This window comes from Litoreibacter halocynthiae (assembly GCF_004365635.1).
Taxonomy (GTDB): domain Bacteria; phylum Pseudomonadota; class Alphaproteobacteria; order Rhodobacterales; family Rhodobacteraceae; genus Litoreibacter; species Litoreibacter halocynthiae.
This window is the reverse complement of record NZ_SOBH01000001.1, coordinates 906,878-962,809: the sequence shown is the minus strand read 5'-3', so window position 1 is coordinate 962,809 and position 55,932 is coordinate 906,878. Positions and strand designations below refer to the sequence as shown.

Below are 55,932 nucleotides of genomic sequence, written 5' to 3'. Positions count from 1 at the left end.
GCCCCGATCTGGACGAGCATCAACTGATGGAATACGTCCCTGCCCCCGACTTCCCGACCGGTGGCATCATTCTTGGTCGCTCGGGCGCAATCAAGGCTTATACCGAGGGTCGCGGCTCCGTCATCGTGCGTTCCAAAACCCATGTGGAAGAAATCCGCAAAGACCGCTTTGCCATCATCATCACCGAGATCCCGTATCAGGTGAACAAAGCGACGATGATCGAGCGGATCGCCGAAACCGCCCGTGACAAGAAGATCGAAGGCATCAGCCACGTCCAAGACGAATCCGACCGCGTGGGCGTGCGTGTCGTGGTGGAACTGAAACGCGATGCGACTGCCGAGGTTGTGCTGAATCAGTTGTTCCGTTTTACGCCGATGCAAACCTCTTTCGCGTGCAACATGCTGGCACTGAACGGCGGCAAGCCCGAGCAACTGACTCTGCGCACGTTCCTGACCAATTTCGTAGCTTTCCGTGAAGAGGTCGTCGCCCGCCGCACCGCATTCGAGCTGCGCAAAGCCCGTGAACGCAGCCATATCCTGTGTGGTCTGGCCGTTGCCGTCACCAATATCGACGAGATCGTCGCGACCATCCGAACGTCTGCCGATGCCGCCGAGGCCCGCACGCGCCTGATGACCCGCGCGTGGCCAGCGGCTGACATCGCGCAGTATATTCGCCTGATCGACGACCCGACCCACACCGTCAACGACGACGGCACCTACCATCTGTCGGAAACCCAAGCCCGCGCCATTCTGGAGCTGCGTTTGCAACGCCTGACGCAGATCGGCGTCAAGGAAGTCACGGACGAGCTGGAAGAACTGGCCAAGAAGATCACCGAATACCTCGCCATCCTGCGCTCTCGCGAGCGGATCATGGAGATCATCAGCGACGAGCTGAAAGAGGTCAAAGAGCAATTCGCCGTTCCACGCCGCACCGAGATCGTAGATTGGTCCGGTGACATGGAAGACGAAGACCTGATTGAGAAAGAGGACATGGTCGTCACGATCACCCAATCGGGCTGGATCAAGCGCACCCCACTGGCCGAATTCCGTGCGCAGCGCCGCGGCGGTAAGGGCCTGTCCGGCATGGCCACCAAAGATGACGACGTGGTCACGCAATTGTTCGTGGCCAATACACACACGCAATTGCTGTTCTTCACCACGGACGGCATGGCCTACAAACTCAAGACATGGCGCCTGCCGCAAGGTGGCCGCACCGCCAAGGGCAAGGCCATCGTCAACATTCTGCCGATCCCGACCGGTGTGTCCATCGCGGCCATCATGCCAGTGGACCGCGATGAGGCGGACTGGGGCGATTTGCAGATCGTGTTTGCAACGACCGCAGGTGACATCCGCCGCAACGCGCTGTCGGACTTCACCAACGTCATGCGCAACGGTAAAATCGCGATGAAGCTGCCCGAGGGCGTGGAACTGGTAAACGCCCGCATCTGCGACGAAAACGACGACATCATGCTGATCACTAATGCAGGCCGTGCGATCCGCTTCTCGTCGACGGATGTGCGGGTCTTCTCGTCGCGCAACTCGACAGGTGTACGCGGCATCCGGCTGAAAGATGGCCAGAAAGTTGTTTCCATGTCGGTCATCCGTCACTTCGAGGCAGACCCGTCCGAGCGCACTGCATATCTAAAAATGCGCCGTGCAATCATGGGCTTGTCTGATGATGCTGAAGTGGAGGATGAAGAAGCGCCAGCAGGCGACATCACGCCAGAACGCTACGCCGAAATGTCCGCTTACGAGGATCTTATCTTGACCATCACCAAAGGCGGCGCAGGTAAGCTAAGCTCGTCTCACGACTACCCTGTACGTGGTCGCGGCGGTATGGGCGTTACAGCCATGGACAAGGCGATGCGCGGCGGTGAGATCATTGCCTCCTTCCCCGTCGAGATGGGTGACCAGATCATGCTGGCCACCTCTAAAGGCCAGTCGATCCGCTGTCCTGTTGACGGTATTTCGTTCCGCTCCCGCTCTGCGGGTGGTGTGAAGGTCTTCGATACTGGCAAGGGCGAAGAGGTCGTCTCCGTCGCCTACATCGCTGATCAGGGTGACGAAGACAGCGACGCGGATGAGGCCCCAGAGGCCACAACCGACGAGAGCTAAGCGCATCTCAACAAATTTGCAGTTGGCCGCCCTTAATGCAGGGCGGCCATTTTGCTTTGTACTCCTGCACGCCCTGCGCTAGATCAGCGCCATGACAGATAGCATCCTCAACATCATCGGTGGCGGCATGGCGGGTTCCGAAGCCGCGTGGCAAGCTGCGAATATGGGCGTCAACGTAATCATCCACGAAATGCGCCCCAAGGTCGAAACCTTCGCCCACCGCACCGGCGATCTGGCGGAGATGGTGTGTTCCAACTCCTTCCGCTCCGACGACAGCGAGCAGAACGCCGTGGGGCTGCTCCATTGGGAGATGCGTCAGGCCGGTGGAATCATCATGGAGATGGCCGACAAACACGCCCTGCCCGCTGGTGGCGCGCTGGCCGTGGATCGCGACCCTTTTGCACAATCCGTCACAGAAAAGTTGAAAAGTCACCCGAACATCTCAGTGTCTTACGAACCGGTTAACGAGTTGCCGACCGATGGTAGCTGGATCATCGCGACCGGACCACTGACATCGCCGGAGTTGGCAAACGCGATCGCTGCCGAAACCGGTCAAGATGCTTTGGCCTTCTTCGATGCCATTGCGCCAATCATCTATTTCGACACCATCAACATGGAAAAAGCGTGGTTCCAGTCCCGATACGACAAGGGCGAAACCGAGGAAGACCGCACGGCCTACCTCAACTGCCCGATGGACAAAGAGACCTACGAAGCCTTCATCGACGCGCTTCTGGCAGCCGAAAAGACCGAGTTCAAAGAGGGCGAAACGGCGGGTTATTTCGACGGCTGTCTGCCCATCGAGGTTATGGCCGAACGTGGCCGCGAGACCTTGCGCTATGGCCCGATGAAACCGGTCGGGCTGACCAACCCGCACCAGCCGACCATTAAGGCGCATGCCATTGTGCAGCTGCGCCGCGACAATGCGCTTGGCACCTTGTTCAACATCGTGGGTTTCCAGACCAAAATGAAATACGGAGCGCAAAAGGAAGTCCTTCGGATGATCCCCGGCTTGGAAGACGCAGAGTTCGCGAGGCTTGGCGGAATTCATCGCAACACCTTCATCAATTCGCCCACGCTGCTGGACGCGCAAATGCGCATGAAGTCCAAACCACATCTGCGTTTTGCCGGTCAGATCACCGGTGTTGAAGGATATGTCGAATCCGCCGCGATGGGCCTTCTGGCAGGACGCTACGCCGCTGCAGAGCTTTTGGGGCGCGAGTTGAGCACACCTGCACCGGAGACGGCGATGGGCGCCTTGGTGACGCATATTACGGGTGGTGCCGAGGCGAAAACCTTCCAGCCAATGAATGTAAACTTCGGCCTCTTCCCTCCTGTAGTCGACGCCAAGACCGGGCGCAAAAATCGTGCCACCCGCTACAAGATGTACACAGATCGCGCAAAAGCAGCGTGGACAAGCTGGCTGGAAGACGCCCGGCTGGACGTGGCCTAAGGAATTTGCCACGCTGTGCACATGGCGGATAAATTTCTTGATAAAGTCTATGGCACCACCGACGCGGATGCGACGCGCAAGCTCTACGATGATTGGTCGGAGAGTTACGATGTCGAGATCGCGGAGAACGGCTATCAGACGCCTGCCCGCCTCGCCCGTGCTATGGCTCAGCATTGCCGAGATTTGAACCAGCCGCTGCTGGACTACGGATGTGGCACCGGACTATCTGCGGGCGAGCTTCAGACCGCGGGGTTCTCTACGATTGACGGTGCCGATCCCTCTGCCGGAATGCTCGCGCAGGCACGAAAAACGCGCCATTTCCGCAACCTGATCAAGCTGGACCTGTCACAACCTTTGCCGTTCGACACGGGCGACTACCACGCAATCACAGCCATTGGCGTGATCTCGACCGGAGCCGGACCGGCCTCGTTGATGGATACGCTGATGGACAAGTTGCCATCGGGTGGCCTTCTCGGGTTTTCGTTGAATGATCATGCGCTTGAGGATGCTGAGTACCTTGCGGGCGTTGCGCGGTTGCAAGACGCCGGCCATCTTGCGCGCGCTAAGGAATACGGCGAGCACCTACCCAAACTGGGCCTGAAATCCATGATCTACGTGTTCGAGAAAAAGTGACCTTCCGCACGCGCTTTGCTCCGTCACCCACAGGGCCGCTCCATCTCGGGCACGCCTATTCCGCGCTATTGGCCTATGATTTAGCGCAAGCGCAAGGCGGCGAATTCCTGCTGCGGATCGAAGATATAGACCAAGCCCGCGCCCGCCCTGAATGGGAGCAACAGATCTATGATGATCTGGAATGGTTGGGGCTGTCATGGACGACGCCAGTGCTGAGACAGTCAGACCGTTTGAACGTGTATCAAGAGACGCTGAGCGATCTCTGGCGGCGTGGGTTGATTTATCAATGCCATTGCAACCGAAAAGATATTCTCGCGGCTGCCTCGGCCCCGCAGGAAGGTGGCGAGCCGATTCAGGGGCCGGATGGAATCATCTATCCGGGAACATGCCGCACCAACACCTCTTTACACGACACCATCCCTTTTCCCGAAAACGCGGCCTTGCGGCTGAATATGTCTCTTGCAGCCGGATACTCTCGATTGTCGTTCACTGAGCTAGGTGAAGGACCGAAAGGTGAGACCGGATTAATCGAATTCAGCGCGGACGACCTAACTGGGTCAATCGGTGACGTGGTGCTTGCACGCCGCGATATGGGGACGTCTTACCACCTGTCTGTTGTCTTGGATGACGCATCCCAAGGGATCAGCCATATCGTGCGAGGTCAAGATTTGTTTGAGGCAACCAAGATTCATGTTGCCTTGCAACAGCTCTTGGATTTGCCGACACCCGTTTACCACCACCATAAACTGATCCGTGACGATGCAGGCAAACGCCTCGCCAAACGCGATGATGCGCGCGCGCTTTCTAAATATCGGGCTGATGGCTACACACCTGACGACATTCGCCGCATGACCGGCTTGCCAGTCTAGGTGCTCCGCCCTGTCTCCATTTGGTCAAAAATACTCAAAAACGAACGTCACATCTCGGGCGCCATCAGCTCGATTTCAGCGCCATCCTTTAGGGACGTATAAAAACACACGCGCCGGTTGGTATGGCACGCAGGGCCTGTCTGGCGCACAATCGCAAGCAAGCAGTCACGATCACAATCGACGCGCAAATCTACCAGTGTTTGAACATGGCCCGAGGTTTCACCTTTAACCCAGAACGCCTGACGTGACCGCGACCAATAGGTCACTTTCTTTGTCTCCAGAGTTTGTGCTACCGCTTCCGCGTTCATCCATGCCAGCATCAGCACCTCTCCGCTGTCATGATCCTGCGCAATCACAGGCAGTAATCCCTGTTCGTTGAAAGTCAGAGTCTTTGGGTCGAAGCGGGTCATGGGATTTACCTTTTGATAACGCAGCACTAGGACTTATCTATGGTTCTGACCCCGTTGAAAAGACCGATAGGAGCGCGAGATGTCTGAGAATACTGATCTTATCAAGCTCTATTCGGGCCAAATTCTGGCGCTGGCTGCGGAGATTCCGCATACTGACCGGCTGGAGTCCCCGCAAGCTACGGTTAAGCGCCGCTCGCCCTTGTGTGGCTCGACCGTGACCGTGGACATAACCATTAATGAAGATCGCGTTTCCGAGTTTGGTCAGGACGTTAAAGCCTGCGCCTTGGGGCAAGCGGCAGCCTCCGTCGTGGGTGGTGCCATTATTGGACGCACAGAAGATGAAATCCGGACCGCGCAAAGCCAGCTCAAGGCTATGCTGAAATCAGACGGCCCTGCCCCTGATGCGCCGTTCGACGGCTTGAAAGTTCTGCTACCCGCCAAGGAATTTCGCAACCGTCACGCGTCTATCATGCTGGCGCTGGATGCCAGCGTTGAAGCGATTGAGCAAATTAGCAAAGCCAATTGCGCATAAAAAAAGCCGCCACGTCCGGGCGGGACGCAGCGGCCAGTCAGCTAGTCTAGTCAGGTCAGATGCGCGAACCGGGAAAGAGGCAGCCGGTAAAGTTGGGGACAATGCGCATCCTGCGGTGGGTTACGGGACAAGAAACCCATCCGAGCCTAGGGAAAAGACAGCAGGCAGTTAACTCTTAGAATAGCGTGGGCATATAAAGGGCGACGGTCATCATCACACCGATGGCAGCAATGCCCGCTGCGTCTTGCGCAAGGGCTTTGGGGGATCGGGCCAGAATGTCGCGTAGATCGTTGATCATGATGAATACTCCCTCAAGTTGTTCTCTTTGTTGCACCTTTGTTCTCATTTATCCTTAACGCTGTAAAGAACTTTTTAAGAACATTTGTGAACAAAACAGACCGCCCTTACGGAACACTCACCTAACCTACTGTAATTAAACGAATTGCCTTATCCTGCTCCATTAGCCACAAAAGAACACGCGCCGCTTTACCGCGAGGAGAGCTCAGCGAAGGATCATCTGCCAGAAGTTTTCGCGCATCGCTTTGGGCCACGGCCATCAACGCCGACTGCCTTTCCAGGTCTGCAATCCTGAAGCGTGGCAATCCACTTTGCGCGGTGCCAATCAGATCCCCCGCACCACGGATAGCCAAATCTTCTTCCGATATCCTGAACCCGTCCTCGGTCTCCCGCATAATGCTCAATCGGCGTTTCGCCGTCTCCGACAACGGGTCTTGAAACAGCAACAAGCAAGTCGATGCGGCATCGCCGCGACCAACCCGTCCACGCAACTGATGCAACTGCGCCAGCCCGAAGCTTTCCGCCCGCTCGATCACCATGATCGTTGCATTAGGCACGTTCACTCCGACTTCGATGACTGTCGTTGCCACCAACACCGACGTCTCGCCCGCCACAAATTTCGCCATGGCAGCGTCTTTCTCGGCGGGAGGCATCTGGCCATGGACCAACCCGACCACACCTTCGCCGAGTGTGGCCCTCAAGCGTTTGAACCTGTCTTCGGCTGCGGTTTTATCGCTCAGCTCGCTTTCTTCCACCAGCGGGCAAACCCAATAGGCCTGCCGCCCTTCGGCAATGACACCGCGAAGCTTGGTTACCACCTCGTCGATGCGGCCAACCGAAACGGTCGCAGTGGTGATGGGTTTACGCCCGGGTGGCTTTTCGTCCAGCACCGAGATGTCCATGTCGCCATATTGTGCGAGCGTCAAAGAGCGTGGGATTGGTGTTGCGGTCATCACCAAGATGTCGACCGCCTTGCCTTTGGCACCCAGCTCAGACCGTTGATTAACTCCGAAGCGATGCTGCTCGTCGACCACAGCAAGCCTGAGATCGCTGAAATCAACATCCTTCTGGAACACCGCATGTGTCCCGACCAGAACATGAATTTCGCCCGCAGCCAGTGCTTTCAGTTTGGCCGCCCGATCCGCTCCTTTGTCGCGGCCGGTGAGCAGTTCCAAAACGATCCCTGCATCTTCCGCCAACGGGACAAGGCTTTCATGATGCTGGCGTGCCAGAATTTCGGTCGGAGCCATCATAACGCCCTGCCCGCCCGCCTCCACGGCGACCAGCAAAGCCATGAACGCCACCAGAGTTTTACCCGCGCCCACGTCGCCTTGCAGCAAGCGGTTCATGCGCGTCGGTGCTTCCATGTCTGCCGAAATTTCGGCAATGGCACGTGTCTGGGCATTTGTCGGACTGTAGGGCAACGCCTTCAAGACGCGCGACTGGTACTGACCTGTTGCCTTGCTGGAAATCCCCGGCTTCGCCCGCACGGTGGCACGCGCCAATCCCAAGGTGAGCTGATGCGCGAACAACTCGTCATAAGCCAGCCTTTCGCGCACCGGATGGGTGGCGGTGATCTCTGACAAATGCTCAGGGCAATGCGCCGCGCGGATTGCGTCGCCCCAATCCGGCCAACCCGCTTTTTTCTTTTGTGCTAGGTCTACCCACTCCTCAAGCTCTGGTACGCGTTCCAAAGCCGACAAGGCGGCTTTATGTATCACCCGTTGAGTGATGCCATGCGTCAGGGGATATACCGGCTCGAACGCTGGAATCTCCGCGCCCCGATCCACTGGCAGCATGTAATCGGGATGCACCATCTGCGCCTGTCCGTCGAAAATCTCCACTTTGCCTGACACCACGCGACGCTGTCCGGTCGGCAGTTGTTTTTGCAAGTAGTCGCCATGCGCGTGGAAAAACACCAGCCGGAATTCCAACTTCTCGTCGCGGACATGCACATGATAAGGGCGCCCGCGGGAGCGTGGCGGGACATGCATTCCAATTTCGACCTCGACCGTTACGACAGCGGGCAAGACCGCATCCTGAACCGAAGCTTTGACCGCACGGTCCACACCTGACTGTGGCAGGGTAAACAAAAGATCACGCGGCTTCTCAATCCCAAGTTGCTCAAAATGCTTGGCTGTCTTCGGGCCAACTCCTTCCAGCTCCGTCAGCGCGGAGAAGATCGGGAACAGGATTTCGGGACGCCCCGCCATGATATTCAGGCGTCGCCGATAAGGGCGAGCCACTCGTCCTCGTCGATCACTTTGATGCCCAGATCAGCCGCTTTTGTCGCCTTGGACCCCGCACCGGGGCCTGCCACCAGAAGGTCCGTTTTCGCCGAGACGCTGCCCGAGACCTTCGCCCCAAGTGCTTCTGCGCGGGCTTTCGCTTCGGCCCGAGTCATCTTTTCCAAGGTGCCGGTAAAGACCACTGTTTGACCTGCCACAGGGCTCCCATCATCTGCGGGGCTTGCCACAGGCTGGATGTCCAACTCGGCGATCAGGCGGGTGATCGAGGCATATTCCGCCTCTTGCGCAAATGCTTGCGTCAGGGACGCAGCCATCACCGCCCCGACACCATCAATCGACAGCAAGTCGTCCCACGCAGCACCCTCTTGTGCAGCAGCGTCGCGCATGGCCTGATCGAAATCAGGCCAGTTGTTATAGTGCCGCGCCAGCAGGTTCGACGCGCTTTCCCCCACATGCCGGATGCCAAGGGCAAAGATCACGCGGTTTAACGGAATGCTCCGGCGCTCGTCAATGGCATCAAACAGGTTTCGCGCAGACGTCTCCCCCCAGCCGTCGCGGTTCTTCAGCTTGGTGAGTGACTGAGCATCGCGCGCGCGCAAAGTAAAGATGTCAGCGGGTTCACGGATTTTCAGCTGGTCGTCATGATAGAACGCTTCAACCTGCTTGGCACCAAGCCCGTCAATGTCGAACGCGCCACGGCTTACAAAGTGCTTCAGCTTCTCGACGGCTTGTGCGGGGCAAATCAGCCCCCCCGTGCAGCGCCGAACCGCGTCACCTTCCTCTCGGACAGCATCAGATCCGCATTCCGGACAGGTGCCGGGGAACTGATACGGCACAGCAGTATCCGGTCGCTGAGAAAGGTCAACATCCGCCACTTTCGGGATCACATCACCGGCGCGATAGACCTGCACCAGATCGCCTTCCCGAATGTCCTTGCCAGCGCGAATTTCTACGCCCTTGCTGTCCAGACCTTTGATGTAATCCTCGTTGTGCAATGTGGCGTTGGACACCACGACGCCGCCAACGGTCACAGGCGAAAGGCGCGCCACAGGCGACAAGGCCCCCGTCCGCCCGACTTGTATCTCGATTGCTTCCAACCGCGTCCAAGCCAGTTCAGCGGCAAACTTGTGGGCGATGGCCCATCTTGGTGTCGTCGAACGGAAACCGAGCCGGCGTTGCAGCGCAAGATCATTTACCTTGTAGACCACTCCGTCAATATCATAGCCAAGATCGGGCCGAGCGGTCTCGATCGCCTTGTAATGCGCTACAAGTTCTGTTGGCCCGTTGCAGGTTGCGGTCAGCGGGTTGATCTGGAAGCCAAGCGCGCCCAAGCGCTCGATTGCGCCCATTTGCGTGTCATCCAGCGGTGCAGACAAGGCGCCCCAAGCATACGCGAAAAAGGTCAAAGGGCGGGATTTCGTAATATTCGGATCAAGCTGTCGCAAAGAACCGGCGGCTGCATTTCTGGGATTGGCAAAGTTCTTGGCACCCGCTGCTTCTTGTGCTGCGTTCAGCGCCTCAAAATCAGCGTGGCTCATATACACCTCGCCGCGCACCTCCAAAATATCCGGAGCGCCAGTTAGGTTTTGAGGGATGCTGGCAATTGTTTTGGCATTGGCGGTGACGTTTTCACCAACTTCGCCATCTCCGCGTGTTGCGGCATAGACCAGTTGTCCGTTCTCGTAACGCAGGGATAACGACAAACCGTCAATCTTCGGCTCTGCCGTGTAGGTCAAAGGGTCGGTGTCTCCCAACCCCAAATACTTTCGAATGCGCGCATCGAACTCGACCACATCTTCGTCACTGAACGCATTTCCCAGTGACAGCATCCGGACTTCATGGCGTATTTTGGAGAAGCCTTCCGCCAACGGCCCACCGACTTGATCGCTTGGGCTATCGGCGCGTTTGAGATCGGGAAACCGCTCCTCGATCGTCGCGTTCCGCCGCTTAAGGGCGTCATATTCGGCATCACTGATCGCGGGGGCATCTTTCCCGTGGTAGTCGAGATTGGCTTGCGCCAGAACAGCCGCAAGCCGGGCCAGTTCAGCAGACGCCTGATCAGCAGTAAGATCCGCTGGCTCGATTGCCTCAACTTCGCTCGCTTGTCCCACTGACCATCCCCGATGTTTGCACCATTTGTAGATATGGCGAGAATGACAGGGCGTCCAGTAGATCACACTATCGAGGGGGTTTCTGACTTCGCTCAAATGCAAAAGGCGCACCCGTGGAGGCGCGCCATTCGCAGCAATTCGGTATCGCTTAAGCGCTCGCCGCGATGCGCTTCTGCCCTGTGTCTATACTCGGTTGAGGATCCCGCAACACATAGCCCCGCCCCCAAACGGTTTCGATATTACTTTCGCCGCCGGTCGCTGTGGCCAGCTTCTTGCGCAGCTTGCAAATAAAGACATCAATGATCTTGAGCTCCGGCTCGTCCATGCCGCCGTAAAGATGGTTCAAGAACATCTCTTTCGTCAGCGTGGTTCCTTTTCGCAGGCTCAACAGTTCCAGCATCTGGTACTCTTTGCCAGTGAAGTGCACAGGTGCATCGTCCACTTCCACCGTTTTGGCGTCAAGATTCACTGCAATGCTACCGGTTTGAATGATCGACTGGGAATGGCCTTTGGAACGCCGGATGATCGCATGAATCCGCGCGACGAGCTCTTCGCGGTGGAACGGTTTCGTCAGATAGTCATCCGCGCCAAACCCGAAGCCTTTCAACTTGCTTTCGGTGTCATCTGCACCGGACAGGATCAGGATTGGGGTTTCAATGCGCGCCTGACGCAACTGGCGCAGCACTTCGTGGCCAGTCATGTCGGGCAAATTCAGATCAAGGAGGATCAAATCGTAATCATAGAGCTTCGCAAGATCGATACCTTCCTCCCCCAAATCGGTTGAATATACATTCAGATTTGCGTGAGTCAGCATCATCGAGATGGACTTGGCCGTGGTTGGATCGTCTTCGACGAGTAGCACTCGCATTATGGTGTCTCCGATTTTCGTCCCCTCAAGTCTGTTAACACTAAAGTCGAAAAGGTTAATGTGAGGTTACCACCAGGTGTGTTTATCCCTTTTCCGCTGTGTTTTGTCTATAATTCTGCAGCGACGTTGCTCGAAGAGCCTTTACACCGTGATCAGCCACCGCGTTACGCCACGATTCCAACTCTTCTTCCGACAAGCCGTATAACTCACAAGCCTCGTCTTCCGAAATCAAGGTGGCTTCGACGGCGCGCACCACCAGTGCCTTCCGGCTGGCGACCCAACGCCGGGTCGTGCGATCCGGCAAATCCGCACGACTCATGGTGGAGCCGTCTTGCAAGGTAACCATACGCGGACCTGTTTCTCGCTTTAGATACATCTACAAATCGTCCCGATTACTTATCTACAAATGCCTTTTTCGCAGCGATGCCTTAAGGGGAGGTGAAGCGAGGTCTTGTGACTAGCTAAGATTTTCCTATATTCTCGACTATCCCCGCAACGGAGGCCGTTATGGCACTGGACTGGACACCTGGACGTCTGAATTCGCTTGGCTTTGCCAAGCCCCCTTCCGAGACCCGCGTCGTTGTCGCGATGTCCGGAGGCGTGGACAGCTCCGTCGTTGCCGCGCAGTTGGCCGAGGAAGGCTATGACGTCGTCGGGGTTACCTTGCAGCTTTACGACCACGGTGCCGCCTTGGCCAAAAAAGGGGCGTGCTGTGCGGGCCGTGACATTCACGATGCCCGCCGCGTGGCCGAAGATATGGGCTTTCCGCACTACGTGCTGGATTACGAAAACGTCTTTAAGGACGCTGTGATAGACGAGTTCGCCGACAGCTATCTTGGCGGCGCAACTCCTGTGCCCTGCATCCGGTGCAACGAGCGGGTAAAGTTCAAGGACTTGCTGGAAACCGCCAAGGACCTTGACGCGGATTGCATGGCAACGGGCCATTATATCCAACGCAAGATGGGCGAGCACGGGGCGGAGCTGCACTCCGCAGCGGACGCGAACCGTGACCAAAGCTATTTCCTGTTCTCCACCACACCCGCACAACTCGACTATCTGCGCTTTCCGTTGGGCCATTTGGCCTCGAAAGCCGAAACGCGGGCCTTGGCGTCGAAATACGGGCTGTCGGTGGCTGACAAACCCGACAGTCAGGACATCTGTTTCGTGCCGAATGGCGACTACGCCTCGGTCATCGAAAAACTGCGCCCCGGTGCGGGTGAGCCGGGTGACATTGTCGACATGGACGGCAAGGTGCTTGGCAGCCATAACGGCGTGATCCACTACACCATTGGTCAGCGCCGCGGACTTGGTGTTGGTGGGCTGGCGTCGCCGCTTTATGTCGTGAAGCTGGATGTAGACAAAAAGCACGTGATCGTCGGCCCGAAAGAGGCATTGGCGACCCGCATGATCCCCGTGCGCGAGATCAACTGGCTTGGAGACGCCGCTTTTGACAGTCAGACCGAATGGCATGTTGGTATCAAAGTGCGCTCGACACGCCCGCCTGCCCCCGCCGTCATTCGCCCGATCTCAGCCACCGAGGCCGAGGTCGAATTGTTGACGCCCGAAGAAGGTGTGTCACCAGGGCAAGCTTGCGTGTTCTACGATGAAGGCTCCAGCCGCATCTTCGGCGGTGGCTGGATCTGGCGCGGTAACTAGCGAAACGCCACTATTCAGCCGCCTCGCCGAACGCCATCTTAAGGCTCTGGTATTTTCGCAAAAATGGGAAATAGGTGCAAGCCTTCTCAAATTCATCACCATCAATCGCATCGGTTTTATGGGGTGTGCGGCTGTCATTTTGATCGTGGATGGTGCGTAGATAAAAGGGCCGCAACGTGTTGACCACGGTGCTGGGATGGCGCGCTCCAATGGCCAGATGCGATGTCAGAAATGGATTTTTTACGCTGTCAGGTGGGGCCACAAGGCTGAGGCCCAAGTTAACGAAGGGCGAGTGCTTCATCGTCAGCCCCTCCAGCCGACCATTCTCGACCAACAAAGAGTATCCGCGTGCAAAGCTCAAGAAATGCGATGGCTCCCCATCGTAGCTGCGTTGCGCGACCAGTTCTGCCTCGCGCTTGCATATTTCTACGAAATCGCTGCAAACGGCATCATCATCATCCAACACAGTTTGGATAATAAACCGTTCATCTTTATAGACCTCGGTTACATGTTCGCGGAATACTTTTCCTGCAACGCGCGGTCGTTTCACAAGTATTTCATATTGGTCCTGATGAAGATATCGAGAGCACAGCCATTCAAGATGTTGCCGATACTCATCCGGCATGCGCTTGCTACATAGCAATAAAAGAGAAAACTCCTTGTCTGTCTGGTCACGAAGGCTTGGCAAAGTTATTTTTTCAAACAACTCAAAACGCCGCAGCATTCTTTTCGCATTAAACAGAAGTTGTGGTTTCTCGCTTACCTCAGATTTCCATCCGGATTTACCGAGAAATGAGAAGCGTGTTTCAAAAACGAGTTTCAAAATATGAATCCGCAAACAAAGTCGACTATCTTTCATGCTGGGTTATCGGAAAGAATTTCATCTTACCAACCCAAAGCCGAATACTGCGACCTTTAGCCGTGCATTTCTTTGGCGCGCGCCTCGAAGGCGCGAACGACCCGTTGCATGGCTTCGTTAAAAAACAATCCTGCCGCGCCCTGCAAAATGCGGTTCTTAAACTCGAAATCCACAAAGAACTCGACTTCGCATTCTCGCGGGCCGAGGTCATGAAATTCCCATGTGCTTTTGAGAAACTTGAACGGGCCATCAAGGTATTCGGTGTCGATTTTCATATCGTCGGACCACAGGGTGACCTTGCTGCCAAAGCGCTCTCGAAACACTTTGAAGCTGATCACCAGGTCGGCCAGCATGACCTCGGCGGCACCTTCATCGACGCGTGACCGGATACGTGCAGCTGAGCACCACGGCAAAAATTCGGGGTATTTTGCGACATCCGCGACTAAGGCATACATCTGATCTGCGCTATAGGGTAACTTGCGTTTTTCGCGGTGACTTGGCATAGGCGTCAGGGGCTCTGCTTGCTCTAAGGTTGACGGGGGGTGTCCCTCAATCGGACGTAAATTTCAAGGGGATAACATGTCTCATCCTGCCTATGTCATCGACGAGCTGATTTCAGCGAAGTCCATCGCGGCGCGTATCGAGACGCTTGCCCGCGAAATTCACGACCGGTTCAAGGACACAGACAAGCTGGTCGTCGTTGGCCTTTTGCGCGGATCGTTCGTGTTCATCGCAGATCTTGTACGCGAGTTGGACCTGCCGGTGGAGGTCGATTTTCTGGAGGCCTCCAGCTATGGCGACGGCATGGAAAGCTCCCGTGAGGTCCGCATCCTGAAAGACCTGCGTGGCGAAATTGGTGGTCGCGATGTGCTGGTCGTCGAGGATATTGTCGACACAGGGTTCACCCTGTCCCACGTGCTGCACCTGCTGGAAAGCCGCTCCCCTGCCCGCATCGAAACGATTGCGCTGCTCGACAAGCCCACGCGCCGCGAGGTCGACATCAAGGCCACATGGACAGGGTTCGAGATCCCCGATGAATTCGTCGTCGGCTACGGCATCGACTATGCGCAGCGCAACCGCAACCTGCCCTATATCGGCAAAGTCCGCTTTACATGAGTTGGAGGTGGCTTTGGCGTGCGTCTATCTGGGCACGGCGTCCACCATCCGACCGTCGGGTTAAGCTGGTTGTCGGGCTGATCGTCGTCTGCATCGCCATCGCCTTGATCGAGCATTATATCGGCTGGCCCGATTGGGCCCAAATGGAGCGCAGCCCGCGCGCGCCACGGTACTAAGCCGCCTGATCACGGTTTCGGCACTGGACTGAACGCAATCTCTAAGACAGATTAAAGCTACCTTACTCTAAGTCAGCCAACCTGTTTTTAGGAGCCAATATGTCCAAATCAGCATTCGCAGCCGCTTTCATTTTCGCAACCACCGGACTTGCCTTCGCAGGGCCAGGCCATGACGATCTTCCGGCAGAGGTCAAAGCCCGCCACGGTCTGATGGCAAACTACGCCCTCAACTTGGGTGTGTTGGGCGATATGGCCAAAGGTAAAACCGATTACAACGCCGAGGTCGCGGCAGTTGCCGCTGCAAACCTTGCGGCATTTGCGAAAACAGACCAGTCGCTTTTGTGGCCCGCCGACACGGATACCATGTCGATTGAAGGAACACGCGCGCTTCCGAAGATTTGGGATGACAGGGCAGATTTTGACGCCAAGGAGGCTGATATGGCCAAAGCCGCAGAAATGGTTGCCGGTGTTGCGGGAACCGACCTTGCAGCCCTGCAAGGGGCTATGGGTGGTGTCGGCGGCGCATGCAGCGCTTGTCACAAACTGTACCGCGAACCCAAATAAGCGATGCTCAAGCGCGCGATAACCGCCGTCGCCCTTGGGGGCGCCGGCGTGGCATGGTGGGTCACCGCCCCCACATACCTGTCCCATGCGGCTGAGACGGCGCTTATGACTGCCGAGCCTGATACGGTTCTAGGAGAACAGGTATTCTGGGCGGCGGGCTGCGCGTCCTGCCACGTCGCACCGGCCACCGAGGAATCCGATGCACCAATCCTGTCAGGTGGACAGGCGTTTACCAGCGACTTTGGCACGTTCTATGCGCCGAACATCTCCCCATCATCGGAGGGCATCGGTGGCTGGACGTTGCTGGAATTCGCCAACGCAGTGCAATCCGGTGTCAGCCCCGACGGCGCACACTACTATCCAGCGTTTCCATACACAGCCTACGCCAAGGCCAAGCCCGAAGACATCGCGGCGCTCTATGCCTTTATGCAAACCCTCCCCGCCGACGCGACAGCATCCCGCCCGCACGAGGTCGGGTTTCCGTTTAACATCCGTCGTAGTCTCGGTGGGTGGAAGTTCTTGTTCGGCACGCCGGATGCCCCAGACCTAACCGCCAGTTCCCCGTCGATTGAGCGTGGCACGTATCTTGCCGAGGCATTGTCGCATTGCACGGAGTGCCACACCGAACGCAACGCTTTGGGCGGGCTGGACACCAGCCGTTGGCTGGGCGGAGCAGCTAACCCGAATGGCAAGGGGCGCATCCCAAACATCACCCCTGCATCTCTGGAATGGTCAGAAATTGATTTGATGGCCTATTTTACAACGGGCCTTACCCCCGACTATGACAGCGCCGGAGGGCATATGGCATCGGTCGTCCAAAACCTGGCCCGCTTGCCAGAGACAGACAGACAAGCGGTCGTAGACTATTTGAAAGCCCTGCCCCCAGTCGCCGACAGCACGCCTTAGGCTTGGCCCATCTTGGCCAGACGCGCCTCGCGCAATTTGGCGAAATCATCGCCTGCATGGTAGCTTGACCGGGTCAGAGGCGTCGCTGAAACCATCAAGAAACCCTTACCGAACGCAGCTTTCTCGTACGCTGCAAACTCGTCAGGCGTCACGAAGCGGTCGATGCGGTGGTGCTTCGGGGTCGGTTGCAAGTATTGCCCGATTGTCAGGAAGTCTATATCCGCCGCGCGCATGTCTTCCATAACCTGCATCACGGACTGACGGTCTTCCCCAAGGCCGACCATGATGCCGGATTTGGTGAACATCGTCGGGTCCAGCTCCTTCACCCTCTGCAACAACCGCAACGAGTGGAAATACCGCGCGCCGGGCCGAACCTCTGGATAAAGGCCGGGAACGGTTTCCAAGTTGTGGTTAAACACATCTGGTCGTGCTTCAACGACGACCTCCAACACCTTGGGATCACAGCGAATAAAGTCAGGGGTGAGAATCTCGATCGTGGTCGAGGGAGACTGACGCCGAATGGCGCGGATCGTCTGCGCGAAATGCTCGGCCCCGCCATCTTCGATGTCATCGCGATCTACCGAGGTGATCACCACATGGTTCAACCCCAGCTTCTTCACCGCATCCGCAACGCGACCCGGCTCGAACACGTCCAGATCTTCTGGCGGTTTGCCGGTCGCAATGTTGCAGAAGGTGCAGGCCCTCGTGCAAACCTCGCCCATGATCATCATCGTGGCATGACCCTGGTTCCAGCATTCGCCGACATTCGGGCAACCCGCTTCTTCACACACGGTGGTCAGCTTGTGATCACGCATGATTTTATGCGTTTCTTTGTACCCTTCGCCGACAGGCGCTTTCACCCTGATCCAAGCCGGTTTTCTGGGCTGGGCATTGTCTGGACGCTTCGCCTTTTCGGGGTGGCGTTGGCTAGGGATTTTCAGGTCGCGGGTGGCCATGAGAAAGCGGCTCCTATTAAGATTGCCCAGCATATAGATGGAGAGTTGGTTTAACACTAAACGATCTAGTGTCGCAGGGGCAACCGCGCCCGATGCAACACAGCTACCCGCTTTTATCCCTCATGGTCCTGAACCACCAGCTTTGCCGCGAGTTTCGGGCGCTCTGACACGTAGGCCAGAAACGCCAAACGGCAGTCCGGCAACACATTATACAACTTGAGTTGAGTGTCCCGCGTAACCTCACTGCTCAGCGTGATGTCAATCCTGGTTGGCGTGACGGTAAACTGTTCAACGAATTCTGTCTCATTCGCAAACTTCGTGCCTTTGCCAAGTATGCTAAATGCATCTCCGTCCTCAATAAACGAGAATCTGAAGGAAGAAGGGAACTCGTATTTTTTCGGATCCTGCTGCATCACCAGCCCGAACCAGTCATCTTCATAGCGGCAGGTCGTAAAGACGTTTTCGTTATCCATGAAAAGGCTATTCCTTTCTCGTTGGACCGATGCCGGTCCAAATTTGTACTCATAAAGCGTAAACAATCCAATCCCGAGCAACATTGAACCTAGGAGAATCCGCCGGTTCAAAACGGGCTCCATCCTCGTCCAATGGCGCGCATATTGCGGTTCCACGCCTCCGAGATTGATCGCGTTCCCTGACTGACGTTTTCCTTCGCCTCCCGCGCACCTCGGATGGCATCTCCGGTCACTGGTAGACACTCATAGGGCGGAAAATCAGCGGCAGGCACATGGCGACCAGAAAGCACAGTGAACCTATAAGCTGGGCGTATCGGCCCATTCGGCGGAATATACTCCTGTACAGAGATGCCCGCGCGAGTGAGTATTTCTAGCGCAAAATTATTACATTGCCGCGACTAAAGCGAATTCTGACCTGGTGAAGCGGTGCGACCGAAGATCAGCTTGTGGGCGTTTCGTGCTTCGGGAAAGCCTATGGTCCAAAGCTTGTCAGCGTAGAAACTGCCACCACTTTTGTAATAAGCGGAATCGTTGCGCACCTGTCCCGACGCAGAAATCACGCGGCCCGAGCCTTCGGTGAACACGCTTCGAAAGTCTTGATTCGTTTTGGGATAGAAGCCAACGATGACCTTCTCGCCTGTATTTGTGCCGTCCTCCGCCATTCCGTCGATGGCAATGAAAGAGTGTCCAACATAGTCGCAACGATCAGACAGAACTGCACAAAGCTCGATCTCGAACGTGCCACACACGGCGCGCACATCGGTTCCGCTGCCGGGTTCGGCACTCGGGTTAACATGACCTCCGCCCATTCTCTAACTCTCCACCAATTGCTCGTCAGGCGCGCGGTTTTGCAAGGCTCGTGCACGTGGCATCTGTCCCGAGTAGTTCGGGGACCGCAATACCTTCGCGGTCCAGTCCAGACGGCTGTCAAAATCATCGCCAAAACGCATGGCCATATCAACAAACACCATTTGCAGCCCGCGTTGTGTCAGCCCATAACTGCCATGCGCGCGGCGCAGCAGATCGTCCAACCGCACCCTAAGCGCTTCATCATCCCCGGCCTGTTGTGCTGCGCCTTCATGCTCGGCGCGCACATAGGCCACCATTTCGAGAAGAAACCGCAACCATGACACGGCTGAAAATGCATGAAAATGCTCAGGTCTCAGGGGAAAGTTGCGCTTTGCTACAGCTGCGCTGGCCTCCTCAAGCCTGAGATCAACCAATGTGTCACCTTTAGCTAATGGCAACATCAATCGCGTGATCAGCGTGCCGCCGAAAAACCCTTCGAGCACTCCATCGGTACATGCTTCAAGAAACCCCAAGAGCATATCCGGCTCCCAAAACCGGAAGTAGTAACCCTTGCCTTGAATATCCACCATGCGGATAAATTTCCGCCAGTGCGCCTGAACGACATCGCGCGGGGCATGAGATGACATCAAGATCATCCCACCCTTACCCCACAAATGCCACGGAGCGTCAGACGCCGTGATCACATTACCGGCGAAGCGGTCGGCCTGGTCAAGCCGGTGAACAAACGGCGCCTGATCGCGCATCTCATTGGCAAGTTCGCCTGTGAACAGGCATGCACCGGAGTTGCCTTGCGCTTCGGCCAGTTCGACCACGTTAAACAGCACACCAGAATCGAGAATAGCGTGGCATGCACCGACCTCATCATTGGCGCCGTCTGCCCCCAATCAGGCGCACCGCTTCTCCGCGTCCAACTCAAGTACGCTGCCATGGTCAACACTAGTGTGTTTCGACATCGACAAAAAATTTCCTAACAATGCTGACACGCTATCAAGCAAAGTCAGTTCTATCTAACGAAGCACTCGCAGCGGGATATCCCGCCTATCCGATCATCGCGCTAACATGCCCGTTCGCATCTATATAATGACGGTGCAATCGTTGAAGGGCGATCCGCAATACAACCTTCCCGGACCGGGCCGACCAGCCCATGCGCTTTTCAGCGGCCTCAAGTCCCTCCAAAAAGCAGCAGCACCGCACGATGATATCGCTCAGCCCGGGACCCAGCTCGTCCAATGCGCTCAGGATACGTTCTCGTGCGGCTTTCGGGCCCTCGGCAATCGTGGCATCGCCGGAAAGCTCTGTGCGATCACCAGAGACCATGAAGCGGTCCCATCGCAACGCCGCACCCTGCCCCATCTGCGCGAGTTCGTAGTCCTCGCGAAACCTCTCCCCTGCCTGCACAAGGTCTGGTGTCAAAAAGGTACGGCCATCCTTGTCGCGGCGTCGGGCCAACATCGCCAACGGGCTTTCCGCCATGCTGGAGCGGCCCACACCCGCCACAGTGCTTGCGCCCAGCCTCGCGTCCCAGTCCGATTGCGAGTCGCGGAACGGGCTCGCCCCATCCTGAGCCCCTTTCATCCGCCGTTTACGGGTTACCTCCTCATCAAGATATTCCTTCAACGCAGCGCGGCCTGTCGTGGTGATGCTGTAACTCGCAACCCGCCCCGCACGCGTGCAGTTGATCCAGTCCTTCAGTGCGAAGGCCTGCGCGACTTCGCGTGAGACGACCGCCGTGCGGGTTGGTGGGCCATCCTTGAACGAGCGCAACACCACGGCTTTATCCATGTCTGAAGCCAGCGCCAGAACCGCGCCAGTTTCGCACAACCGGCGAAGGACGCGACGCGCTTCGCGTGACAGCGCTTCTTCGTCGTCCAGAAGTGCCTGCCCTTTATGCTCACCCGCTTGGGTTGCTTTAGAATAGGTTTCGGAATGGTTACGAACATGTGCGGTCATGATTGGCAGTCCTTGTAGAGTATCGGTCGGTTCACGGTGGATGAAATTGCGGCTTAGGCGATGCAGGGCCTCGTCGACCAACGGGTCATCCCGTCGGTTTTCAAAGCGGCGTACCTGCCGTAAGATCGTCGAGGCGTGGCAGCCTTCTCGCCGTGCTAAATCCCTGAGAGACAAGCCCTTTTCTGTGTGAAACAAATACCGTCGAGCTGCGTCCGGAATCCATGATGGCAGCAATCGATCCGTCGGCAATGTGGCAGTAGAAAACATGTGAGACGTCCCCCAGGTCAGCAGGGCAAAGGCGGCAAAAGCCCCTAAGCAACTCGCACAACTTGAGGTTGTATTGCTTACGAGTTGGTTAACAACGGCGGCATTTGCGTAATTTTGTTTCCAAATCGTAAACAGCCGATTGCGCAGCGGTCGCTCGGCTGATTGTCGCGCAACAGCGGCGTTCGCAGCCGTAGTTTGGCAAGGTAAATTGAACCCCGGAGCACTGCCATGACCGACCTGACCACCCAAATCACCGACCTTCGCCGCCCCCGACTTTTGGTGCGCGCGGCCCGTCATGGAATGAGTGCCTACCGCCGAAGCCGCGATCTGCGCCGCATTACAGGGCAGTCACACACGACATCGCCACGCGTGGTTGTGGAGACCCTGCTGCATCAGGAAGAACAGGTTGAACAGATACGTCTGACGCGCGACGGCACCTACAACGTCAACAAACATGTTGAGCTGCTCATCGCCTTGATGGCCGAAAGCCATTGCCTGCCGTTGGAAACACGCCAAACGGGCCGCCCGGGCTGGCGACCCAAACTGGTGTGAGGGAAACTTAGATAAAGGAATCCTGCATGCTGTCTTTCTTCTCACGGACATAGGCGCGCAGCGCCTCGTCGATGGCAGGGTCCAGATGCGGTTGCTGATAGTCGTTCAACTGCTTCTCGACCCGCGCCGTCGCAAGCGCCACGGTGTCGCGCTCGCCCTCATCCGCCCACGTCTCGAACGGTTTGTAGTCGAACAGATCAGACCGCCAGAACGCTGTCTTGAAGTTGTTTTGCGTGTGCTCGCAGCCCAGGAAATGGCCACCCGGCCCGACTTCGCGCAATGCCCCCATGGCTTGCGCGTTTTCGTCAATGCTCACGCCCTTGGCGAAGTGGTGCAGCGCGCCAAGTTGATCGGCGTCCATCACGAATTTCTCGAAAGACGAAACCAGCCCGCCCTCCAGCCAGCCGCAGCCGTGAAGCATGAAGTTCACGCCTGATAGCAGACCCATATTCAGGCTGTTTGCAGTCTCATAGGCTGCCTGCGCGTCAGGTAGCTTGGAGCCGCAGAACGATCCAGCGGAGCGGTATGGCAGACCAAGGCGACGCGCCAACTGACCCGCCCCATAGGTAATGTGGGACGCTTCAGGCGTTCCGAATGTCGGCGCTCCGGAGTTCATGTCGATGGACGTCACAAACGCACCCATGATCACCGGCGCCCCTTTACGCACCAACTGGCTGTAAGCCACACCGGCCAGCACTTCTGCCAGCACCTGTGTCAAGGTCCCAGCGACTGAGACCGGTGCCATCGCCCCGCCAACAATGAACGGGGAGATAATGCAGGCCTGATTAGCGCGCGCATAGACTTCCAGTGCACCCATCATGATCGAGTCAAACGTCATCGGAGAGTTGATGTTGATCAGCGACGTCATCACCGTGCGCCCGTCAAGGCCACCAAACAGAATCTCGCACATATCGACAGAGTCCTGCGCGCGCGAAGGCTCTGTCACCGACCCCATGAACGGCTTGTCGCTTAGCGACATATGCGCGTAGAGCATATCCAGGTGACGCTTGTTTACGGGAACATCCGTAGGTTCGCAGACCGTCCCGCCGGAGTGATGCAGCCACTTGGACATATAGCCCAGCTTCACGAATTTGTTGAAATCGGCCATCGTCGCGTAGCGACGTCCGCCCTCGGCGTCACGCACGAAGGGTGGTCCATAGACCGGTGCGATGACAAGGTTCTTGCCGCCGATCTCCACTGAACGCTCCGGATTGCGGGCGTGTTGCGTGATCGTTGACGGGGCGGTTTTGCACAGCTCGCGGGCCAAACCGCGCGGGATGCGAACGCGCTCGCCATCAATTTCTGCCCCCGCTTCGCGCCACAAATCCAACGCGTAAGGGTTGTCCACAAAGTTCACGCCGATTTCGGCCAGCACCGTTTCCGCGTTTGCTTCGATGATCTGAAGGGCTTCTTCCGTCAGCACTTCGAAGTTGGGAATGTTGCGTTCGATATACTTGGCTGTCTCGACCGAGACCGCCGTACGCTCGGCGCGACGGGCAGCACCACCGCCTCCACGGGTACGTCGACGTGGTGAATCTGTATCGGACATAGCGGGCTCCCTCAATTCGTTACAAGTGTGATTACCTCAACATCCACCGGACCAAGGCCAGAAACCGCCCCTTGCGGCGAAAAAGCGACATGGCGCAACAATTATGGTCTGGCAGGTGGCCCCTTCCCCCCGTCAAGCCTCTTGCAACGCGGGGCTCAGCCTCATAATCAGCGTGCATGACAGATCATCTCATTGACCCCGCCGCCACCCATGAAAAACTGCTGATCATCGACTTCGGGTCGCAGGTCACTCAACTCATCGCGCGTCGCCTGCGCGAGTTGAATGTTTACTGCGAAATCCATCCCTACCAAAACGTTGACGACGCGTTCCTGACAGAGTTCGCACCCAAAGCCGTTATCTTTTCCGGTGGACCGTGTTCGGTGATTGATGAAGACTCCCCGCGCCCACCGGAAAGCGTTTACGATTTGGGCGTGCCGATCTTGGGTATTTGCTACGGCCAGCAGGTAATGATGCAAGGTCTTGGGGGAATGGTTGAACGGGGTCATGGCACCGCAGAGTTTGGCCGCGCTTACGTGGTTCCCCATGGGGAACTCGAGCTGTTGCAAGGCTGGTTTCTAACGGAAAAAGAACAGGTCTGGATGAGCCACGGCGACCACGTCTCGAAAATCGCACCGGGGTTCGAGGTTTACGGCACGTCGCCAAATGCGCCGTATGCGATCACCGCCGATGTGAGCCGCAACTTCTACGCCGTGCAGTTCCACCCCGAGGTTCACCACACACCGAACGGTGCAAGGCTTTACGAAAACTTCGTGCGCATGGCGGGCTTCAGCGGCGACTGGACCATGGGCGCATACCGCGAACAGGCGATCGCTGCAATCCGCGAACAAGTTGGCACCAGCCACGTCATTTGCGGCCTGTCAGGCGGTGTAGATTCGTCGGTCGCCGCGGTACTGCTGCACGAAGCTATCGGCGACCAGCTAACATGCGTCTTTGTTGACCACGGGTTGCTGCGCAAGGGGGAGGCCGAAGAGGTCGTCACCATGTTCCGCGACAATTATAACATGAAGCTGATCCACGCAGACGAACAGGAATTGTTCTTGGGCGAGCTGGACGGGCAATCCGACCCCGAAACCAAGCGCAAGATCATCGGCAAGCTGTTCATCGACGTGTTCCAGAAATATGCCAACGAGATCGACGACGCCAAATTCCTTGCCCAAGGGACGCTTTATCCCGACGTGATCGAAAGCGTCAGCTTCTCTGGCGGACCTTCGGTGACGATCAAGTCGCACCACAATGTCGGCGGACTGCCCGAGAAGATGGGCCTGAAGCTGGTCGAGCCACTGCGTGAATTGTTCAAAGACGAAGTGCGCGCGCTCGGCACCGAACTGGGCCTGCCCAAATCGTTTATCGGTCGGCACCCTTTCCCCGGACCGGGCCTTGCCATTCGCTGCCCCGGCGAGATCACCCGCGCCAAGCTCGATATCCTGCGCGAAGCAGATGCGGTCTATATCGACCAGATCCGCAAGCACGGGCTCTATGATGATATCTGGCAAGCGTTCGTTGCGATCCTGCCCGTTAAGACTGTCGGCGTTATGGGCGACGGTCGCACCTATGACTATGCCTGCGCCCTGCGCGCGGTGACATCGGTCGATGGTATGACCGCCGATTACTTCCCGTTTGACCACGATTTCCTTGGCGAGACCGCCACGCGGATCATCAACGAAGTGCCGGGCATCAACCGCGTCACCTATGACATCACCTCGAAGCCTCCGGGCACCATCGAGTGGGAATAGGCTAGGTTAATACGAAGTTTTTCGACGCCGCGACTGCGCGTTGGAATCGCTCGACCGGAAGGGATATTCCCGCTTCAGGCTGAATTGAGCCGAATTGCGAGGTCGGTTGTAGGTCGATCCCCATCGGAACTGCCGTGAGACCGATCGTTCCTAATCCCGTCAGCTCCGGCATTTCAGCGGGCCGGATTTCCCGTTCTGTCACATCCGCCAGAAACTGAGTGAAATACTGGTTCTGGCTCATGCCGCCGTCAATGGCCAAAGCGCCCGATATCTGGATGCAGGTGTTCATAGCGTTCACCACCTCTGACGCTCTTAATGCGACACCTTCCAGAATGGACTGCACCATTTGCGCAGGGCCATGGTCGATGGAAAGTCCCAGCCAGATGCCGCGCGCATCTGGGTTCCAGTGCGGGCAGCCCAACCCCGCCAAGGCTGGTACGAAAACAAGGCCTTTTTCGAGTGCGGATGGTCGTACGAAATCGTTGATCTGGCCGAAATTCTCGAACAATCCGAGTGACTTGGCCCAGTTGAGAGCCGCACTGGCGGTGTAGACCCCGCCATCCAAAGCAAAGACCGGTTTTTCACCGTCTAACTGCCAAGCGACCGTTGGGAGCAATCCCATTTCCGGTTTGTTAACGATCTCAGCGCCCGTTACCATCAACGCGAACGCACCTGTGCCGAACGTGATCTTTGCGTCGCCTGTCTTGCGACACCCGAACCCGTAGAGCGCCGCTTGCTGATCGACGACGCTGGCCGTCACCGGAACCCTTCCATGAGCCGTTTCAATCGCGCCGAAATCACCGGTCGTCGGAACAATTTGCGGCAAACACTCCATCGGGACACCGAACAAGTCGCACAGGGTTTCATCCCATTCGAGCCGTTCCAAATTCATTAACGACGTGCGGCTTGCGGTGGTGACATCTGTTACGAATCGGCCCGTCAACCGGTCGAGGAAAAATGCATCGGTCGTCCCTAGCCTTAAGGTGCCACGCTTCCTCGCCTCTTGTACGGGCGTGCTGTTCCGAATGATCCAACCCAGTTTGCTGGCGGAAAAATATGGATCAAGCGGCAACTTGGCACGTGCCATCACCTCGGCCTCGTGCCCGTCTGCTTTAAGGGCGGCGATTTGCCCTGAAGTGCGATTGTCCTGCCAGACGAGAACCGGCGTCAGCGCCTCCTTCGTCACCACATCCCATGCCAAGCAGCTTTCGCCTTGGTTATCGATGCCGATGGCGTCGATGGGTCCAACCGCGTCGATACAGGCCCGAATGTTGGCGATCAGTTCTTCGGGATCATGCTCCACCCAGCCTTCGTGCGGATAGAATTGCTGGTGCTGGACCGCGTGAACGACCTGCGGCACGCCTTCGGGCGACAGTGTTAGTATGCGCGTGCTGGTCGTGCCCTGATCTAGTCCTGCGAGTCTCATACATCCCCCTCCGTCGTCACCACCCAGCCGTAATTTCGCGACCTGTCAAGCGGCAGCGACCACCTCAAGGCAGTGAATCCACGCAAAGTTCGTCCGTTACTGCTCTGTTTTTGATCATTTAATGATTATATTTGACCATTTGGTCACCGATTTGTTTACAAGTTTCAACACCTTGCTACAGTTGGAGCAGGTAGCTTGTGGGGGATGCCGCGTGTCGAGGACAAAAAAACTTAGCAAGATAAACGGGTTGATCGCTCAATGAGCGTCGTAGTCCTACAGTCGGCCGGCGCTCTATGCTGAAAATTGCCACGACTTATGTGCGCGTTGTCGATCGGGTGAACTACGTCCTCGGTCGGATCATGATGTATAGCCTGTTCGCGATGATTGCGATTTTGCTGTGGTCGACGATTTCCAAACAGATGTTCGTTGTCCCGTCCTACTGGACGCTGGAAATGGCGCAGTTTGCGCTTGTGGCCTATTATCTGGTGGGCGGCCCCTACTCTATCCAGATGGGATCAAACGTGCGGATGGACCTGTTTTATGGTGAATGGTCAGATCGCAAGAAGGCGTGGGTCGACAGCTTCACCGTGCTGCTGCTGATCTTTTATCTGGGGGTGCTGCTTTACGGCGGGATCGATTCCACCCGCTATTCCCTTGAGTATAACGAGCGCGCACCGACCCTGTGGCGGCCCCTGTTATGGCCTGTCAAAACAGTCATGTGCTTCGGTATTTTCATGATGTTACTTCAAGCAGTTTCCGAGCTGATCAAAGACATCGCTAAACTCCGCGAGGTCGAGCTTTAATGTCTTATGAACTGATCGCCATTTTGATGTTCTCGTCGATGATGCTGATGCTGATGACGGGGCAGCGGGTGTTCGGCGCGATTGGCGGCATCGCCTCAATTGCGGCGCTGACGCTTTGGGGGACCGGCGGGTCCGACATTCCGTTTTCTGCCGCCATGAAGGTGATGAAATGGTATCCGATGCTGACCCTGCCAATGTTCATCTTCATGGGCTACGTGCTGTCAGAAAGCCGCCTTGCCGATGACCTTTACAAGATGTTCCACGTCTGGATGGGGCCGATCAATGGCGGGCTGGCAATTGGCACCATCGGGCTAATGGTGCTGATCTCGGCCATGAACGGATTGTCGGTCGCAGGCATGGCCATCGGGGCGACCATTGCCCTGCCCGAACTCCTCAAACGGGGGTATGACAAACGAATGGTGACCGGCGTTGTGCAAGCCGGATCATCGTTAGGAATTTTGGTGCCGCCCTCGGTCGTGCTCGTTCTCTACGCGATGATCGCGCGCCAACCGGTGGGGCAGCTTTGGCTGGCGGGCATTCTTCCCGGGTTGATGATGGCGGGCCTGTTTATTCTCTACATCTACATCCGTTGCCGCATTCAGCCAGAGCTTGGGCCTGCGCTTAGCGAAGAGGATGTCAGCAGCGTTCCGCGGGCGGAAAAGATACGCTTGCTTGGGGCCGGCCTGCTTCCGCTGACGATATTTGCGTCCATGATGGTGCCATTCCTGAATGGCTGGACAAGCCTTGTCGAGAGCTCTGCCATTGGCGCCTTGGCGGCCTTTATCGCAGCTGTGCTGAAAGGCCGGATGACACGCGAGGTGTTCGAGACCTCCACCCGCATGACGTTGGCCATCTCGTGCATGTTCATGTGGATCGTGTTGGCGGCACTCGGCTTTGGCGCGGTATTTGACGGCTTGGGCGCGGTGAAGGCGATTGATAACCTATTCACCGAGCAATTGGGTCTGGACCCGTGGGTGATCTTGATCCTGATGCAATTGTCGTTCCTGCTGATGGGCACCTTCCTTGATGACACAGCCATGCTGGTCATCGTGGCACCCCTATACGTGCCGTTGGTCAAGGTGCTGGGGTTCGATCTGATCTGGTACGGCGTACTTTACACCATCACCACGCAGATCGCCTATATGACGCCGCCCTTCGGCTACAACCTGTTCTTGATGCGGGCGATGGCCCCGCCGGAGATCGGGATCAAAGACATCTATTCCTCCATCATTCCCTTTGTCTTGGTGATGCTGGGGTCCCTTATTCTGATCATGGTGTTCCCGCAAATCGCCATGTGGCTCCCCAACTATGTCTACGGAAAATAACAAACCCATTTCGAGAGGCAGTCCATTTTTGCAATCGGCCCCTGAGCAAGGTCAAACAAGGAGAGTACTATGACTTCCAGACGTAAGTTCCTGACGACAGCGACAATTGGTGGCGCAGCCGCCCTTGCCGCTCCGAGCGTGGTCAAAGCGCAGGCCCCTATCAAGTGGCGCCTACAAACCTACTCCGGCGCCCCTCTTGGCGCTCACGTGGTCAAGCCGCAGATCGAGGCGTTCAATAAGGCCGCCAACGGCGAGATGGAAATCGAACTGTTCTACGCGGACCAGCTGGTCCCAACGGGCGAGCTGTTCCGCGCGCTTCAAAACGGCACGCTCGACGCGGTGCAATCGGACGATGCGACCATGGCGTCGCCTGCGGATATCTCCGACTTCGGCGGCTACTTCCCGTTCTCTTCGCGCTACAGCCTCGACCTTCCTGTGCTGTTCAATCGCTACGGTCTGAACGAAATCTGGCAAGAGGCCTATGACGACATTGAAGGTGTCGAGTGGCTGGGTGCCGGTGCTTGGGATCCGCTGCACATCTTCACCACCGAGAAAAAGATTGAATCGCTTGAAGACATGCGCGGCCTGCGTGTGTTCGGCGTGCCAACCGCAGGGCGCTTCCTGTCACGCTATGGCATGATCCCTGTCACGGTGCCGTGGGAAGACGTGGAAGTCGCGCTGCAAACCGGCGAGCTGGACGGCGTTGCATGGTGTGGATTCACCGAAGCCTATGAAGTTGGCTGGGCGGATATCTGCAAATATGCGCTGCTGAACAACGTAACCGGCGCGTGGTGCGGATCTTATTTTGCCAACAGTGACAGCTGGGCCAAGGTGCCACCGCATTTGCAAGAGTTGTTCAAGATGTCGATGGACCAGTCGCACTACTACCGCCAGGTTTGGTATTGGGGCGGCGAAGCCGATCTGCGCGTCAATGGCGACAAGTTGGAACTGTCCACCATCCCTGCCGAGGAATGGGAAACAGTCGTCGGGGATGCGGCCGGCTTCTGGGATGAGCTGGCATCGCGCAACGAGAGGTCAGCGCGTGTCATCGAAATCTTCAAGAAATACCGTGACACCATGCAAAAGGCGGGCGTTCCCTACCGCTATTAAGTTTGAAACCTTCGAGCGGGCTGCGTGTCTGGCCCGCTCGTCTTCCCCATTCCGTTGCAATTCGGCTTGACCATTCTTCCGGAAGCAGCTTTGCAGTCGGGATGACGATTTTACCCCGCTCAGATATGCGTTTGGCTGCCCTCTGGATGACGGGTGCTATTGTGTCGTTTTCGGCCATGGCCGTCGCCGGGCGTAAAGTCACTGCGGAGCTTGATACGTTCGAGCTGATGACCTACCGCTCGATAATATCGTTGGTCTTGGTCTTGGCCATTGCTGCGTACGCAGGAACGCTTAACCAGATCAACGCCCGCAGCATTCGTCTTCATACCATCCGGAACCTTTCGCATTTTGCAGGCCAGAACATGTGGTTTGCAGCGATCACAATGATCCCGCTGGCACAGGTGGTGGCGCTTGAATTCACCTCCCCGATCTGGGTGGCCTTGTTGGCACCGTTCTTTCTTTCGGAGCGCCTGACCCCGCTCAGGATATTTGTCGCGATCCTTGGCTTTGTCGGCGTGCTGGTTGTCGCCCGTCCGGATGTGAGCCATATCGAACTAGGCTCGCTGCTAGCTTCAGGGGCTGCGATCGGGTTTGCGGGCTCCGCTATTGCGACGAAGCGCCTGACGCGGCACGAGTCTATTACCTGCATTCTATTCTGGCTGGCGCTTATGCAGGCGTTTTTCGGGCTTGTTACTGCGGGTTGGGATGGTCAGATCACTGTACCATCCGTGAAGCTGCTGCCTTGGGTTGCGCTTGTTTCTGTTACCGGGTTGGGTGCTCATTTCTGCCTGACGACGGCGCTGAGGCACGCCCCTGCGGTCATCGTCATGCCGATGGATTTCGCCCGCCTACCGCTTGTTGCGATGCTGGGAATCGCCTTCTTTTCGGAGACGGTCGATATTTGGGTTTTCGTTGGAGCGGCGATTATTTTTGGCGCAAACTACCTGAACATTGCCGCTGAGGCGCGTCGCAACAAGGCGTTGACCTAAGGGAAATGTGCGCTTTTAGCCACGCCTGAGGGACTGCGCCGCAAATTCTGCAGGCAAAACGACTGTGACGCTGGGTCATAAATTGACGCGAGCGGAATGTCGCCCCTAGGGTGGGCCAAAGTCATATTCAAGTGTTTCGGGGAGGAAACCATGAAGAACTTCGTAAGCGCCGCAGCAATGCTTGCCGCAACCACATCTCTCGCGTCAGCCGGCGGCATCGACCGTTCTGGCCAAGGCATTGGAATCATCTTCGAAAAAGGCAACTACGCCGAGCTGTCCTTCGGGTCGATTTCCCCGACTGTCTCTGGTGTCGGCGCTGGTACAGCCCCGAACCCTGCGCAGCCTACGCCGGGTCAGGCTTCGGGGAATATGTCGGGCGATTACACGCTCGTCGGATTGGGTTACAAATACCAGTTCAACGACAAAGTGTCGTTCTCGCTTATTTACGATCAGCCGTTTGGCGCGGATGTAAACTATCCAGCAGCAACGACTTACTTCGCACGTGGCTCCACAGCGACGCTAAAATCCAGCGCGATCACGGGTCTGCTGCGGTATCAGATTGACGAAAACTTCAGCGTCCATGGCGGCTTGCGCTACCAGTCTCTTGAAGCTGTAGCTTCGATCCCGTTTGTTGGTGGCTACACGGCATCCGCTGCAAAAGACTACGGCGTCGGCTATGTATTCGGTGGTGCGTATGAGCGCCCCGACATCGCACTGCGCGTCGCCCTTACCTACTCGTCCGAAGTCTCGCATGCTCTGTCCACTGTCGAAGGTGGTCCGGTTCCAGGAACCACGACGACCAATGTGGATACCCCGCAATCGCTGAACCTGGACTTCCAAACGGGCATCGCAGCCGACACGCTTTTGTTCGGTTCGATCCGCTGGGTTGACTGGAGTGACTTCCGCATTGCGCCACGGGGCTATGGCTTGGCAACCGGCAATGCGTTGGTGTCCTACGCCGATGACGTGATCACCTACAACATCGGTGTCGGTCGTCGGTTCAACGAGAACTGGTCCGGTGCGGTTTCGCTTGGGTATGAGAAATCCAATGGTGGGTTCTCGTCCAACCTTGGCCCAACAGATGGCAACATCAGCCTTGGCCTTGGCGGCACCTACACGAACGGTGGGATCAAAGTCACCGGCGGCGTGCGTTATATCAAAATCGGCAATGCACAAACTACGCTTGGTGGTGGCCTTCCTGCGTCGAACTTCAACGACAACAAAGCAATCGCTGTCGGCTTTAAGGTCGGTTACAGCTACTAATCCTACGCGACCTATGCGTTACAAAGCGCCCGATCAGATTGATCGGGCGCTTTTTCTTTGCTTTGCGCAGTATTCGGGTCGCGGTTTGATACCCTTCCCTGCTTGATGGCCAAATGAACGCTCAAAAAACAATGTCCACCCAAGCATGGGTCGAATTGGCGCTACTTGCCGTCATCTGGGGCGGCTCGTTCCTGTCCATACGCCTTGCCCTGAATGAAGTTCCGGTCATGACCGCTGTCGCGCATCGGGTGTTTTGGGCGATGCTTGTGCTTTGGGCCTATATCCTGCTTCGCAAGCTCCCCGTGCCGCGAAGCTTGAGGCTTTGGGCGGCCTTTCTGGTCATGGGGGTGCTGAACAATGTCATTCCCTTCGCGCTTATGGCGTGGGGACAGCTGCATATCGAGACCGGGCTTACCTCCATTCTGAACGCCACCACCGCAATTTTCGGGGTGGTCGTGGCCTCCGTCGTATTTGCCGATGAGCGCCTGACGCTGAACCGTGCCGTTGGTGTCGTCCTCGGGTTCTTTGGTGTGGCAACTGCAATCGGTTTGGAAAACTTGTTAAAGTTTGACATTCGCTCCACCGCGCAACTTGCTGTTTTGGCTGGAACTTTATCGTATGCGTTTGCTGGCGCGTGGGCGCGGCGGATGCTGACAGGCTTACGGCCTCAAGTCGCGTCAGCCGGAATGCTGACCGGATCCGCCCTTGTCATGGTGCCCTTGGCGATTGCGGTGGACGGCACACCATCGTTCCAACTCAGCGCTACCGCGTGGGGCGCGATAGGGTACTACGCAATTATCGCCACGGCATGTGCCTACCTGCTCTATTACCGTATCCTTGCAATGGCAGGCAGCGGCAATCTGATGATCTGCACACTGCTTGTCGCACCCGTGGCGATCATACTCGGCGCAGTTGTGCTGGGCGAGGAACTGGCCTCTAGAGCATATGCCGGCTTTGCGCTTCTTGCCTTGGGACTGCTGGTGTTGGATGGCCGCATCTTTGCGTTTTTCCGCAAAGCCCCCTAGCAAGCGCGCGTTTGCCCCGCTACCTATTTGCGCGGGGACAAGGAGCGACGCGCATGATCTACAATTCTGGCCAGGACTGGCTGCAAGCTGACGGAAAAAAAGTGCTGTTCTTCGGCATGTCCGGTCTTGGAAAAACCCATGTTTCCAACATGTTGCGCGCCTCGGGTGAGTGGTTTCATTATAGCGCCGATTACCGCATTGGCACTCGCTATATGGGTGAATACATCACCGATAATTTCAAACGCCGCGCGATGCAGGATCCGTTTCTGGCTGAGCTTCTGCGTTCGGACAGCATCTATATTGCGTCGAACCTGACCTTCGAGGACCTGTCGCCCTTGTCAACATATCTGGGCAAGCCCGGAAATCCTGACTTGGGCGGCCTCAGCTTCGCGGAATATCAAAAACGTCAGGCGCAACATCACCGCGCCGAAGTCGCGGCGCTGTATGATACGGCGCATTTCATCGACCGCGCCAAGGACCTTTACGGATACAGCAATTTCGTGTGCGACAGTGGTGGCTCAACCTGCGAGGTTGTTGATCCTTTCAATCCCGAAGACCCGTTGCTGACCGAGCTTGCCAAGAACCATCTGATGGTCTGGATTGAAGGCTCTAGCGACCATGAGGCGGAACTGGTGCGTCGCTTTAAACGCGCACCGAAACCGATGTGTTACCGGCCGGAGTTCCTGAAGGAGTTGTGGCAAGAGTATCTGGACAATCACAAATGCGCCGAGGAAGAGGTTAATCCGAACGATTTCATGACCTTCACCTACGCTCGCGCCATTTCGCAAAGAGAGCCGCGCTACCGTGCGATGGCCGATAATTTCGGGATCAAAGTTTCTCATACCGATCTGGGCAAGGTCACCGCGCCCGAAGGTCTCGACGAGTTGATCGCGGCTACCCTTGGCAACAATGCCTGATCGACCTAGTTAACAAAGCCCAAACCTAACGGACGCATTTTATGCCCATCAAGCTGCCCTCGTCTGCACTTCCTGCCTATACCGTGCTTTCGCGCGAGGGCGTGAGCGTGATGAGCGAGGATCAGGCAGCGCGTCAGGATATCCGGCCCTTGCGGATCGCGTTGCTGAACCTGATGCCGAAGAAAATCCAGACGGAAAACCAGTTTGCACGGTTGATCGGTGCAACGCCATTGCAGATCGAGCTGTCGCTCATACGCATGTCGGAGCATCAAACCAAGACCACCGCGGCCGAGCATATGGAGGAGTTCTATCGCCCTTTCCAAGAGGTTAAGGACGAGAAGTTCGATGGGCTCATCATCACCGGAGCCCCGATCGAGCATCTGCCCTTTGAGGGTGTCACGTATTGGGAAGAGTTGCGCGAAGTCATGGACTGGACGCAGACCAATGTGCACTCCACCTTCGGCGTATGCTGGGGCGGGATGGCGATGATCAACTATTTCCACGGCGTGAAAAAACATCTGCTGAATGAAAAGCTGTTCGGCTGCTTCCGTCACTCCAATTTGGACCCCGCTTCGCCTTATTTGCGCGGGTTCTCGGATGATTGCGTGATCCCCGTGTCGCGTTGGACCGAAATGCGCCAAGACGAAATCGACGCCGCCGACGGGTTGATCACCTTGCTTGGCAGTGAAACTGCTGGGCCGTGTTTGGTGGAAGACCGCAAGCATCGTGCGATATATATCTTCAACCACTTCGAATATGACAGTTGCACGTTGAAGGAAGAGTATGAGCGCGACGTCAAGGCCGGGACGGCGATTAATGTACCATGCAACTACTACCCTGACGACGACCCAACCAAGAAGCCGATGAACCGCTGGCGCAGCCACGCACATCTGCTTTATGGCAACTGGATCAACGAGATATACCAGACAACGCATTTTAATCTGGACGAAATCGGTGCTTAAGCTCGCGCTGATCGCACTGGTTTTGGGCGTCGCTGGTTGCGGGATCGCTTTGGACAAGCGGATCAAGGCCCGCACTGCCAAGGCACTGGTGGAACATCCGCCCACGGGCCAAATTCTGGATGTGAATGGAACGCCTGTGCACGTGCATATCGAGGGCAAAGGTCCCGATGTCATCTTGATCCACGGGGCTGGCGGGAACTGGCAAGATTTCACATTCTCATTGATCCCGAAACTGAAGGGCGAGTTTCGGCTTATCGCGATCGACCGCCCTGCTCACGGCCATACGGGACGGATTGCCAACCGGAAAGGCGACGTGGAATCCCTGAACGAGCAGGCTGATCTGATACATGCCACGGCTCGGTTGCTGGGTGCCGAGAAGCCGCTTATTCTGGGCCAAAGCTATGGTGGTGCCGTCGCATTGGCCTATGCCCTCAGACATCCGGACGATAGCGCGGGCCTGCTTATCGTGTCAGGCGTATCTAACCCGTGGAATGGTGATCTGGATATCTGGTATCGCCTCACGGACAGCTGGTTTGGGCGGAATGTGCTTATTCCAATGACCTCGGCTTTCGCCAACGACCAAAAGGCAAATGAGACGCTGGAGGCCATTTTCGCGCCCGACCCTGCTCCGGAAGGGTATCTGGAGCATATGGGCTACGGTCTGGCCATTCGCCCCAGTCAATTGAAGACCAACGCTATGATGGTGAACACGCTCTTGCCACAGATCAAAGAGCAGTCCCGGCACTATGGCGACCTCAAGCTACCGGTCGAGATCATTCACGGGACGGCAGATACCATTGTTGGCCACGACATCCATGCACTTCCACTGTCGAAACAGCTGCCGGATGCGCGACTGACGACACTTGAGGGCGTTGGCCACATGCCCCACCACGCGGATGAGCCAAGCACAATCGCGGCGCTGCGCAGATTGGCAAAACGCGCTGGCCTGCAATAGCTTAAGGCTTCATAGTACAGCCGAATTCAAACGAACGAGGCCTCTATGACCCTGCCTTTCGACGGTGCCATTTCGAAATTCTACAACGAAGAAATCCCCGAGGGTGTTCGCGACGCGATACGTAATGCGGAAAAAGACGATATTCTGGCGCAAAGCTATCCCTATGAGCAGCGCATGGACCGAGACGATTACGACGACACCATGAAGCGGCTTCAGGTGGAATTGATGAAGTTACAGGCATGGGTCAAAAAGGAAGGCAAGCGAGTCGCCATCGTGTTTGAGGGCCGAGATGCATCGGGCAAAGGCGGAACTATCAAGCGGTTCCGCGAGAACATGAACCCACGCAATTGCAAGATCGTAGCCCTGTCCAAGCCGACCGATGAGGAACGTGGTCAGTGGTATTTCCAACGATATGTCAAACACATGCCGACCGCAGGACAAATCACCTTGTTCGACCGCAGCTGGTACAATCGCGGCGTCGTCGAAGACGTGTTCGGCTTTTGCGCCGTCCGCGAACGGCAACATTTCTTTGCGCAAGTTCCCGACTTCGAGAAAATGCTGGTTGATGACGGGATCATCCTGATCAAGCTGTGGCTGAATGTCGGTCGTGCAGAGCAGCTTCGCCGGATGCTTGCCCGCGAGAAAGACAAGCTCAAGCAATGGAAGCTCTCCACGATTGATGTGGAAGGCCTGCACAAATGGGACGCGTATTCCGAGGCCATTTCCGAGACATTTGAAGCCTCTGATACGGCACATGCGCGGTGGACGGTTATCCGGTCCGACGACAAGCGACGTGCGCGTATCTCGGCGTTGCGCAAGGTGCTGAATTCGATCCACTACACCAACAAGGATGACAGCATCGCGATCCGTCCAGACGACTCTATTTGCGGCGGCGTGGATATGTGGAATCCAAATGCCTAAACGCGGCTATCACCACGGCAACCTCAAGCAAGCGCTTGTAGAGGCCACCTTGCGTTTGATCGAGGACAAGGGACCTACGGGCTTCACGGTGGCGGAGGCGGCCAAGCTTGCGGGGGTCACCCCCGCTGCGGTCTACCGCCACTTTGAAGGCCGTGAGGCGTTGATTGCAGAATGCGCTTTGCAAGGGCACCGGATTTTTGGTGACCTGATGGAGCATGCCTACGCCGATGGCCGGCCCACTGCACTCAAGGCGTTCGAGGCGACGGGGCGCGCCTACCTTGCTTTCGCCCGGAAGTTCCCCGGCCACTACATGGCAATGTTCGAGAGCGGCGTAAACTTGCAAGCCAACCCTGCGCTGGCCACCGCAGCGGATCGCTCGCGCGGTGTCCTGGAACGGGCGGCCCAGAAGCTGTCAGAACGCATCCCCGAGGATATGCGCCCCCCTGCGACGATGTTCTCAAGTCATATTTGGGCACTCTCTCATGGCGTGGTGGAGCTGTTCGCGCGTGGCACCCCCGGCTCCAAATCGCCCTACCCGCCCGATGAGTTGCTAGAGGCTGGTATCGGGATATATTTGCGCGGGTTGGGTCTCATCGAGCCGGACAGCTAAATTAGCAAAACGGGTTGGAAACAGTGCGTTTCAGAGGCCATAGAACTTTGACTTTCCAATGAAAATTACGATAGCGTGGGCATAGATTATATGCTCTGCACCGAGGTACCCCAATGATTTCCGGACTTTTGCTTGCCGCGATTGGGGGAACCTACGCGTCCACCTTCATTAACTTGGACAGGCCAACGGCCGGTGACAACGACATCTTTGGCACCGATGAAGATGAATATGCCAATGGCGGACCCGGTGATGATTTCATCTATGGCGGTGGTGGCAACGACCTTCTTATTGGAGGCACGGGTGATGACATCATTGACGGCAGCAGCGGGAATGACGGAATTGCTGGCGGCGAAGGGGATGATCGCCTGTTCGGAGGGCGTGGCAATGACGAGATCGCCGGAGGCGACGATGCCGACTACATGATCGGCGGGCGTGGTTCTGACACACTGATCGGTGGGTCGGGTCACGATACAATCTTTGGCCAACGCGAAGACGACGACATTTATGGCGAGTCTGGCGACGACTACATCGGTGCAGGGCGCGGAAACGATCTTGTGATCGGAGGCGCTGGTAACGACCAGATAGACGCCAATCTTGGTCACGACACGGTCAACGGCGGGTTTGGTGACGACGCGATCTATGGCGGGCAAGGCAACGACGTGCTGGCTGGCAACGAAGGCAACGACAGAATTACCGGCGGTGCGGGCAATGACGAGCTCAGCGCGGGTGCCGGCTTTGACGACCTCGACGGTGGTCGTGGCGATGACATTTTGCGTGGTGGTGAAGGGACGGATTACCTTGATGGCGGCAAAGGCAACGACATCCTTGTAGCCGGTGTCGATACGGATTGGCTAGAAGGTGGCGATGGCAACGACATTCTGGTTGCGTTGAACGGTGGCGGCGCGGACGAGCTTTTCGGCGGTGAAGGGGACGATCTGTTCGTAGTTGCCAAGGATAGTTCTGCGACGATCTACGACCACGAGGTGGGCGATCGCATCTTCGTCAACTACGACCCAACCGATGGCCCTGCCCCCTTGTTAGAGCTGCAAGATGCTGGAGACGGGTCCTTCGATCTTGTTGTTGATGGGGCGTTTTCAACGAATATCTTCAGCTCCGACCCCGAACTTTCAGTTAATGACATCGAGCTTGTTGACGCGTTGGGCAACGGCGTGAACTACGCGGCGATGACAACAGGAATTGCAAAGGGTGACGCCGTCGATGTGAATTTCGCCCCAGAACCGCAATCTGGTGAGAACATCATCGAAGGCACATCCGAAAGCGAGTGGCTGAACGGAACGTCCTATGACGACACCATACTTGCCCTTGATGGGATCGACACAGTTCACGGCGAAAGCGGCGATGATGTGATCGATGGCGGTGGGGATGATGACTATCTCTACGGCGAAACCGGGAATGACATCCTGATAGGCGGCACGGGGGGAGACTTCGCTTACGGGCAAGAGGGTGACGACCTTCTTCTGGCGAACAGTGATGGCGACACTGATGTTCTGGTCGGTGGTGAGGGTCAGGATATCTACGTTCTTGACGGCCTCGCAGACGAAGAAGAAATACAAAGCTTCGACATTGATCAGGACCAGATCATTATCGACTACCCTGCTGATGCCGCTCTTCCGGTCATCGAAATTCAACCCATCGGGTCCGGTGCCCAGATACTGGCGAACGGGGTCGAGGTTCTTGAGATATTTGGCAACGTCGAAGGTCTGACGCTTGAGCATATCGTTTTCAAAGACCTCTCTGAGGTTGAAACAACATATGCCGCCATTGATGCCGCAGCGGGTCAGACTGGCCAGGCTTATGTCCCACCACCACCGCCACCTGAGGGGATTACGCTGTCAGGTGACAGTGCTGACAACACGTTAATCGGAACCGCGGGTGACGACGTCATCGACGGTGAAGCCGGCAACGATGAAATTGACGCGCTTGGGGGGAACGACTTTATCAAGGGTGGCGCTGGCAACGACACGATCAGCGGTGGTGACGGGGATGATATCATTTCCGGACGCGCCGGAGCCGACACCATTTATGGCGGTGCTGGGAATGACACCATTGATGCGGGCACTGGCTCAAACGTCATCCATGGTGACAATGGCAACGACACAATCGCCGCCACCGGATCGACCAGTGGTGCGCTTTATGGCGATGCGGGCGATGACATCCTTATTAGTGGCAGCAACGATTTTTATAACCCTACGGGAACCCGCCTATATGGTGGCGAGGGCAATGACATTTTTGTCTTTACTGACGACACCCATTCAAGTTCCATCGGAGGGTTCGAGCCAGACAATGATCTGATTGTCATCCATTTGGCCTCTGGTGAACCTGAGCCGGACATTACCATCGACAATAGCTCCCCGTGGAATCGCCTTGAGATTGACGGCTTATACTCAATCAGCATTCTGATGGACGACAACGAGGACGGGACCGAGCGGTATCTGACGCCTGAAAACATCGTATTCCGAGACCTGTCAGAGACGGGCTACGACGCTGACGCCTTGCGAGGCGGCGCATAACGTACCCCTCCCTGCTCTAAGCCAATAAAAAGGCCACCCGCTTGGGTGGCCTTTTCCAATTTCGCAAGAACTCGAAGCTTAACGCTTGGAGAACTGGAAGCTCTTACGGGCTTTCGCTTTACCGTATTTCTTACGCTCGACCACGCGGCTGTCGCGGGTCAGGAAGCCTGCGGCTTTCAGGGCGCCACGCAAGGACGGATCATAAAGCTGCAACGCCTTGGAGATGCCGTGCTTAACCGCACCAGCTTGACCGGACAGACCGCCGCCTTTGACAGTTGCCATAACATCGAACTGATCTTCGGTGCCGGAGACGGTGAAAGGCTGGCGCAAGATCATTTGCAGCACGGGGCGTGCAAAATATGTGTTCTGCTCTTTGCCGTTCACGATGACCTTGCCGGAACCAGGTTTGATCCAGACACGGGCAACCGCGTCCTTACGCTTGCCGGTTGCATAGGCGCGGCCCAGTTCGTCACGAACGGGCTCACGGGCGATGGCCTCTGCCACGGCTGCTGCCGGGGTGACGCCTTCTGCGATGGTGTTCAACTCATCGAGGGATTGGATTTCGTCAGCCATTCTTATGCGCTCCGCGTGTTTTTCTTGTTCATGGCTTTGACGTCCAGAACTTCGGGGGATTGAGCTTCATGCGGGTGATCAGCCGATGCGTAGACACGCAGGTTGGTCATTTGCTGACGCGACAGAACCCCACCGGGAAGCATGCGCTTCACAGCTTGGATCACAACGCGCTCTGGGTGCTTGCCTTCGAGAATCTCGGCGTTCGTGCGGGACTTGATGCCGCCCGGGTGGCCAGTGTGCCAGTAGTTCGGCTTCTCGCGCTTGTTGCCGGTCAGCTGGATTTTGTCAGCGTTGATGATGATCACGTTGTCGCCCATGTCCATGTGTGGAGTGAAGGACGGCTTGTGCTTGCCACGCAGGCGCATGGCAACGATAGACGCGAGACGACCCAGAACAACGCCTTCAGCGTCGATCAGGATCCATTTCTTGTCGATATCGCTAGGAGTAGCGGTAAAGGTTTTCATGGGTTTTCCTCAAGAATTACGGCCATGGGGCTTGGAGCCCCTTGGGATGGCGTGGTTCTATAGGAACTGAGAGCGCAGTCAACGCCTTACTTCGGTATTTAATCATTTTAAAACAGTACCTTATAAATAAGGTAACAATTTACCCCACGAATTTCATGTTACATAGACCATACTCGGCGTGAGGGCCATTCCGCAAAACCAGAATACCAACCACAGCACGATCCCCAATGCTGACAACGCCGCGAGCCGATTACGACCTTTTGATACCGCAAAGATCAACAGCGGCAGCTGTACAATTGTCAAAAGGAAACCCCCGAGCATCAGGAACAACTCAACGCCTACAACAAATCCCACCATCCCCACATCCGTTGCCAACGTGTTTCGCGACAGCAGAACAAACAGCGCGAAAGCAGCCCCCCACACGGCAGGCGAAATCACGAGGGCGTCCAACCGGCTCACACCCCGACTGGGGGAATGGAATAGGTCAACGAGGCGCGCGCCACCGGCTTATCGGGCTCTGCCTCCGAATAGAGCCGCCCTTCTGTCACTGCCAGCACGCGGCCCAGTTTGAGCAGCTCCATACGGCAAAGCAATCTCCCCGGTGCAGGTTTGCGCATGAAGTCGATGGAGCAATTCGTCGTCACCGCCAAGGCGACCGGCCCCAGCACTGACAGGATGCAAAAATAGGCGCAAACATCGGCCAGCGCGAACATGGACGGGCCGGAGACGGTACCGCCCGGCCGCAGGTGCTTCTCGGACGCTGACAAGGCCATGGTCACGAAAGGCGGCGCGATCTCGACAAACTCGAAGTCGTCCGCCACTTGCGTAAAATCACGCAACAGGAACGCCTCCAATGCGGCCTTGTCCATCTTCACTTCCATACTTCCCCCCTGCCCCCGTTCGTCTTAGGCTTTGTGCTTACCGGACCAGATCAAGGGTGGAATGACAAGATGAACGATGCGTTAGTTTTTCGCGCCGATGAAGGCGCTGTTGCACGGCTGACCCTGAACAACCCGTCCAAATTGAACGCATTATCTGATGCTATGCTGGCCGCGTTGCTGTCGGCTTTGGATGAGGTGGCAGAGGATAAAGCTATCCGCGTTGTCATTCTAAATGGCGCAGGCAAAGTGTTTTGCGCAGGCCATGACCTGAAAGAGATGCAGGCGGCCCGTGCCGATAAGGACAATGGCCGCGCAGCTTGGCTAGATCTGTTCGCACGCTGCTCTGCCGTGATGGCCCGCATCCAAAGCCTGCCGCAGCCGGTGATCGCGCAAGCACACGGGATCGCTACGGCGGCTGGCTGCCAATTGGTGGCGACTTGCGATTTGGCGGTTGCAGCACATGGCACTAAATTCGGCGTTAATGGTGTGAATATCGGGTTGTTCTGTTCCACACCAATGGTTGCACTCAGCCGCAATATTCACCGCAAGCAAGCATTTGAGATGTTAACAACCGGTGAATTTGTCGACGCAGAGCGCGCGCGGGAAGTCGGGTTGATCAACCGCGTCGCAACAGGTGATCTGGCCGAGGAGACCATGGAGCTTGCGAAGACGATCGCTGCCAAGCTTGGCTCGGCGGTGCGCATCGGCAAACAGGCCTTCTACGAGCAGGCCCAAATGCCTGTGGCTGAAGCCTATGCCTACGCGGGTGAGGTGATGGCGGTAAACATGGCACTGGATGACACGGATGAAGGCATCAAAGCCTTTTTGGAGAAGCGGAAACCAAGCTGGAGTTAGTGCCACGTCCCTTTTGGATGAAAGGCATGGAAAGCAAACGCGAACATCACATCATGAACGACGTCACGCCCCTGCCCGTCGCGCACCCGAACGGCTCCAACGCTGCGTCCTTTGCCAATCTGGCGACTGTCCAAAGCAGAAGCCTGCTCGCCTTGCCATGACAGCTCTACCCCATGCTCGCGGATGGTTTTTTCCTGGCGCAGACGATCCATTGTCCACGCACGATTGCCGACTCGGATGACGCGGGCCATCGGGTCGATGCTGTTGGGTGGCAGCGCTCCGTCGTAAAGGAAAGGCCGCGCGGCGGTGTCGTACTTCACATAAGGGTTTGATCCGTAATTGTAGCCCGCTAGCGGAGCGTTCAACACAAGCCCGTCAGGGTTCCTGTCTTTGAACGCCTCCCAGCTTTCCATCCAGCTTGGTATTTGCTTGAGCCTGCGCCCTGCAAGTTGACCCACGATGCCCTCGCCCACCGCTTGCTGCCACCAACTTTCGGTTTGGCGGTCATACATGACCATGTCCGAGTTACGCAGGTTGCCGGACACCCCAAATGACAGTGTTCGTCCTGCGAGACGTCGATCAAACACCACACCCGAATTGCACAGCGGGCAGAAGGTCACGGCGATTGGCACGCCGCCCACCACGTCATTTACGATCTCATGGACCATGAAATAACGGATCGGATAGGCGCGTGGACGCTGCCCCGCAAGCTCGACCGTCATAACCGGTTCACGCGGGTTGATGCGGCGTTCGTCCGAGACTTTGAGGAATGTCGGAGCATCAACCGCGGGGATGCCGTCTTTTCCGGGACCACCGGAGCGGATTTCGCTTAGATCCACGGTTGCTTTGGAAAAGTCGGTATTTGGCCATCCCGTCGTCAGAGACGGGCTTTGCGCATGCGCGACAGACATCAACACCATCCAGATAGCGGTCACGACAAATGAAAAACGGGCCATGCTAACTCCTCCCAAAGTAGCATGGCCCGTTCACCGCGGCCTGAACAGCCCCGCTCACGCGGGGTTGATGGCGCGTTAGTCGATGACGCGGACAGCCTTCATTTGATCAGGCGCACCAAGCACAGAGCCATTGGCCCCCTTGCCCAGCTTGATCTGGTCTACCACCTCCATGCCAGAGGTCACCTTACCCACAACGGTATACTGTCCGTTCAGGAAAGAGCCCTCGTCGAACATGATGAAGAACTGGCTATTGGCGGAATTCGGGTTCTGGCTACGTGCCATGCCCACGACACCTCGGTCAAAATTGAGGTCGGAAAACTCCGCGGGCAAGTCAGGACGGCTTGACCCACCGCGCCCCGCGCCGCTGGTGTCGCCACCGGCTTTACCGAATTCAACATCACCTGTTTGCGCCATGAAGCCTTCAATCACGCGGTGGAACACTACGCCGTCATAGGCTCCTTCAGCGGCCAGCGCTGTAATTTGCTCCACATGTTTTGGGGCTACATCTTCGAACAAGTCGATAACGACCGTTCCGTTGGCATCACCGGCAACGTCGATTGCCAGCCCTGTCGCAAAGGCGGGGCTGGCAACCAGAAAAGCGCATACTGCGAGGAGTTTATTCACCGTCGCCACCATCTGCTTCTGCTTCAGGCTCTGCGGCATCATCGTCAGCCGGAGCAGCGGCACCACCGGCATCAGCGGCAACCATCACCGAAATCATGCGGTCCGGGTTCATTGGCGGCTCGCCCCGTTGGATCGCGTCGACATGCTCCATGCCTTCAATCACGCGTCCATAAACGGTGTACTGGCCATTCAAGAAATTATTGTCCGAGAAGTTGATGAAAAACTGGCTATTGGCGGAGTTCGGGTTGGCCGAACGTGCTGCGCCGATTGTTCCACGATCATGCGGCAATTTCGAAAACTCCGCAGGTACGTCAGGCATCTCAGAGCCACCGGTTCCAGCCATACGGATGTTGAAATCTTTCTCCATGTTGCCATTTGCAACGTCACCTGTCTGCGCCATGAAGCCGTCGATGACACGGTGGAAGGCCACATTGTTGTAGGCACCGGAACGTGCAAGCTCTTTCATACGCGCAGTGTGCTGAGGGGCGACGTCAGGCAGCAACTCGATCGCGACTGTGCCACCAGTCAGTTCCATCAGGATTGTGTTTTCGGGATCTTTGATATCGGCCATTTTAGGGCGCTCCTAAGCGTTTTGATTTGGCGACAAACTAGACCAGTGGCGGGCGGTGTAAACCCCCGCCAGAAACGTGGTTACAAGGTTTGCTATCCCAAACGCTCGAGCAAAGCGGCCTTGACCGAAGGTGTGACGAACTTCGACACATCTCCCCCCAATCGCGCGATTTCCTTGACCAGCTTTGATGCGATCGCCTGATGCTGCGCCTCGGCCATCAAAAACACGGTCTCGATGCTGTTATCCATGGCACGGTTCATGCCAACCATTTGATATTCATACTCAAAATCAGCCACCGCGCGCAGCCCCCGGATGATAACGGTTGCACCGACATCCCGGGCGCAATGGATCAGCAGGTTATCAAATGGATGGACGACGATCTCACACCCTGTCTCGCTGCTGATTTTGGCACTTTCGGCCTCGATCATTGCGGTACGTTCTTCCAACGAAAACAATGGTCCCTTGTCGCGATTTATTGCGACTCCGATGACCAGTCTGTCCACCAAAGAGCACCCGCGGCGGATAATATCTGAATGCCCAAGCGTAATTGGATCGAATGTTCCGGGGTATAGTCCAATACGCATAGGTCGGGCCTTTGTTAGTCATCAGCACAACCACGCAACAATATTGCGTGACGAATTGCAAGACGATTGCTGTTCCAATCGCCTTCGTGGATCTCAGGCATTGATACGGAAGCAGTCGCGCTCTGGCTCCCCCCTCCGCATAAGTGCCCCTAGTGCCCCATTATCATGCCTTCTAACGCGTCTTTTTCCATGGCCAATTCGCTTAGGCGTGCCTTCACAACGTCACCCAAAGTAATCAAACCGACCATTTCGCCATTTTCGATCACGGGCATGTGGCGGAAGCGACCATCGGTCATCGTACTCAAAATGGAGTCAGCGCGATCGCTTTTTGAGCAAGTGACAAGTTTCTTGGTCATCATGCTGTCCACGGTTTCCGAGAGACAGCCAGCCCCGCGCTTCCCGATTTCACGCACAATGTCGCGCTCAGACAGAATACCCAGAGCCGTTTTGTTATCCGAGGACACGACCACCGAGCCTATGCGGCGTTCAGACAGCATACCGGCCGCATCGGCGACCGAGGCCTCTGGTCCAATCGTCACAACCCCGTCATCCGCTTTTAGCTTCAATATGTGGCTCACCAACATGTGCGCGACTCCTCTTCTCTTCAAACATTGCGATCTATTCCACCACTGTCGTCGCAACCCTAGCTTTCCGTCAAGTGCGACCTTCCAGCCGCGACACTTCATGCCGCACCCTAACCCCCAGTTCTTGGGCAAAAAATCGAAGGCGGGAGATATTCCGGTCATCCGCATGACGCACCAGATAGAAGCTCCGCTTTAATGAAAACTGATCAGGAAGCACCCTTGTGAGCTCCGGCGCAAAAGGCAGTGCAAAGTCATGACCAATCACCAGCCCCGCGCCGACCCTTGCCCAATTGAGCTGCACAGATGCCGAATTCGATGCGAAATTGGTGCGCGGGCCGCCGATTTCCGACAGGTAGTCCAACTCGGCGTCAAAGATCAGATCGGAGATATAGCCGATCACCTTATGGTTCTTGAGGTCTTCTAGACTGTTCAGCGGTGGCGCCTTTGCAAGGTAGTCCCGGCTCGCCATCAAATGCAGGTGGTAATCCGCAAGTTTTTGACTGGTCAGCCTGCCCGCCGTCGGTGGAGACACGGTGATCGCCATATCCGCCTCGCGCTTTGACAGGTTTAGCACGCGCGGGAGGGCCACGATTTGCACTTCCAGCCCGGGATGGTCCGCGCAGATCGACGCACAGACCTGCGGAAGCAGATAGTTGGCACACCCGTCCGGCGCACCGACCCGAATCTGACCCGTCATCGCCTCTGCACCGCCCGCAGCATCGTCATGGGCGTTCAGGATCGTCGTCTCGACAACCTCTGCGCGCGAGGCCAAACGCTCTCCGGCTTGGGTCAACGCGTAGCCCTGTGGGGATTTCATAAACAGGGTAACGTCGAGCGCCTCTTCCAGACGTGCAATTCGCCGCCCGACGGTTGCCGGGTCCAGCCGAAGGGCCTTGCCCCCGCGCGACAAGCTTTCCGCGCGCGCGACGGCTAGAAAGACCCGTAAATCATCCCATTTCGGCTCCGCCATGATCATACCTACATTTTTGCAAAATGGTTTTGGGAAACTGGCTCTTTTTCTTGCATAAATGCAAGCCTAAGCTGGTGCTGAAATTCAAGGAGGATTCCATGCAAGAGCTTACCCACTATATCAATGGCGCCCATGTCAAAGGTACGTCCGGTCGATTTGCCGATGTCTACAACCCTGCGACGGGTGAAGTGCAGGCCAAGGTTCCGTTGGCCTCCGTCGACGAAATGGACCAAGCCGTACAGGTTGCGGCTGCGGCTCAACCAGCTTGGGCGGCGATGAACCCCCAACGTCGCGCCCGCGTGATGATGAAATTCGTGGATCTCCTGAACCGCGATATGGACAAGCTGGCTGAAGCCCTGTCCCGCGAGCACGGCAAAACCCTGCCCGATGCCGCAGGCGACGTGCAACGCGGTCTTGAAGTGGTCGAATACTGCATCGGCGCACCAGAGTTGCTGAAAGGTGATTACACCGACAGCGCAGGCCCGGGCATCGACATGTATTCGATGAAACAAGCCTTGGGCGTGACGGCTGGTATCACCCCGTTCAACTTCCCGGCGATGATCCCTATGTGGATGTTCGCCCCTGCAATCGTTTGCGGCAACGCCTTCATCCTGAAACCGTCCGAGCGTGACCCGTCGGTTCCGCTGATGTTAGCCGAGTTGATGGAAGAAGCGGGCTTGCCCAAAGGTATCTTGCAGGTCGTGAACGGCGACAAAGAAGCCGTCGATGCGATCCTGCACCACGACGTGATCCAGTCCGTGGGCTTCGTTGGCTCCACCCCGATTGCCGAATACATCTACGCCACAGGCTGCGCCAACGGCAAACGCGTTCAGTGCTTTGGCGGTGCAAAAAACCACATGATCATCATGCCCGACGCTGACATGAACCAAGCCGCCGACGCATTGGTTGGTGCCGGTTTCGGCGCGGCTGGCGAACGCTGTATGGCGATCTCGGTTGCGGTTGCAGTCGGTGATGACACTGCGGACCGGTTGCTCGAAAAGCTGGTGCCGAAAGTGGAAGCCCTGAAAGTTGGTCCCTACACATCCGGCAAAGATGTTGACTACGGCCCCGTGGTCACAGCGGCCGCCAAGGCCAATATCGAGCGTTTGGTGCAAACCGGCATCGACCAAGGTGCCAAGCTGGTTGTCGACGGTCGCGACTTCAAATTGCAAGGCTACGAGGACGGCTTCTTTGTCGGCCCACATTTGTTTGATGGCGTAACCACGGATATGGACATCTACAAGCACGAGATCTTCGGGCCTGTTCTGTCTACCGTGCGTGCAGAAACCTATGAAGACGCGCTGAAAATGGCGATGGACCACGAATACGGCAACGGTACTGCGATCTATACCCGCGATGGCGACACCGCGCGTGACTTCGCAAACCGGATCAACATCGGCATGGTCGGTATCAACGTCCCGATCCCTGTTCCGCTGGCCTATCATACCTTTGGTGGCTGGAAAAAATCCATGTTCGGTGACTTGAACCAGCACGGGCCGGATGCGTTCAAGTTCTACACACGCACCAAAACTGTCACCTCGCGCTGGCCCTCGGGCATCAAAGAAGGCGGCGAGTTCTCGATCCCAGTGATGGAATAGTCGGACAATTTGCGCCCTTGCCTTTTCATGGCGGGGGCGCAAAACTAAACAGACGTTCAGTTCCACGGGAGAAAGACATGGATTTCGCGCTATCCGATGAGCAAACCGCCATTTTCGATATGGCCAAAGCCTTTGGCGACGAGTTCATCGCCCCCAACGCACTCCAATGGGAAAAAGACGAGAATATCCCCAAAGACTTGTGGCCTCGATTGGCCGAGCTAGGGTTCGGCGGCCTCTATGTGTCAGAGGAAAGCGGCGGCTCCGGCCTGTCCCGCCTTGATGCCACGCTGGTGTTCGAGGCCCTGTCGATGGCCTGCCCGTCCGTGGCGGCCTTCCTGTCTATTCACAACATGTGCGCGGCCATGATCGACAAGAATGGCTCCGACGCGCTCAAGGCCAAGTACCTTGAGAAGGCCCTGAATATGGAGACGTTTTTCTCCTATTGCCTGACAGAACCCGGTTCCGGCTCCGACGCGGCAGCGCTGAAGACCCGCGCAGAGCGGACCAACGAGGGCTACGCGCTAACGGGCACCAAAGCATTCATCTCTGGCGGTGGCTACTCCGACGCCTATATCGTCATGGCACGCACAGGGGACGCTGGCCCCAAAGGGGTCTCAGCGGTTGTCGTCGATGACGGCGCTGACGGGCTATCGTTCGGCGGTCTAGAGGACAAAATGGGCTGGCGCGCGCAGCCGACCCGTCAAGTGCAGTTGGACAATTGCGACATTCCAACGGAGAATTTGTTGGGTGACGAAGGCAAAGGTTTCACTTATGCGATGCAGGGCCTGAACGGCGGTCGCTTGAATATCTCAGCCTGCTCCTTAGGTGCCGCGCAGTCTGCATTGAACAAAACGCTGGCCTATATGGCCGAACGTCAAGCCTTCGGCAAATCCATCGACCAGTTCCAAGCCCTGCAATTCCGCCTCGCCGATATGGAAATCGAGCTGCAAGCCTCCCGTGCCTTCTTGCGCCAAGCGGCATGGAAGCTCGACACCGGCGCACCAGACGCAGTGCAACACTGCGCCATGGCGAAGAAGTTCGTTACAGAAGCCGGATCACGCGTGGTCGACGGCTGCCTGCAACTTCATGGCGGATATGGATATCTGGCGGATTACGGCATCGAAAAGCTGGCACGAGATTTGCGCGTGCACCAAATCCTCGAAGGCACAAACGAGATCATGCGCGTGATCGTGGCCCGCCAGATGATTGCAGCATGAGCGACATCTCCATCCGCATCGAAGGCCGCGCAGGCCGGATCACCTTGCAGCGCCCGAAGGCGTTGAACGCCCTCACCTACGATATGGTCTTGGCGATCGAGGCCGCGCTGGACGCGTGGCGCACGGCTGACATCGACCTGATACTGCTCGACGCCGAAGGCGATCGCGCCTTCTGCTCTGGCGGCGACATCGCCGATATGTACAAATCCGGCCAAGAGGGCAATCTGGATTACGGGCGGCAATTCTGGCGCGACGAATACCGCCTGAATGCCAAAATTTTCGAATACCCCAAACCCGTCGTCAGCTTCCTGCAAGGTTTCACCATGGGCGGTGGGGTTGGCATCGGGTGCCACGGCTCTCTTCGCATTGTGGGCGACAGTAGTCAGATCGCCATGCCCGAATGCGGCATTGGACTGGTCCCCGATGTGGGAGGATCGTTGATGCTGGCCTTGGCACCGGGACGTGTGGGCGAATATCTCGGCCTCACCGCGTCGCGTATGGGGGCGGCGGATGCGATCTTTGCAGGTTTCGCCGATGCCTACGCACCGGAAGTGGATTGGCCTGAGTTGAAAGCCGGTATGATTGAAACTGGCAAACTGCCAACACTGGAGACCGCAGTTCCCAAAGGCAGTCTGGAGGACCTGGTTCCTCAGATAGACACCCATTTCGCGGGTGAGACCCTTGGCGACATCGCCCGATCTCTCGCGAATGACAGCAGTGACTTCGCGCATTCAGCCTTTAAGGCGCTCAACCGTAATGCGCCGCTGGCGATGGCGTGCTCGATGGCGATCATTCGACGGTTGAGATCAGCCAACTCGATACGTCAGGCGCTCGACCAAGAGTTCCGCTATACCTATCGCGCTGTGGCGCAGGGCGACTTCATCGAAGGTATCCGCGCGGCGATCATCGACCGCGACCGCGCGCCCAAATGGGCGCATGCGGGCCCGGAGTCAGTGACCGAAATGGATGTAAGCCAAATGCTGATGCCCCTCGGCGGCAATGCTTTGAACTGGAAGGAAATGCCATGAAGATCGGATTTATCGGACTTGGAAACATGGGGGCTCCTATGGCCTCGAACCTCGCAGCCGCAGGCCATGAGGTCACCGGCTTTGACATTGCCAACACCCCGCCTGACGGGGTGGTTGCAGCGAAATCGGTCACCGATGCAGCTACTGACATGGACGTGGTGATCACCATGCTTCCCAATGGCGCAATTCTGCGCAGCGTTGCCGATGATGTCATTCCCGCCATGAAGCAAGGAGCCACATTGCTCGACTGCTCCACAGTCGACGTGGACAGTGCGCGCGCGGTCGCAGACAAGGCCCAAGCCGCGGGCTTGAATGCCGTTGACGCACCAGTATCCGGCGGTATCGGTGGAGCAGCAGCCGGAACGCTCACTTTCATGGCTGGCGGCTCGGAGGAAGGCTTTGCGGCGGTTTCCCCCTTGTTCGATATCATGGGTCAAAAAGCGGTCCATTGCGGCCCGTCCGGAAACGGACAAGCGGCAAAGATTTGCAACAACATGATTCTCGGCGTCACGATGATCGGGACCTGTGAGGCCTTTGCACTTGCCGACAAGCTTGGACTTGATCGCCAGAAAATGTTCGATGTGGTGTCCACCTCATCCGGCTACTCTTGGGTGATGAACGCCTATTGCCCCGCCCCCGGCGTCGGCCCCCAAAGTCCAGCTGACAACGATTACAATCCGGGCTTTGCAGCTGAACTCATGCTCAAGGATCTGCGACTAAGTCAACAAGCCGCAGAATCGTCGGATGCGGACACACCGATGGGCGCCCGCGCGACAGAACTCTATACGCAATTCGTTGAAGAAGAAGACGGCGCAGGGCAGGATTTCTCAGCCATGCTGCCACGGTTTGTGTCGCGCCGACGCGGTTAACCCATCATTGCTTCAAAAATACCTCGGGGAGCGCGAGGGGCTGGCCCCTCGCCCGCCTGACCAAAAATCACAGCAATCGCTTTAAAGCGTCGTGTGATCTTCTAACTTGGGAAAGTGGCGCGGTTGACGGGGCTCGAACCCGCGACCCCCGGCGTGACAGGCCGGTACTCTAACCAACTGAGCTACAACCGCGCATCAGCCTGAATGGGTTCTAAAAGTGCAGCGGTGGCGCGGTTGACGGGGCTCGAACCCGCGACCCCCGGCGTGACAGGCCGGTACTCTAACCAACTGAGCTACAACCGCCCACTGCACGCCTGAACCCTCAGGCGTGGGGGTGGTATTATGTCCCTGCCTCGCCCCCGTCAAGCGGCGATACGACCTGCCGTGCGTTTTTCGACAATTCTGTCAAATCACTCCAGTAAACAGGGAGGCTGACAACGGCATTCCCGAACATTTCATCCGCTTTTGCCTCACCTTCCCGCCCGCCCAACCGGTTGTAGAAAGCTCTGGCGCGCAAATTTCTCTCCACCACAGTCAACCAGAGATCACACGCGCCTATCCGGGCCAACGCGTCTGCGACGTGGGCCATAAGCCGATAGGACACACCGCTTCCCCGCGCCTCCACTAGGACATGCAAATTATCAAGGTAAGGAGCCTTGCCCAAACGCACCGCAGCGAATCCCAACAGGGTGCCAGCGTCGTCGACAGCCCCCCACAGCGCATCCAAAGGTGTCAGTCCTGTGGACCATCGCCGAGTGATGTCAGACGCCATAGGCGCTCCCAAATATTCATCTGGTAGAACACCTGCATAGGTGCCACGCCAGCTTTTTAGCTGCACGGACGCCACAGCTTGCAGATCGACGTTGCCCAATTGGCGAAACGTAACCGCATCGGCGAAGGTGGGCTTACTCGTCATATAAAACTCCGTCGCTTGAATTGGAGCAGTCAGTGCGGGCGGGGGGAATGGTGGGTCGTGAGAGGCTCGAACTCCCGACATCTTCGGTGTAAACGAAGCGCTCTACCAACTGAGCTAACGACCCGACTGGCGATCAATTACCGGAAAGCAGGTAACAACCGCAACCCCAAAACTGGACGTGGTTTCGTGCTTTTTGCAGATTTATTGCAGAACCGCATGCGCTCCGTTGGAAATGTGGAACACGACGCCCTGCCCGCCCGGCAAATCCACCATTCCATCCATCGGCAACCCCAGGGCGACCACGCGCAACATGCGTGACGTTATGCCATGAGTAACGAGGACTGCAGGGCCTTTCAGTGACTGCAAAAACATGTCGCACCGACGGCGCAGCGCGCCGAACCCCTCCCCGCCCTTGGCTTGCTCGTAAAACGCCAAAGGGCCGTCGACGGTCATCTTCGCGTCACCTTCAACCGTCAGCTCGGCGCGCAACCGCCCCTGCCAGTCACCGATATCAACTTCACACAACAGCGGATCAGTCCGGATTTGTGCAGCCGAAGGTGCAAAAATCTCTACAGCAGTATGCAACGCGCGTGTTTGGGGGCTTGAGACAATTTCAAATCCGGTCAGATCGACGGCCTCCAGAATGCGTCTCTGGGTGCGGGCTTGATCAATTCCCTTGGCGGTCAGCGGAGAGTTCAGCCGCCCTTGCATGCGTCCCGCCGCATTCCATTCCGTCTCGCCATGGCGCAGGACATAAAGCTCGGGGAAGCTGTTAGACGACATAACCAAACCTCATAAATGAAGAACGCGCCCTACGGACAAACCGCGGGGCGCGCCAATTCTGGTGGGTGATAAGAGATTTGAACTCCTGACATCTTCGATGTGAACGAAGCGCTCTACCACTGAGCTAATCACCCGTTGGCGGGCGGTTTAGCTTTACTCTGCAGCCTCTGCAAGTGGGTCTTTTGGCGTCTCGGAAGCGGGCTCTTTCAGCTTCGCGCGTAGCACGACCATTTTGCCGTTTGGCGTGTCTTTCGTCCGCGCAATCTTTATCTTACCCAAAGGAGCCAGAGACAGGTTGTTGCCTGCACGCAGTGCCGTCGCCAGCGCTTCCATCGTAGCTTCCAGCGCGCGACGTGCGTCACCCTTCTTCATGCCGCTTTGCGACACCATCAGACCGACCATCTCTTTCTTGGTCATCTCGGGCGCATCGGATTGTCCGCCTGATTGCCCACCGCTCTCGGAGGTCGATGCTGTTTTGGTGGACACGATTTTTGCCTTGGGTGCGGTGTTGGCCGCCGCTTTGGGCGTCGTGCTCGCTGCGCGTGTGGTGGAGCGTTTTGTTTTTGTCGTGCCTGTGGATTTGGACTTGGTCGCCATAAGATTGCTCATTTCCGCAATTGAATAATTAGCGCAACGATACTGCGTTATAGCAAACTGTGCCACATCATTGTTTCCAAATTGGAAATACTGTGGATTTTAAGCCAGCAATCGCGAGTACAACAAAAGCCCGAATTGTTCCAGTTTTCGCGACGCTTCGGGCCATGCAGACGCCCAAGCCAGCCCATCCAGTCCCGAACCCGCCTTCAGGGCGGCAAGGTCACGCCGACCATCAACCCCGGCCAGAACCGCCGCTGCCTGTTTTGGTATTTTCACGACGTGTTTCACCCCGTTCAAGGTAACCGGTATCTGCCCTTTCGCTGCGACAGCCTTTGCCAAGGCGGCACCGGACGCCCCTTTCAGATGTGGAATGGAGCGATCATCTTGCCCCGCCTGCCGCTGCACCGCGCCAGAAGGGCGCGCGTACACAACATGGGTTTTCATCGTCCCGTCCAGCTTTTCGGCCAGCGCCATGGCCTCTACGTCATCCATATTGTCTGGACGCGGCGCGAAGCGGCTTAGATCATAAAGATATGGCTGCGGCACACCCGTCAATGTCAGCCCGGCGGAATTCAAAGCCGCGACAAGTTGGTCAATCTTGAAAGGGCGATCCTGCGAATGAAGCAAGAGGTCATAAAACCCCGCGTCGCTTTGTTTGTGATCCACGAGATTGGGGTTCAGCTTGAACGGGTGACTGCCCGGCAACGCTTCAAACATCGCTTTCGCGCGGACAAGCTGTTCTTTCGGCGGCAGCCCTTTTGTCAGTGTGCCAAACGCTTCTTGCAAGGGATATACACCTGAACGCCCGTAAGGCGCGTAAACCATGAGGCCGATCCCGCCTTCGGGAGCAAGCGCCGCGGCCAGAGCATTGAACCCCTCTTGCGGGTCCGGCAAATGATGCAGAACGCCACAACAATCGATGTAGTCAAAGGGGCCGTAATCTGGCGCATCAAGTAGGCTGCCAGTCACGAAAGTAATGTCCTTCAGCCCTCGTGCCCGAACGCGCGCCTCAGCTATTTTTCGAGAGGCTTCGGAAAGATCAATATAGGTGATTTCGTATTTCTTTCCCGCACTTGTCAGGATTTGTGAAAGTTGGATGAGGGCGTCACCTGTACCACCGCCCGCAACCAGAATTCGCGTTGTTCCCGACCAATCCCGCTGCCCGCCAAACAAGTGGTGATCCAACTCCAACGGATGCGATGGCGACCCCGTGATCAGTCGTTTCTTTTCGTCCGCCGGTTTACGTTCGGGATACGGATACGCCTCGTACTGCGCTTTCACGTCACTCATTAATTTGCCTCTTCACGGGTTATCGGATGGGCCAGAAGTCCCGCTGCCTGCTCCGGCGTCAGGTCCGCCTCGCGCACCAGATAGGTATGAATGGAAAACACGACGGCCTGGGTATCAGGTAGCCGTACCATGCATTGGCGTTCGGAGCGGATAAAGCCTGCCTGCCCCGTATCCCGCAGCTTGTCCGACCCGCGATGTGGGTGATGCAAATCCGGATCCGCATAGACTAACGCATTGCTGCGCATCAAAGGTTGCTCCGCACGGATCGCGGTGAACATGCGCTCAACGCTGCGTGCGATGCTGTCGCCGTATTCAGCGACCGGATCATGGATCGTTGTCAAAGGTTTGTTAAACTTTTCGGCCAAAGACCAACTTGCCGGAAAGCAGAGCAGCGCGCCGATCAGAACATGCGCATCACCTTGCTTTTGCAGAATGACGAAGTCTTCCTGAAACAGCGTTGAAAGCGTCTCGAAAGGCGTTTCAAAGTCAGGCACCACCGTGCGTCCGTCCGGACACAAAATCGCATCACCCGCAACGAAACCATCCGGCAGATGCGCCAGTGCAACCTGCAAAAGCTCCCGTGCCGCCTCCAGACACGTCGGATTATACATCAA

General features: G+C 56.9%; 58 protein-coding genes, 4 tRNA genes and 1 pseudogene (2 of these 63 only partly in view). 29 read left to right on the top strand and 34 right to left on the bottom strand.

Annotated features, from left to right (window positions below):
* The 4 genes from gyrA to gluQRS form a co-directional block, all read left to right on the top strand.
* On the top strand, positions 1-2,114 hold the 3' portion of the coding sequence (gene gyrA, locus BDE40_RS04735; RefSeq protein WP_211342410.1) for a DNA gyrase subunit A. 643 nt of this gene lie to the left of the window's left edge; the window shows 2,114 of its 2,757 coding nt (coding positions 644-2,757); its start codon lies beyond the left edge, outside the window; the stop codon is at positions 2,112-2,114.
* Positions 2,115-2,205: 91 nt separating this feature from the next.
* On the top strand, positions 2,206-3,564 hold the full coding sequence (trmFO, locus tag BDE40_RS04730; protein WP_134013294.1) for a methylenetetrahydrofolate--tRNA-(uracil(54)-C(5))-methyltransferase (FADH(2)-oxidizing) TrmFO: 1,359 nt from the start codon (positions 2,206-2,208) through the stop codon (positions 3,562-3,564).
* Between the two features lie 21 nt (positions 3,565-3,585).
* Positions 3,586-4,197, top strand: coding sequence for a class I SAM-dependent DNA methyltransferase (locus BDE40_RS04725; RefSeq protein ID WP_134013292.1), 612 nt, complete (start codon positions 3,586-3,588; stop codon positions 4,195-4,197).
* Positions 4,194-5,066, top strand: a complete 873-nt coding sequence (gene gluQRS, locus BDE40_RS04720; protein ID WP_134013290.1) for a tRNA glutamyl-Q(34) synthetase GluQRS — start codon at positions 4,194-4,196, stop codon at positions 5,064-5,066. The genes BDE40_RS04725 and gluQRS overlap by 4 nt, the downstream gene beginning before the upstream one ends.
* A gap of 47 nt (positions 5,067-5,113) precedes the next feature.
* Here the strand turns inward: gluQRS and hisI are convergent, their stop codons facing one another.
* Entirely contained in the window at positions 5,114-5,476 is a 363-nt protein-coding gene (hisI, locus tag BDE40_RS04715; RefSeq protein WP_134013288.1) for a phosphoribosyl-AMP cyclohydrolase, read from the bottom strand.
* Between the two features lie 79 nt (positions 5,477-5,555).
* Between hisI and BDE40_RS04710 the strand changes: the two genes are divergently transcribed.
* Positions 5,556-6,008, top strand: coding sequence for an iron-sulfur cluster assembly scaffold protein (locus BDE40_RS04710; protein ID WP_134013286.1), 453 nt, complete (start codon positions 5,556-5,558; stop codon positions 6,006-6,008).
* Between the two features lie 175 nt (positions 6,009-6,183).
* Here BDE40_RS04710 and BDE40_RS18480 read toward each other — a convergent pair whose 3' ends face one another.
* From BDE40_RS18480 to sciP, 5 genes are all read right to left on the bottom strand, one after another.
* Complete coding sequence (locus tag BDE40_RS18480) at positions 6,184-6,306, bottom strand: hypothetical protein (protein ID WP_281245115.1); 123 nt, start codon at positions 6,304-6,306, stop codon at positions 6,184-6,186.
* A 121-nt stretch (positions 6,307-6,427) separates the two neighbouring features.
* Positions 6,428-8,518 (bottom strand): ATP-dependent DNA helicase RecG, encoded by a 2,091-nt coding sequence (gene recG, locus BDE40_RS04705; protein ID WP_134013768.1) that lies wholly within the window; start codon positions 8,516-8,518, stop codon positions 6,428-6,430.
* A 5-nt stretch (positions 8,519-8,523) separates the two neighbouring features.
* Complete coding sequence (gene ligA, locus BDE40_RS04700; RefSeq protein ID WP_134013284.1) at positions 8,524-10,665, bottom strand: NAD-dependent DNA ligase LigA; 2,142 nt, start codon at positions 10,663-10,665, stop codon at positions 8,524-8,526.
* Between the two features lie 148 nt (positions 10,666-10,813).
* Complete coding sequence (ctrA, locus tag BDE40_RS04695; RefSeq protein WP_134013282.1) at positions 10,814-11,533, bottom strand: response regulator transcription factor CtrA; 720 nt, start codon at positions 11,531-11,533, stop codon at positions 10,814-10,816.
* Positions 11,534-11,615: 82 nt separating this feature from the next.
* Positions 11,616-11,909, bottom strand: a complete 294-nt coding sequence (gene sciP / locus BDE40_RS04690) for a CtrA inhibitor SciP (protein ID WP_134013280.1) — start codon at positions 11,907-11,909, stop codon at positions 11,616-11,618.
* 131 nt (positions 11,910-12,040) lie between these two features.
* Between sciP and mnmA the strand changes: the two genes are divergently transcribed.
* Complete coding sequence (mnmA, locus tag BDE40_RS04685) at positions 12,041-13,189, top strand: tRNA 2-thiouridine(34) synthase MnmA (RefSeq protein WP_134013278.1); 1,149 nt, start codon at positions 12,041-12,043, stop codon at positions 13,187-13,189.
* A gap of 10 nt (positions 13,190-13,199) precedes the next feature.
* Here mnmA and BDE40_RS04680 read toward each other — a convergent pair whose 3' ends face one another.
* Positions 13,200-14,012 (bottom strand): glycosyltransferase, encoded by an 813-nt coding sequence (locus tag BDE40_RS04680; RefSeq protein WP_162848028.1) that lies wholly within the window; start codon positions 14,010-14,012, stop codon positions 13,200-13,202.
* A 92-nt stretch (positions 14,013-14,104) separates the two neighbouring features.
* On the bottom strand, positions 14,105-14,551 hold the full coding sequence (locus BDE40_RS04675) for a type II toxin-antitoxin system RatA family toxin (protein ID WP_134013274.1): 447 nt from the start codon (positions 14,549-14,551) through the stop codon (positions 14,105-14,107).
* 76 nt (positions 14,552-14,627) lie between these two features.
* Here BDE40_RS04675 and hpt point away from each other — a divergent pair, with 76 nt between their 5' ends.
* The 4 genes from hpt (at position 14,628) to BDE40_RS04655 (ending at position 16,810) form a co-directional block, all read left to right on the top strand.
* The gene (gene hpt, locus BDE40_RS04670; protein ID WP_073141252.1) at positions 14,628-15,164 is read left to right on the top strand and encodes a hypoxanthine phosphoribosyltransferase; all 537 of its coding nucleotides are present in this window, start codon (positions 14,628-14,630) and stop codon (positions 15,162-15,164) included.
* Positions 15,161-15,340 (top strand): hypothetical protein, encoded by a 180-nt coding sequence (locus tag BDE40_RS04665; protein ID WP_134013272.1) that lies wholly within the window; start codon positions 15,161-15,163, stop codon positions 15,338-15,340. Before hpt ends, BDE40_RS04665 begins: the two co-directional genes overlap by 4 nt.
* A gap of 99 nt (positions 15,341-15,439) precedes the next feature.
* On the top strand, positions 15,440-15,904 hold the full coding sequence (locus tag BDE40_RS04660) for a c-type cytochrome (protein ID WP_134013270.1): 465 nt from the start codon (positions 15,440-15,442) through the stop codon (positions 15,902-15,904).
* Positions 15,905-15,907: 3 nt separating this feature from the next.
* Positions 15,908-16,810 (top strand): cytochrome c, encoded by a 903-nt coding sequence (locus BDE40_RS04655; RefSeq protein ID WP_134013268.1) that lies wholly within the window; start codon positions 15,908-15,910, stop codon positions 16,808-16,810.
* Here BDE40_RS04655 and lipA read toward each other — a convergent pair.
* From lipA to BDE40_RS04630, 5 genes are all read right to left on the bottom strand, one after another.
* Positions 16,807-17,766, bottom strand: a complete 960-nt coding sequence (lipA, locus tag BDE40_RS04650; RefSeq protein ID WP_134013266.1) for a lipoyl synthase — start codon at positions 17,764-17,766, stop codon at positions 16,807-16,809. The genes BDE40_RS04655 and lipA overlap by 4 nt on opposite strands.
* Before the next feature lie 113 nt (positions 17,767-17,879).
* A complete protein-coding gene (locus BDE40_RS04645) occupies positions 17,880-18,239 on the bottom strand; it encodes a hypothetical protein (protein ID WP_134013264.1) in 360 nt (119 codons plus the stop codon).
* A gap of 398 nt (positions 18,240-18,637) precedes the next feature.
* A complete protein-coding gene (locus tag BDE40_RS04640; RefSeq protein ID WP_134013262.1) occupies positions 18,638-19,048 on the bottom strand; it encodes a hypothetical protein in 411 nt (136 codons plus the stop codon).
* 3 nt (positions 19,049-19,051) lie between these two features.
* The gene (locus BDE40_RS04635; RefSeq protein WP_134013260.1) at positions 19,052-19,933 is read right to left on the bottom strand and encodes a DUF4123 domain-containing protein; all 882 of its coding nucleotides are present in this window, start codon (positions 19,931-19,933) and stop codon (positions 19,052-19,054) included.
* Between the two features lie 154 nt (positions 19,934-20,087).
* Positions 20,088-20,999 carry a DUF6456 domain-containing protein gene (locus BDE40_RS04630; RefSeq protein WP_342774995.1) on the bottom strand — a complete coding sequence of 304 codons (912 nt, stop codon included), beginning with the start codon at positions 20,997-20,999 and terminating at the stop codon, positions 20,088-20,090.
* A 495-nt stretch (positions 21,000-21,494) separates the two neighbouring features.
* Between BDE40_RS04630 and BDE40_RS04625 the strand changes: the two genes are divergently transcribed.
* Positions 21,495-21,818 (top strand): DUF6477 family protein, encoded by a 324-nt coding sequence (locus tag BDE40_RS04625; RefSeq protein WP_134013256.1) that lies wholly within the window; start codon positions 21,495-21,497, stop codon positions 21,816-21,818.
* A gap of 7 nt (positions 21,819-21,825) precedes the next feature.
* Here BDE40_RS04625 and BDE40_RS04620 read toward each other — a convergent pair whose 3' ends face one another.
* Positions 21,826-23,367: a trimethylamine methyltransferase family protein gene (locus tag BDE40_RS04620; RefSeq protein ID WP_134013254.1), complete on the bottom strand. Its 1,542-nt coding sequence runs from the start codon at positions 23,365-23,367 to the stop codon at positions 21,826-21,828.
* Positions 23,368-23,543: 176 nt separating this feature from the next.
* Here BDE40_RS04620 and guaA point away from each other — a divergent pair, with 176 nt between their 5' ends.
* Complete coding sequence (gene guaA / locus BDE40_RS04615) at positions 23,544-25,121, top strand: glutamine-hydrolyzing GMP synthase (protein ID WP_134013252.1); 1,578 nt, start codon at positions 23,544-23,546, stop codon at positions 25,119-25,121.
* Between the two features lies 1 nt (position 25,122).
* Here guaA and BDE40_RS04610 read toward each other — a convergent pair whose 3' ends face one another.
* Positions 25,123-26,547: an FGGY family carbohydrate kinase gene (locus BDE40_RS04610; protein ID WP_134013250.1), complete on the bottom strand. Its 1,425-nt coding sequence runs from the start codon at positions 26,545-26,547 to the stop codon at positions 25,123-25,125.
* Between the two features lie 293 nt (positions 26,548-26,840).
* Between BDE40_RS04610 and BDE40_RS04605 the strand changes: the two genes are divergently transcribed.
* From BDE40_RS04605 to BDE40_RS04550, 12 genes are all read left to right on the top strand, one after another.
* On the top strand, positions 26,841-27,350 hold the full coding sequence (locus tag BDE40_RS04605) for a TRAP transporter small permease subunit (RefSeq protein ID WP_073141239.1): 510 nt from the start codon (positions 26,841-26,843) through the stop codon (positions 27,348-27,350).
* Complete coding sequence (locus tag BDE40_RS04600) at positions 27,350-28,675, top strand: TRAP transporter large permease (RefSeq protein WP_134013247.1); 1,326 nt, start codon at positions 27,350-27,352, stop codon at positions 28,673-28,675. Before BDE40_RS04605 ends, BDE40_RS04600 begins: the two co-directional genes overlap by 1 nt.
* Positions 28,676-28,744: 69 nt before the next feature.
* Positions 28,745-29,785, top strand: coding sequence for a twin-arginine translocation signal domain-containing protein (locus BDE40_RS04595; protein WP_134013245.1), 1,041 nt, complete (start codon positions 28,745-28,747; stop codon positions 29,783-29,785).
* A 125-nt stretch (positions 29,786-29,910) separates the two neighbouring features.
* Entirely contained in the window at positions 29,911-30,774 is an 864-nt protein-coding gene (locus BDE40_RS04590) for a DMT family transporter (RefSeq protein ID WP_134013243.1), read from the top strand.
* A 150-nt stretch (positions 30,775-30,924) separates the two neighbouring features.
* The gene (locus BDE40_RS04585; RefSeq protein ID WP_134013241.1) at positions 30,925-32,037 is read left to right on the top strand and encodes an OmpP1/FadL family transporter; all 1,113 of its coding nucleotides are present in this window, start codon (positions 30,925-30,927) and stop codon (positions 32,035-32,037) included.
* Positions 32,038-32,150: 113 nt separating this feature from the next.
* Positions 32,151-33,062, top strand: a complete 912-nt coding sequence (locus BDE40_RS04580; protein WP_134013239.1) for a DMT family transporter — start codon at positions 32,151-32,153, stop codon at positions 33,060-33,062.
* A 53-nt stretch (positions 33,063-33,115) separates the two neighbouring features.
* Positions 33,116-33,979: an ATPase gene (locus BDE40_RS04575; RefSeq protein ID WP_134013237.1), complete on the top strand. Its 864-nt coding sequence runs from the start codon at positions 33,116-33,118 to the stop codon at positions 33,977-33,979.
* A gap of 41 nt (positions 33,980-34,020) precedes the next feature.
* The gene (gene metA / locus BDE40_RS04570; RefSeq protein ID WP_134013235.1) at positions 34,021-34,941 is read left to right on the top strand and encodes a homoserine O-acetyltransferase MetA; all 921 of its coding nucleotides are present in this window, start codon (positions 34,021-34,023) and stop codon (positions 34,939-34,941) included.
* Positions 34,934-35,896, top strand: coding sequence for an alpha/beta fold hydrolase (locus tag BDE40_RS04565; RefSeq protein WP_162848027.1), 963 nt, complete (start codon positions 34,934-34,936; stop codon positions 35,894-35,896). The genes metA and BDE40_RS04565 overlap by 8 nt, the downstream gene beginning before the upstream one ends.
* 45 nt (positions 35,897-35,941) lie before the next feature.
* Positions 35,942-36,817 carry a polyphosphate kinase 2 gene (gene ppk2, locus BDE40_RS04560; protein WP_134013231.1) on the top strand — a complete coding sequence of 292 codons (876 nt, stop codon included), beginning with the start codon at positions 35,942-35,944 and terminating at the stop codon, positions 36,815-36,817.
* Entirely contained in the window at positions 36,810-37,427 is a 618-nt protein-coding gene (locus tag BDE40_RS04555) for a TetR/AcrR family transcriptional regulator (protein ID WP_134013229.1), read from the top strand. The genes ppk2 and BDE40_RS04555 overlap by 8 nt, the downstream gene beginning before the upstream one ends.
* Positions 37,428-37,540: 113 nt before the next feature.
* Positions 37,541-39,958 (top strand): calcium-binding protein, encoded by a 2,418-nt coding sequence (locus BDE40_RS04550; RefSeq protein WP_134013227.1) that lies wholly within the window; start codon positions 37,541-37,543, stop codon positions 39,956-39,958.
* A 78-nt stretch (positions 39,959-40,036) separates the two neighbouring features.
* Here BDE40_RS04550 and rpsI read toward each other — a convergent pair whose 3' ends face one another.
* The 4 genes from rpsI to BDE40_RS04530 all read right to left on the bottom strand — a co-directional run bounded on the left by rpsI (position 40,037) and on the right by BDE40_RS04530 (position 41,876).
* A complete protein-coding gene (gene rpsI / locus BDE40_RS04545) occupies positions 40,037-40,531 on the bottom strand; it encodes a 30S ribosomal protein S9 (RefSeq protein WP_073141228.1) in 495 nt (164 codons plus the stop codon).
* 2 nt (positions 40,532-40,533) lie between these two features.
* Positions 40,534-40,995 carry a 50S ribosomal protein L13 gene (rplM, locus tag BDE40_RS04540; protein WP_021100505.1) on the bottom strand — a complete coding sequence of 154 codons (462 nt, stop codon included), beginning with the start codon at positions 40,993-40,995 and terminating at the stop codon, positions 40,534-40,536.
* A 153-nt stretch (positions 40,996-41,148) separates the two neighbouring features.
* Positions 41,149-41,454, bottom strand: coding sequence for a hypothetical protein (locus BDE40_RS04535; RefSeq protein WP_134013225.1), 306 nt, complete (start codon positions 41,452-41,454; stop codon positions 41,149-41,151).
* A complete protein-coding gene (locus tag BDE40_RS04530; protein ID WP_073141226.1) occupies positions 41,451-41,876 on the bottom strand; it encodes a PaaI family thioesterase in 426 nt (141 codons plus the stop codon). The genes BDE40_RS04535 and BDE40_RS04530 overlap by 4 nt, the downstream gene beginning before the upstream one ends.
* 69 nt (positions 41,877-41,945) lie before the next feature.
* On the opposite strand from BDE40_RS04530, the gene BDE40_RS04525 reads away from it, so the two are divergent.
* Positions 41,946-42,731, top strand: coding sequence for an enoyl-CoA hydratase (locus BDE40_RS04525; protein ID WP_134013223.1), 786 nt, complete (start codon positions 41,946-41,948; stop codon positions 42,729-42,731).
* On the opposite strand, the gene BDE40_RS04520 is transcribed toward BDE40_RS04525, so the two are convergent.
* From BDE40_RS04520 to BDE40_RS04495, 6 genes and pseudogenes are all read right to left on the bottom strand, one after another.
* Complete coding sequence (locus BDE40_RS04520; protein ID WP_134013220.1) at positions 42,728-43,687, bottom strand: DUF3179 domain-containing protein; 960 nt, start codon at positions 43,685-43,687, stop codon at positions 42,728-42,730. The genes BDE40_RS04525 and BDE40_RS04520 overlap by 4 nt on opposite strands.
* Before the next feature lie 75 nt (positions 43,688-43,762).
* Positions 43,763-44,323, bottom strand: coding sequence for a peptidylprolyl isomerase (locus BDE40_RS04515; RefSeq protein ID WP_425462393.1), 561 nt, complete (start codon positions 44,321-44,323; stop codon positions 43,763-43,765).
* Between the two features lie 55 nt (positions 44,324-44,378).
* A pseudogene (locus tag BDE40_RS04510) lies at positions 44,379-44,882 on the bottom strand (peptidylprolyl isomerase); the annotation flags it as partial.
* 92 nt (positions 44,883-44,974) lie between these two features.
* Complete coding sequence (coaD, locus tag BDE40_RS04505) at positions 44,975-45,466, bottom strand: pantetheine-phosphate adenylyltransferase (protein WP_134013213.1); 492 nt, start codon at positions 45,464-45,466, stop codon at positions 44,975-44,977.
* A 149-nt stretch (positions 45,467-45,615) separates the two neighbouring features.
* Positions 45,616-46,050: a CBS domain-containing protein gene (locus BDE40_RS04500; RefSeq protein ID WP_134013211.1), complete on the bottom strand. Its 435-nt coding sequence runs from the start codon at positions 46,048-46,050 to the stop codon at positions 45,616-45,618.
* 70 nt (positions 46,051-46,120) lie between these two features.
* Complete coding sequence (locus tag BDE40_RS04495) at positions 46,121-47,020, bottom strand: LysR family transcriptional regulator (RefSeq protein ID WP_134013209.1); 900 nt, start codon at positions 47,018-47,020, stop codon at positions 46,121-46,123.
* A 98-nt stretch (positions 47,021-47,118) separates the two neighbouring features.
* On the opposite strand from BDE40_RS04495, the gene BDE40_RS04490 reads away from it, so the two are divergent.
* The 4 genes from BDE40_RS04490 to mmsB all read left to right on the top strand — a co-directional run bounded on the left by BDE40_RS04490 (position 47,119) and on the right by mmsB (position 51,732).
* A complete protein-coding gene (locus BDE40_RS04490; protein WP_134013207.1) occupies positions 47,119-48,618 on the top strand; it encodes a CoA-acylating methylmalonate-semialdehyde dehydrogenase in 1,500 nt (499 codons plus the stop codon).
* A gap of 77 nt (positions 48,619-48,695) precedes the next feature.
* A complete protein-coding gene (locus tag BDE40_RS04485; RefSeq protein ID WP_134013205.1) occupies positions 48,696-49,835 on the top strand; it encodes an acyl-CoA dehydrogenase family protein in 1,140 nt (379 codons plus the stop codon).
* Entirely contained in the window at positions 49,832-50,863 is a 1,032-nt protein-coding gene (locus BDE40_RS04480) for an enoyl-CoA hydratase/isomerase family protein (RefSeq protein ID WP_134013203.1), read from the top strand. Before BDE40_RS04485 ends, BDE40_RS04480 begins: the two co-directional genes overlap by 4 nt.
* Positions 50,860-51,732, top strand: coding sequence for a 3-hydroxyisobutyrate dehydrogenase (gene mmsB / locus BDE40_RS04475; protein WP_134013201.1), 873 nt, complete (start codon positions 50,860-50,862; stop codon positions 51,730-51,732). The genes BDE40_RS04480 and mmsB overlap by 4 nt, the downstream gene beginning before the upstream one ends.
* A 115-nt stretch (positions 51,733-51,847) precedes the next feature.
* Here the strand turns inward: mmsB and BDE40_RS04470 are convergent.
* From BDE40_RS04470 to BDE40_RS04430, 9 genes are all read right to left on the bottom strand, one after another.
* Positions 51,848-51,924, bottom strand: a tRNA-Asp gene (locus tag BDE40_RS04470).
* Between the two features lie 34 nt (positions 51,925-51,958).
* A tRNA-Asp gene (locus BDE40_RS04465) sits at positions 51,959-52,035 on the bottom strand.
* 37 nt (positions 52,036-52,072) lie between these two features.
* On the bottom strand, positions 52,073-52,648 hold the full coding sequence (locus tag BDE40_RS04460; protein WP_162848026.1) for a GNAT family N-acetyltransferase: 576 nt from the start codon (positions 52,646-52,648) through the stop codon (positions 52,073-52,075).
* Between the two features lie 48 nt (positions 52,649-52,696).
* Positions 52,697-52,772 (bottom strand) — tRNA-Val (locus BDE40_RS04455).
* A 77-nt stretch (positions 52,773-52,849) separates the two neighbouring features.
* Positions 52,850-53,431 (bottom strand): histidine phosphatase family protein, encoded by a 582-nt coding sequence (locus tag BDE40_RS04450; protein WP_134013196.1) that lies wholly within the window; start codon positions 53,429-53,431, stop codon positions 52,850-52,852.
* Positions 53,432-53,490: 59 nt separating this feature from the next.
* Positions 53,491-53,565 (bottom strand) — tRNA-Val (locus tag BDE40_RS04445).
* Positions 53,566-53,584: 19 nt separating this feature from the next.
* Positions 53,585-54,040 (bottom strand): HU family DNA-binding protein, encoded by a 456-nt coding sequence (locus BDE40_RS04440; RefSeq protein ID WP_134013194.1) that lies wholly within the window; start codon positions 54,038-54,040, stop codon positions 53,585-53,587.
* Between the two features lie 87 nt (positions 54,041-54,127).
* The gene (locus BDE40_RS04435) at positions 54,128-55,318 is read right to left on the bottom strand and encodes a class I SAM-dependent methyltransferase (protein WP_134013192.1); all 1,191 of its coding nucleotides are present in this window, start codon (positions 55,316-55,318) and stop codon (positions 54,128-54,130) included.
* Positions 55,318-55,932: the 3' portion of a heme-dependent oxidative N-demethylase family protein gene (locus BDE40_RS04430; RefSeq protein WP_246030357.1), read on the bottom strand. It continues 189 nt past the right edge of the window; the window shows 615 of its 804 coding nt (coding positions 190-804); its start codon lies off the right edge, out of view; its stop codon occupies positions 55,318-55,320. The genes BDE40_RS04435 and BDE40_RS04430 overlap by 1 nt, the downstream gene beginning before the upstream one ends.

Excerpts from the sequence above, each read along its gene's own strand:
- recG (WP_134013768.1), bottom strand. The coding sequence starts at position 8,518 with ATGGCGGGGCGTCCCGAAATCCTGTTCCCGATCTTCTCCGCGCTGACG.
- lipA (WP_134013266.1), bottom strand. The coding sequence starts at position 17,766 with ATGGCCACCCGCGACCTGAAAATCCCTAGCCAACGCCACCCCGAAAAG.
- BDE40_RS04520 (WP_134013220.1), bottom strand. The coding sequence starts at position 43,687 with ATGGCCCGTTTTTCATTTGTCGTGACCGCTATCTGGATGGTGTTGATG.
- BDE40_RS04640 (WP_134013262.1), bottom strand. The coding sequence starts at position 19,048 with ATGGGCGGAGGTCATGTTAACCCGAGTGCCGAACCCGGCAGCGGAACC.
- mmsB (WP_134013201.1), top strand. The coding sequence starts at position 50,860 with ATGAAGATCGGATTTATCGGACTTGGAAACATGGGGGCTCCTATGGCC.
- rplM (WP_021100505.1), bottom strand. The coding sequence starts at position 40,995 with ATGAAAACCTTTACCGCTACTCCTAGCGATATCGACAAGAAATGGATC.
- coaD (WP_134013213.1), bottom strand. The coding sequence starts at position 45,466 with ATGCGTATTGGACTATACCCCGGAACATTCGATCCAATTACGCTTGGG.
- BDE40_RS04450 (WP_134013196.1), bottom strand. The coding sequence starts at position 53,431 with ATGTCGTCTAACAGCTTCCCCGAGCTTTATGTCCTGCGCCATGGCGAG.
- BDE40_RS04645 (WP_134013264.1), bottom strand. The coding sequence starts at position 18,239 with ATGGATAACGAAAACGTCTTTACGACCTGCCGCTATGAAGATGACTGG.
- BDE40_RS04605 (WP_073141239.1), top strand. The coding sequence starts at position 26,841 with ATGCTGAAAATTGCCACGACTTATGTGCGCGTTGTCGATCGGGTGAAC.
- BDE40_RS04660 (WP_134013270.1), top strand. The coding sequence starts at position 15,440 with ATGTCCAAATCAGCATTCGCAGCCGCTTTCATTTTCGCAACCACCGGA.
- BDE40_RS04525 (WP_134013223.1), top strand. The coding sequence starts at position 41,946 with ATGAACGATGCGTTAGTTTTTCGCGCCGATGAAGGCGCTGTTGCACGG.
- BDE40_RS04710 (WP_134013286.1), top strand. The coding sequence starts at position 5,556 with ATGTCTGAGAATACTGATCTTATCAAGCTCTATTCGGGCCAAATTCTG.
- metA (WP_134013235.1), top strand. The coding sequence starts at position 34,021 with ATGCCCATCAAGCTGCCCTCGTCTGCACTTCCTGCCTATACCGTGCTT.
- BDE40_RS04610 (WP_134013250.1), bottom strand. The coding sequence starts at position 26,547 with ATGAGACTCGCAGGACTAGATCAGGGCACGACCAGCACGCGCATACTA.
- BDE40_RS04530 (WP_073141226.1), bottom strand. The coding sequence starts at position 41,876 with ATGGAAGTGAAGATGGACAAGGCCGCATTGGAGGCGTTCCTGTTGCGT.
- mnmA (WP_134013278.1), top strand. The coding sequence starts at position 12,041 with ATGGCACTGGACTGGACACCTGGACGTCTGAATTCGCTTGGCTTTGCC.
- BDE40_RS04555 (WP_134013229.1), top strand. The coding sequence starts at position 36,810 with ATGCCTAAACGCGGCTATCACCACGGCAACCTCAAGCAAGCGCTTGTA.
- BDE40_RS04585 (WP_134013241.1), top strand. The coding sequence starts at position 30,925 with ATGAAGAACTTCGTAAGCGCCGCAGCAATGCTTGCCGCAACCACATCT.
- BDE40_RS04500 (WP_134013211.1), bottom strand. The coding sequence starts at position 46,050 with ATGTTGGTGAGCCACATATTGAAGCTAAAAGCGGATGACGGGGTTGTG.
- sciP (WP_134013280.1), bottom strand. The coding sequence starts at position 11,909 with ATGTATCTAAAGCGAGAAACAGGTCCGCGTATGGTTACCTTGCAAGAC.
- BDE40_RS04630 (WP_342774995.1), bottom strand. The coding sequence starts at position 20,999 with ATGACCGCACATGTTCGTAACCATTCCGAAACCTATTCTAAAGCAACC.
- BDE40_RS04490 (WP_134013207.1), top strand. The coding sequence starts at position 47,119 with ATGCAAGAGCTTACCCACTATATCAATGGCGCCCATGTCAAAGGTACG.
- BDE40_RS04515 (WP_425462393.1), bottom strand. The coding sequence starts at position 44,323 with ATGGTGGCGACGGTGAATAAACTCCTCGCAGTATGCGCTTTTCTGGTT.
- BDE40_RS04550 (WP_134013227.1), top strand. The coding sequence starts at position 37,541 with ATGATTTCCGGACTTTTGCTTGCCGCGATTGGGGGAACCTACGCGTCC.
- BDE40_RS04600 (WP_134013247.1), top strand. The coding sequence starts at position 27,350 with ATGTCTTATGAACTGATCGCCATTTTGATGTTCTCGTCGATGATGCTG.
- BDE40_RS04620 (WP_134013254.1), bottom strand. The coding sequence starts at position 23,367 with ATGTCCGATACAGATTCACCACGTCGACGTACCCGTGGAGGCGGTGGT.
- BDE40_RS04590 (WP_134013243.1), top strand. The coding sequence starts at position 29,911 with ATGCGTTTGGCTGCCCTCTGGATGACGGGTGCTATTGTGTCGTTTTCG.
- BDE40_RS04480 (WP_134013203.1), top strand. The coding sequence starts at position 49,832 with ATGAGCGACATCTCCATCCGCATCGAAGGCCGCGCAGGCCGGATCACC.
- hisI (WP_134013288.1), bottom strand. The coding sequence starts at position 5,476 with ATGACCCGCTTCGACCCAAAGACTCTGACTTTCAACGAACAGGGATTA.
- BDE40_RS04575 (WP_134013237.1), top strand. The coding sequence starts at position 33,116 with ATGATCTACAATTCTGGCCAGGACTGGCTGCAAGCTGACGGAAAAAAA.
- ctrA (WP_134013282.1), bottom strand. The coding sequence starts at position 11,533 with ATGCGAGTGCTACTCGTCGAAGACGATCCAACCACGGCCAAGTCCATC.
- BDE40_RS18480 (WP_281245115.1), bottom strand. The coding sequence starts at position 6,306 with ATGATCAACGATCTACGCGACATTCTGGCCCGATCCCCCAAAGCCCTT.
- BDE40_RS04495 (WP_134013209.1), bottom strand. The coding sequence starts at position 47,020 with ATGGCGGAGCCGAAATGGGATGATTTACGGGTCTTTCTAGCCGTCGCG.
- BDE40_RS04725 (WP_134013292.1), top strand. The coding sequence starts at position 3,586 with ATGGCGGATAAATTTCTTGATAAAGTCTATGGCACCACCGACGCGGAT.
- BDE40_RS04435 (WP_134013192.1), bottom strand. The coding sequence starts at position 55,318 with ATGAGTGACGTGAAAGCGCAGTACGAGGCGTATCCGTATCCCGAACGT.
- BDE40_RS04485 (WP_134013205.1), top strand. The coding sequence starts at position 48,696 with ATGGATTTCGCGCTATCCGATGAGCAAACCGCCATTTTCGATATGGCC.
- rpsI (WP_073141228.1), bottom strand. The coding sequence starts at position 40,531 with ATGGCTGACGAAATCCAATCCCTCGATGAGTTGAACACCATCGCAGAA.
- BDE40_RS04580 (WP_134013239.1), top strand. The coding sequence starts at position 32,151 with ATGAACGCTCAAAAAACAATGTCCACCCAAGCATGGGTCGAATTGGCG.
- hpt (WP_073141252.1), top strand. The coding sequence starts at position 14,628 with ATGTCTCATCCTGCCTATGTCATCGACGAGCTGATTTCAGCGAAGTCC.
- BDE40_RS04655 (WP_134013268.1), top strand. The coding sequence starts at position 15,908 with ATGCTCAAGCGCGCGATAACCGCCGTCGCCCTTGGGGGCGCCGGCGTG.
- ppk2 (WP_134013231.1), top strand. The coding sequence starts at position 35,942 with ATGACCCTGCCTTTCGACGGTGCCATTTCGAAATTCTACAACGAAGAA.
- BDE40_RS04595 (WP_134013245.1), top strand. The coding sequence starts at position 28,745 with ATGACTTCCAGACGTAAGTTCCTGACGACAGCGACAATTGGTGGCGCA.
- guaA (WP_134013252.1), top strand. The coding sequence starts at position 23,544 with ATGACAGATCATCTCATTGACCCCGCCGCCACCCATGAAAAACTGCTG.
- BDE40_RS04460 (WP_162848026.1), bottom strand. The coding sequence starts at position 52,648 with ATGACGAGTAAGCCCACCTTCGCCGATGCGGTTACGTTTCGCCAATTG.
- BDE40_RS04440 (WP_134013194.1), bottom strand. The coding sequence starts at position 54,040 with ATGAGCAATCTTATGGCGACCAAGTCCAAATCCACAGGCACGACAAAA.
- BDE40_RS04675 (WP_134013274.1), bottom strand. The coding sequence starts at position 14,551 with ATGCCAAGTCACCGCGAAAAACGCAAGTTACCCTATAGCGCAGATCAG.
- BDE40_RS04625 (WP_134013256.1), top strand. The coding sequence starts at position 21,495 with ATGACCGACCTGACCACCCAAATCACCGACCTTCGCCGCCCCCGACTT.
- trmFO (WP_134013294.1), top strand. The coding sequence starts at position 2,206 with ATGACAGATAGCATCCTCAACATCATCGGTGGCGGCATGGCGGGTTCC.
- BDE40_RS04665 (WP_134013272.1), top strand. The coding sequence starts at position 15,161 with ATGAGTTGGAGGTGGCTTTGGCGTGCGTCTATCTGGGCACGGCGTCCA.